Origin of the sequence: Noviherbaspirillum sp., from assembly GCF_036846085.1 — a bacterium.
Classification (GTDB): Bacteria; Pseudomonadota; Gammaproteobacteria; order Burkholderiales; family Burkholderiaceae_D; genus Noviherbaspirillum.
In genome coordinates, this window is sequence record NZ_DAIUCO010000008.1 from 2,545 (window position 1) to 45,019 (window position 42,475).

The 42,475-nt window shown below is 58.3% G+C and carries 32 protein-coding genes and 3 pseudogenes; 17 read left to right on the top strand and 18 right to left on the bottom strand.

Annotated features, from left to right (window positions below):
• Nucleotides 1-522 (top strand): alpha/beta fold hydrolase (locus V7080_RS01830; protein ID WP_334186688.1); only part of this gene is annotated, 522 nt, incomplete at its 5' end.
• A 40-nt stretch (nt 523-562) separates the two neighbouring features.
• On the opposite strand, the gene V7080_RS01835 is transcribed toward V7080_RS01830, so the two are convergent.
• Genes V7080_RS01835 through V7080_RS01850 form a run of 4 tightly spaced genes read right to left on the bottom strand, consistent with a single transcriptional unit; the run spans nt 563 to nt 5,315 of the window.
• Nucleotides 563-1,000, bottom strand: coding sequence for a hypothetical protein (locus V7080_RS01835; protein ID WP_334186689.1), 438 nt, complete (start codon nt 998-1,000; stop codon nt 563-565).
• A gap of 30 nt (nt 1,001-1,030) precedes the next feature.
• Nucleotides 1,031-2,275, bottom strand: coding sequence for an efflux RND transporter periplasmic adaptor subunit (locus V7080_RS01840; protein WP_334186690.1), 1,245 nt, complete (start codon nt 2,273-2,275; stop codon nt 1,031-1,033).
• A 5-nt stretch (nt 2,276-2,280) separates the two neighbouring features.
• Nucleotides 2,281-4,662 carry an ABC transporter permease gene (locus V7080_RS01845; RefSeq protein ID WP_334186691.1) on the bottom strand — a complete coding sequence of 794 codons (2,382 nt, stop codon included), beginning with the start codon at nt 4,660-4,662 and terminating at the stop codon, nt 2,281-2,283.
• Complete coding sequence (locus V7080_RS01850) at nt 4,656-5,315, bottom strand: ABC transporter ATP-binding protein (RefSeq protein WP_334186716.1); 660 nt, start codon at nt 5,313-5,315, stop codon at nt 4,656-4,658. The genes V7080_RS01845 and V7080_RS01850 overlap by 7 nt, the downstream gene beginning before the upstream one ends.
• Nucleotides 5,316-5,684: 369 nt before the next feature.
• Between V7080_RS01850 and V7080_RS01855 the strand changes: the two genes are divergently transcribed.
• Nucleotides 5,685-6,530 carry a universal stress protein gene (locus V7080_RS01855; RefSeq protein WP_334186692.1) on the top strand — a complete coding sequence of 282 codons (846 nt, stop codon included), beginning with the start codon at nt 5,685-5,687 and terminating at the stop codon, nt 6,528-6,530.
• Nucleotides 6,531-6,875: 345 nt separating this feature from the next.
• Here V7080_RS01855 and V7080_RS01860 read toward each other — a convergent pair.
• Nucleotides 6,876-9,335 (bottom strand): annotated as a pseudogene (locus V7080_RS01860) (bifunctional diguanylate cyclase/phosphodiesterase).
• A 241-nt stretch (nt 9,336-9,576) separates the two neighbouring features.
• On the opposite strand from V7080_RS01860, the gene V7080_RS01865 reads away from it, so the two are divergent.
• Entirely contained in the window at nt 9,577-9,912 is a 336-nt protein-coding gene (locus V7080_RS01865) for an ArsR/SmtB family transcription factor (RefSeq protein WP_334186693.1), read from the top strand.
• A 457-nt stretch (nt 9,913-10,369) separates the two neighbouring features.
• On the opposite strand, the gene V7080_RS01870 is transcribed toward V7080_RS01865, so the two are convergent.
• Nucleotides 10,370-10,915 carry a hypothetical protein gene (locus V7080_RS01870; RefSeq protein ID WP_334186694.1) on the bottom strand — a complete coding sequence of 182 codons (546 nt, stop codon included), beginning with the start codon at nt 10,913-10,915 and terminating at the stop codon, nt 10,370-10,372.
• Between the two features lie 556 nt (nt 10,916-11,471).
• Between V7080_RS01870 and V7080_RS01875 the strand changes: the two genes are divergently transcribed.
• Together V7080_RS01875 and V7080_RS01880 are read left to right on the top strand one after the other, a co-directional pair.
• Entirely contained in the window at nt 11,472-11,735 is a 264-nt protein-coding gene (locus V7080_RS01875) for a hypothetical protein (protein ID WP_334186695.1), read from the top strand.
• Between the two features lie 15 nt (nt 11,736-11,750).
• On the top strand, nt 11,751-12,080 hold the full coding sequence (locus V7080_RS01880; protein ID WP_334186696.1) for an HPF/RaiA family ribosome-associated protein: 330 nt from the start codon (nt 11,751-11,753) through the stop codon (nt 12,078-12,080).
• A gap of 78 nt (nt 12,081-12,158) precedes the next feature.
• On the opposite strand, the gene V7080_RS01885 is transcribed toward V7080_RS01880, so the two are convergent.
• On the bottom strand, nt 12,159-13,199 hold the full coding sequence (locus V7080_RS01885) for a DNA-binding protein (RefSeq protein WP_334186697.1): 1,041 nt from the start codon (nt 13,197-13,199) through the stop codon (nt 12,159-12,161).
• Nucleotides 13,200-13,317: 118 nt separating this feature from the next.
• Between V7080_RS01885 and V7080_RS01890 the strand changes: the two genes are divergently transcribed.
• The 10 genes and pseudogenes from V7080_RS01890 (at nt 13,318) to V7080_RS01935 (ending at nt 21,629) form a co-directional block, all read left to right on the top strand.
• The gene (locus tag V7080_RS01890; RefSeq protein ID WP_334186698.1) at nt 13,318-14,331 is read left to right on the top strand and encodes a tyrosine-type recombinase/integrase; all 1,014 of its coding nucleotides are present in this window, start codon (nt 13,318-13,320) and stop codon (nt 14,329-14,331) included.
• A gap of 126 nt (nt 14,332-14,457) precedes the next feature.
• Nucleotides 14,458-14,595, top strand: a pseudogene (locus V7080_RS01895) (IS3 family transposase); the annotation flags it as partial.
• 361 nt (nt 14,596-14,956) lie between these two features.
• Entirely contained in the window at nt 14,957-15,568 is a 612-nt protein-coding gene (locus tag V7080_RS01900) for a c-type cytochrome (RefSeq protein ID WP_334186699.1), read from the top strand.
• A 90-nt stretch (nt 15,569-15,658) separates the two neighbouring features.
• Nucleotides 15,659-16,885 (top strand): c-type cytochrome, encoded by a 1,227-nt coding sequence (locus V7080_RS01905; RefSeq protein WP_442947168.1) that lies wholly within the window; start codon nt 15,659-15,661, stop codon nt 16,883-16,885.
• A gap of 6 nt (nt 16,886-16,891) precedes the next feature.
• The gene (locus tag V7080_RS01910) at nt 16,892-17,068 is read left to right on the top strand and encodes a hypothetical protein (protein WP_334186700.1); all 177 of its coding nucleotides are present in this window, start codon (nt 16,892-16,894) and stop codon (nt 17,066-17,068) included.
• A gap of 9 nt (nt 17,069-17,077) precedes the next feature.
• Nucleotides 17,078-17,647 (top strand): cytochrome C oxidase subunit II, encoded by a 570-nt coding sequence (locus V7080_RS01915; protein ID WP_334186701.1) that lies wholly within the window; start codon nt 17,078-17,080, stop codon nt 17,645-17,647.
• Nucleotides 17,637-19,262, top strand: a complete 1,626-nt coding sequence (locus V7080_RS01920; RefSeq protein WP_334186702.1) for a b(o/a)3-type cytochrome-c oxidase subunit 1 — start codon at nt 17,637-17,639, stop codon at nt 19,260-19,262. The genes V7080_RS01915 and V7080_RS01920 overlap by 11 nt, the downstream gene beginning before the upstream one ends.
• Nucleotides 19,259-20,050, top strand: a complete 792-nt coding sequence (locus V7080_RS01925; protein WP_334186703.1) for a c-type cytochrome — start codon at nt 19,259-19,261, stop codon at nt 20,048-20,050. Before V7080_RS01920 ends, V7080_RS01925 begins: the two co-directional genes overlap by 4 nt.
• Before the next feature lie 314 nt (nt 20,051-20,364).
• Nucleotides 20,365-21,309 carry a DnaJ C-terminal domain-containing protein gene (locus V7080_RS01930; protein ID WP_334186704.1) on the top strand — a complete coding sequence of 315 codons (945 nt, stop codon included), beginning with the start codon at nt 20,365-20,367 and terminating at the stop codon, nt 21,307-21,309.
• 50 nt (nt 21,310-21,359) lie between these two features.
• A complete protein-coding gene (locus V7080_RS01935; RefSeq protein ID WP_334186718.1) occupies nt 21,360-21,629 on the top strand; it encodes a chaperone modulator CbpM in 270 nt (89 codons plus the stop codon).
• Between the two features lie 116 nt (nt 21,630-21,745).
• On the opposite strand, the pseudogene V7080_RS01940 reads toward V7080_RS01935, so the two are convergent.
• From V7080_RS01940 to V7080_RS01970, 7 genes and pseudogenes are all read right to left on the bottom strand, one after another.
• Nucleotides 21,746-22,535: pseudogene (locus tag V7080_RS01940) on the bottom strand (helix-turn-helix domain-containing protein); the annotation flags it as partial.
• A 508-nt stretch (nt 22,536-23,043) separates the two neighbouring features.
• Nucleotides 23,044-23,967, bottom strand: coding sequence for an aspartyl/asparaginyl beta-hydroxylase domain-containing protein (locus V7080_RS01945; protein ID WP_334186705.1), 924 nt, complete (start codon nt 23,965-23,967; stop codon nt 23,044-23,046).
• A gap of 227 nt (nt 23,968-24,194) precedes the next feature.
• A complete protein-coding gene (locus V7080_RS01950; protein WP_334186706.1) occupies nt 24,195-25,373 on the bottom strand; it encodes an alpha-hydroxy acid oxidase in 1,179 nt (392 codons plus the stop codon).
• A 69-nt stretch (nt 25,374-25,442) separates the two neighbouring features.
• On the bottom strand, nt 25,443-25,622 hold the full coding sequence (locus V7080_RS01955; protein ID WP_334186707.1) for a hypothetical protein: 180 nt from the start codon (nt 25,620-25,622) through the stop codon (nt 25,443-25,445).
• A 32-nt stretch (nt 25,623-25,654) separates the two neighbouring features.
• Nucleotides 25,655-26,965, bottom strand: coding sequence for an aminotransferase-like domain-containing protein (locus tag V7080_RS01960; RefSeq protein ID WP_334186708.1), 1,311 nt, complete (start codon nt 26,963-26,965; stop codon nt 25,655-25,657).
• Between the two features lie 27 nt (nt 26,966-26,992).
• Complete coding sequence (locus V7080_RS01965) at nt 26,993-27,520, bottom strand: VOC family protein (protein ID WP_334186709.1); 528 nt, start codon at nt 27,518-27,520, stop codon at nt 26,993-26,995.
• A gap of 90 nt (nt 27,521-27,610) precedes the next feature.
• Nucleotides 27,611-28,297, bottom strand: coding sequence for a 4'-phosphopantetheinyl transferase family protein (locus tag V7080_RS01970; RefSeq protein WP_334186710.1), 687 nt, complete (start codon nt 28,295-28,297; stop codon nt 27,611-27,613).
• Between the two features lie 533 nt (nt 28,298-28,830).
• On the opposite strand from V7080_RS01970, the gene V7080_RS01975 reads away from it, so the two are divergent.
• Both V7080_RS01975 and V7080_RS01980 read left to right on the top strand, forming a co-directional pair.
• Entirely contained in the window at nt 28,831-30,441 is a 1,611-nt protein-coding gene (locus V7080_RS01975; RefSeq protein ID WP_334186711.1) for an MBL fold metallo-hydrolase, read from the top strand.
• 44 nt (nt 30,442-30,485) lie between these two features.
• Complete coding sequence (locus tag V7080_RS01980) at nt 30,486-32,120, top strand: MBL fold metallo-hydrolase (protein WP_334186712.1); 1,635 nt, start codon at nt 30,486-30,488, stop codon at nt 32,118-32,120.
• 20 nt (nt 32,121-32,140) lie between these two features.
• Here the strand turns inward: V7080_RS01980 and V7080_RS01985 are convergent, their stop codons facing one another.
• The 4 genes from V7080_RS01985 to V7080_RS02000 all read right to left on the bottom strand — a co-directional run bounded on the left by V7080_RS01985 (nt 32,141) and on the right by V7080_RS02000 (nt 42,464).
• Nucleotides 32,141-32,503, bottom strand: a complete 363-nt coding sequence (locus V7080_RS01985) for a nuclear transport factor 2 family protein (RefSeq protein WP_334186713.1) — start codon at nt 32,501-32,503, stop codon at nt 32,141-32,143.
• A 105-nt stretch (nt 32,504-32,608) separates the two neighbouring features.
• The gene (locus V7080_RS01990; RefSeq protein WP_334186714.1) at nt 32,609-34,300 is read right to left on the bottom strand and encodes a carbamoyltransferase N-terminal domain-containing protein; all 1,692 of its coding nucleotides are present in this window, start codon (nt 34,298-34,300) and stop codon (nt 32,609-32,611) included.
• A gap of 95 nt (nt 34,301-34,395) precedes the next feature.
• Nucleotides 34,396-36,270: an ATP-binding cassette domain-containing protein gene (locus tag V7080_RS01995; RefSeq protein WP_334186715.1), complete on the bottom strand. Its 1,875-nt coding sequence runs from the start codon at nt 36,268-36,270 to the stop codon at nt 34,396-34,398.
• A 62-nt stretch (nt 36,271-36,332) separates the two neighbouring features.
• Nucleotides 36,333-42,464, bottom strand: a complete 6,132-nt coding sequence (locus tag V7080_RS02000) for an amino acid adenylation domain-containing protein (protein WP_334186719.1) — start codon at nt 42,462-42,464, stop codon at nt 36,333-36,335.
• Nucleotides 42,465-42,475: the final 11 nt, after the last annotated feature.

Sequence of the window (42,475 nt, forward strand, 5' to 3'; positions counted from 1 at the left end):
GCGGTCGACGCGCATTTTGGCTATTACGCGACGCGGGTCATCTTCGACCGGATGACCGACGACATCATCGAGTCGGCACATGCAACGGGTTACAAGGAAATCTGGCTGGTCGGCATTTCTCTCGGGGGATTCGGCGCCGCGGCCTATGCGGCCCGACATGGTTCGCGCCTTACCGGAATCGTCCTGTTCGCTCCCTATCTTGGTGACAAGAGCCTGATCATGGAAATAGCCAATGCCGGCGGCGTGCGGAAATGGGAGCCGGGCCATGTTGCGCAGACTGATGTACAACGGACTTTGTGGGCGTGGTTCAAACAGCATCTCTGCGATACGCCTGACCGCGATCCGCCACTGGCGGTTTATATCGGCTATGGGGAAAGTGATGCGTTTGCCCGGGCCAACGGAATGCTCGCGGACCTCCTGCCGCCCGATCGCGTATTTGCCATTCCCGGGCGACATAACTGGCGCACATGGAAGCGCCTTTGGCGTCTGTTCCTCACGCACTGGCCCGAACGGCACGACTGAAGACTGCGTCAAGCCTACCATTGCGGCGATATGGTCGATCTTACTCACGGGATGAGACTTTTTTGTCTTCCTTTCCTGGAGAAAAATGATAGTAGAGTGAATTCAGATAATGCGTTACGGCTGAAACGTCCTCTTCATTCCAGTTAAGCCCGGCATTGCGTTCCCAGCGGCTTACCTGTTTCGTCAGACTGTCCCAATCGGTTGCAAGCCGCGCGTCGCGCCAGTGCGCCTGTGTGCTGTGGCAGGCGATGCAATGGGTTGAATACAGCAATGCCCCTCGCGACCGATTCAGTTCCGGCGGCGCCTGCGCGCTGCTGTATGCGAAGGGGGCAATGCTTGCCAGGAGCAATGATGCATGAAGGATGGTTTTGGTCATGTGAACCCCGCGAGGTGAAAGAGGCATGCTGCGAAGAGAATGATTGTGACGATAAGAGTTGTGAAGCGGCTCCGCCTCCGGCGACCCGATGCGAACCGGCATCGTGTGGCCGGGTGTTGTTTCCCAGGGCTGTCATGCCGATGATTTCGTCGCCGCGATCCGTGCCCCGTCCCGGATCTGGTTGCTCGGATAGCGCACGACAGCCGTGCCCGGTTCCGCGCCGGACAGAATCTCCACCTCGGTCTGGTTGCGCTGCCCGATCCGGACCTCCCGTTCCCGCGCCCGGCCGTCCTCGACGGTAAAAACGTGCCATGCATCGCCTACCCTGAATAGGCTGCTGCCCGCGACCTTGGTGACCTGGTCCGCCGACCAGACAACGACGCGCGCCTCTACCCGGTAGCCGTCGCCCAGCGGGCCCAGCTCGTCGACCGGGTCGGCGATCACGTTGACGCGCTGTTCCTCGACGCCGAGCGCCGAGATCTTGGTGAACGCGACCGGCTCGACCAGCCTGACCTTCGCGCGCAGGGTTTGTGCGCCACCCCAGCCTTCCAGCAGCATGGTGTCGCCGGGCTTGATTTTTACCGCGTCGGTCGACAGGATGTCGGCGACAATCTCGTACTTCGCGGGGTCGCCGATCGTGACAAGCGGCGTACCCGCGCTGACGGTCCGGCCACTCTTTTCGTTGATCTTTAATACGTAGCCATCGACAGGCGACGTCAGCTGCACCTGGCGTAGCGGGCCTGCGTCCGGCATACCCGCGGCGGACAGCGCCGCCTCCGCCGATTTGATATCGGCAAGCGCGGCCACCTCGCGGGATTTTGCGGCGTCCCATTCGACCCGGCTGGCCTTCTCCAGGGCGATGGCTTTCTCGGCCGCCTGTGGCGAGACGAAGTTGCCTTCCACCAGACGTTCGGTCCGCGCCCGTTCACTGCTGGCGAGCTGCAAGTCGTTGTACGCGCGCTGCACCCGCAACCCCGCTTCACGGGCCAAGGCCCTGGCCGAATCCAGGCGGGCCAGCGCTTCCTGTCTCTGGCGCGGATCGAGCGGCAGCGGATCGAGAACGGCGACCGGATCGTTCCTGCTCACCCGGTCGCCTTCATGCAACTCGATGCGCCTGAGTTCCGCGGCCACTGGTGCCGCGACGATGTATTTGTCATGCACGCGCACCTGTCCCTGGCTGTCGACGGTCACCTGCATCGGGCCACGCGTAACGGCGGTCAGTTCGGTGCTGATCGGGTCCGGCGTGAACAGCGCCCATGCAAGCGCAATGATGGCCAGGATGGCGATTGCCGTGCCGACCCATTTGCCGAGGCGGCGGGAGCGTCGGTGTTTGGCGGCGATTTTTTGCAGGGCGGGATCGGCGGTTCTGATATCCATGCTGACTATTCCCTGGTCTTGAGGACTTCAATCAAATCGAGATGCTGTACCTTTCGCCATACCAGGAACCCGGAAGCCATGGCGGCGGCGAGCAGCACGCCGATCGATATGACAAACGTCCTGGTGCTGACGACAAGCGGGATGCGGAACATTTCCTGGCTGAGAAGCGCCGACAGCAGCGCGGCGAGGCCGTAGCCGAGAGCGCATCCGAGCGGGATTGCGGCAAGGATCAGCAAGGCTTGCTCGCCGAGCAGCATCGCACCCACCTCGCCCTTGCTGAAGCCCAATATGCGCAGGCTGGCCAGCTCGATCGCATGTTCCGACAAGGCGATGCGGGCGGAGTTGTAGACCACGCCGCCGGTGATCGCGCAGGCGAAGGCGATCAGCACCATGGTATTGACCCGCATGTTTTCCGCCACCGTCGCCATGAAGCTCTCCAGGGTGGCTTCACGCAGATTCAGAGTTGCAACCGATGGCACTTCCTTGAGCTGCCGGTAAAGGGCCGACCGGTGCAGCGGGTCGACCGCCAGGAAGGCGCCCGACGCGGTTTGCGGCTCCTGCAATAGCCTGGCCAGCGCGGTGATATCCATATAGGCAAGTATGCCGATCGGTTCGTCCACCAGTTTGGTGACCGGCACCGATAGCGTCGGCCGCTTCCCGTCGAGGAACTCAAGCGTGAGCACATCGCCGGCGCGTGCCCCCATCACTTCGGCCAGTTTGCGGGAAAGCACGACGCCTTCGGCCGGAAGATCGATCTCTTTCTCGTTTTCATCGAGCACCACCCGTAGCTGGCGTTCCCGGACCAGTCCGATGATCGCAGTCTTTTTGCTGCGATGGCCGAACTTCATCTTCACGGGCGAACTCCTGAAGGGTTCCACGCGCAGTACCCCCGGCAGCGCGGCCAGGTTGTATACCACCGAAAAATCGCGCGGCGTATTGAAACTCAAGGTGACATCATCGCGTTGCGCGGTCCGGAACTGGATCCGGATGACTTCCTCCAGCGCGTCGAACGTATATTGACCGGCGATCATCAGCGAGATCGCCAGCGCCAGGCCAAGGATCGACAGCATCGCCTTTGCCGGATTGCGCTCCAGGCTGCGCAGGACCATGCGCAATGACAGCGGAATGAATCGCCGCAAGCCCAGCCGTTCCAGGGGGCCGGGCTTGAAGCGCGCCGGCGCTTCGGGACGCATGGCTTCCGCCGGAACTAGCTTGAGCACGCGCGACACGGCAAGCGCGGCGCCGAGCGTTGCCGCCAAGGCGGCAATGAGCAGGGCTGTCCCGATCACGAATCCCGACAGTGAAAACTGCAGGCTGGGAAAGTGATAGAACCGGGCGTACAACCCGGCCAGCCCACGGCCAAGCAATGTGCCGAGGGCAATCCCCATGACGCCGCCGATCATGACAGTCACCAGCGCGAACTTCATGTAATGCAGGGCAACGGCGAAGTTGCGGTATCCGAAGCTTTTCAGCAGCGCAATCTGGGCCCGCTGCAGCACCGTGATCCTGAGCAGGACGTTATGGATCAGGAAAGCGGCCACGCCGAGAAAAATCGCCGGAATCACCATGCCGCTGACGCGCGATTGCGCCAGTTCATCCGATATGAAGCTGTGCGACAGCTGCTCCGAGCGGCCATAAGCGCCCAGCGGCCCATAAGGTTTCAGCAGGCGGTCGAGTTCCTCGATCACCTGCGACTCGCTGGCGTGGGGGGCGAGCACCACCGATACGTCATTCATCGAATCACGCATGTCGAGCGCCGCCGCCAGCGCATCGCGTGCCATCCAGATAACGCCGAAGCGCCGGTTATCCGGAAAGCTGTTGCCACTCATTTCGTTCAGGTATTCCGGTGAAATTGCAATGCCGGTAATTAGCAGCCGCTCCTTGCGGCCGTTGATGATGGCTCCCAGGGTGTCGCCCGGGTGCAGATTGTTTGCCGCGGTAAAGGCTTCGCTGAGCAGCACTTCCCGTTCATTTCCCGGATGCGGCGCGCGCCCCGAGCGCAGGTGCACCCGGTTCAATCCGCTGTCCAGGTCGGGTTCCAGCGACACCAGGCGGCCGCTCGCCGGCTCGTCCAGGCCCGGGACATCCAGGGTCGCATTGAAGACGACGCGCCCATGGGCTTCGTTGACGCCGGGGATTTCCCGGATACGGTCCAGTACCGTCCGGGGTGCGCGCTTTGCATTGGCAAACACGTCCGCGAACCGATATTGCTCGTAATAGCTCGCCTGCGAAGCGATCATTGCCTCGTAGGAGCCGCGCATGGTCACAAACGTCGCGATGCCGCACATGGCGACCACTGCGATCGCGATCGCCTGTCCGCGCATGCGCCACAGGTCGCGCAGCAGTTTGCGGTTGAGCGATCCGATGACGGCGGGAATCGCTACCACGATATCTCCGCGGGCGTCAGGCGGCTGGCGTTGGTTTCGATGCGTGTTATCTGGCCGCTGCTGATGTACACCACCCGGTGCGCCATTCCTGCGATGGCGGCGTTGTGGGTAATCACGGCAGTGGTGGTGCCCAGTTCCCGGTTGATGCGTTCGAGGACTTCCAGCACCAGCTTGCCGGTTTGGAAGTCGAGTGCGCCGGTCGGTTCATCGCACAGCAGCATGTCGGGCCGCTTCGCAATCGCGCGGGCGATGGCGACCCGCTGCTGTTCTCCGCCGGAGAGTTGCGCCGGGAAATGATCGACCCGGTCGGCGAGTCCCACCAGTGCGAGCGCTTCGGCGGGGTCCATCGGATCGGGGCTGATTTCGGTGACAAGCGCCACGTTTTCCAGCGCGGTCAGGCTTGGAATCAGGTTGTAAAACTGGAACACAAAGCCGACATGGTCACGGCGGAACTGTGTCAGCACCATATCGGAAGCGGACGTCAGGTCGGTGTCAAGATAACGGATGCTGCCGGAGGTCGGCGTGTCGAGCCCGCCCAGAATATTCAGCAATGTCGACTTGCCGCTTCCCGAGGCGCCGAGCAACACGATGAATTCGCCTTCATACAGATCGAGGCTAACGTTCTTCAGTGCATGCACCTGGACCTCGCCCATGGTGTAGACCTTTGATACGTCTGTTAGCTTGAAGACGGCTTGCGCGCTGTTCTCCCGTGGAGGTGCGAAGGCTAGGGTGCGGATATTGTCCGATGGGGCGAACATGATGTGCTTGGAATATTCATGGCGCTTCAAACTACTTACCGTAGTCGCAATGCGCGTGCTTTTTTTGACTCATATCAAAAAATGCAAAACGCGGCACATTGGCTTACGGATTGATCCAGCCCGGAATTTTTTGATTTAAATCAATCAATTTGTTCTTCTGGGCTCCTACCATGCACTCGTTTTCAACATCGTTGATATTTCCGGAGCATCGGTACAGGTGTGCTCACATGTGACATCGGCAGTCTTTATTCAAGGAGAAATGCAATGACCTATAAAACCATCACTGTCCATGTCAACAGTTCGCGCCATGCTCTCGACCGCATCCGCCTTGCCGCTCAACTCGCCAGGGAGAACGATGCCCACCTCGTGGGCGTGGCCGCAACCGGTTTGCCGCGCTCATTCCAGGCGGCCGGGATGACGGGCGAGGGCGGATTGGCTTTAAGCGTTTATCTTGATTTCATGAAAGAGCATGCGGCCACATCGCTGGCTGCTTTCGAGAACACAGTCAACAAAGCCGGCGTGCGAACCTTCGAGAAATCCATGATCGATGAAGAAGCCGGCGATGCGCTGTGCCTGCAGGGCCGGTATAGCGACCTGATTGTCGTCGGCCAGACCGATCCCGACGAGCGCCTTCCTGCAGAACGCACGGACGTTCCGGAATACGTCGTGCTGAATTCCGGACGCCCGGTTCTACTGATTCCTTATGCAGGAAAGTTCGAGGTCGTCGGCCACCGGGTGATTGTTGCGTGGGATGGGAGTGTCGAGGCAGCGCGTGCGGTGACAGCGGCGCTTCCGTTGCTGAGCAAGGCGAAACAGGTCCAGGTGGTTGTCTTCAATCCTTCTGTCGGACCGGACGGACATGGCGAAGTGCCCGGGGCCGATATCGCACTCTATCTTGCACGGCACGGCCTCAACGTCGATGTTTCAAGCCAGAACACCGGCGATAGCATCGACATTGGCAATGCAGTCCTGTCCTACGCATGTGATTTCGGTGCGGACCTTCTGGTGATGGGCGGGTATGGTCATGCGCGTTTACGTGAAGTAGTGCTTGGCGGGGTCACGGATACAATTTTGCATGCAATGACGGTTCCAGTACTAATGTCGCACTGATAACAAATACGACGCTCGCTCGCAAAGTAGCGCGAAGCAGATCCTGAATACTGGCTGCGGTTTCAAATTGTGCCGGGTGGAGATTAGGGTGAATATTGAATCGCCCGCCGGATTTATAAACACTTTCAAGCCTTGCGATTCGGCTAAATGGCGGTGTCGTAAGCGGTACGCAGAAGAATTCAAGATTGAAGCGGTCAGGCAAGTTACTGAATGAGGTCATCCAGTCGCAGAGACGGCACGTCGACCTGGAGTGGCGACCCACAAACAATGTCGCACAACGTTGCGAAGCTGCCGTTCGGCTGAACTGACCGGACCAATGACGCCTAAGACATCATTGGTCGAGTGTTAAGGCAAATGCCTGGACAGCAAGTGCTCCACCTGATCGGCAGGTACAGGGCAGGAATAGAAATATCCCTGTCCATAGTCGCACCCGGCTTGCGTCAGGAAGTCGCACTGCGCCTGCGTCTCGATGCCCTCCGCGATCACCTTGAGGCCGAGCTTATGTGCCATGACGATGATCGTTTCCGCGATTGTGCAGTTGCCTTTATGAGCAGGAATGTCCCTGACAAAGGATTGATCGATTTTCAGATAGTCGATGTCAAATTTCTGCAGGTATGCCATTGATGAGTAGCCTGTTCCGAAGTCATCAATCGCGACCTGGATCCCCGCATCCCGGTATTCCAGAAGCTTGTCGCTCACCTGTGGAGAAGCGTCAAGCAGCAGGCCTTCGGTAATCTCCACAACGAGATTTGATGCCGGAATCCCGAGCGCCTTAAGATACTGCAGCCAATCATGTTCCAAGTGGCGTCGACTAAACTGAGATGGTGACTTGTTCACAGCCACCTTAAGCGTCATGCCAGTTTGCTCCCTCTATCGCTGCATGCAGCTCGCCGCTTCCTGAAACACCCAGTTGCCGATGTCTCCCATTAATCCAGCGTCTTCTGCAATCGGAATAAAAACGGAAGGGGTGACGTTACCCAGCATGGGATGCTGCCAGCGCAGCAGCGCTTCAACCTTAGCAATACTTCCATTGTGCATATCAATCACCGGCTGAAATTCAAGGTACAGCTGGTGTGATGAGATCGCCCGACGCAGCTCCATGGACATGCGCAGGCGAGCGTGCGCGCGGTCATCCATCTCCTGCATAAAATAGCTGAACTGGTTTTTCCCCGTTCCCTTCGCGTGGTACATCGCCTGGTCGGCCTTGCGCAGCAAGTCGTCGATGCAGCCCGCATCCGTTGGGTATAAAGCGATCCCCATGCTGGCAGAAATCTGTGCAACCTCGGCTCCCACGTTAAACGGTTGTGACAGGCAGTAAAGGATTTTCTGGCAAACGCATTCCACGTGACTGGCCTCATGCAAGCCTCTAAGGAGCACGATGAATTCATCGCCGCCGAGCCGGCCGAGCAAGTCCGTTGAACGTGTGCATTGCTTGATGCGTTGCGCAGCTTCCACCAACAGGAGGTCTCCCATTTCATGCCCGTAAATATCATTGACCTGCTTGAACCCATCCAGGTCAATAAAGAGCAACGCCGCCTGGTTCCCGGTACGCTGTGCGGCACGCAGTTCAACTTCGACTTCATTGAGGAAATGCCTGCGGTTGGAAAGGCCGGTCAGCGCATCCAGATTCGCATGCCGCCAAACCAATTCCTCCGACTCCTTTCTGGCCGTGATGTCGGAGACAATCCCGGTCATCGCCAATGCTTTTCCATGCTCATCGCGCGATACGACAACGCCACGCGATACCACCCATTTCCAGCGCTGATCCGCACACCGAATCCGGAACTCGCATTCATAGACGGGCATGGTTCCCTCGAGGGTGGCTTGCAGCGCAGCGTCTCTTCGGGCCCGATCATCGTGGTGGACATGATCGTTGTAATCCACTTCATTCACGATACTGTCATTTCCCCAGTAGCCAAGAATCTTCTTGAGTCCATCCGAAAGCGCGTAGGTGTTATGAACGACATCCCAATCCCAGACTCCTTCGCCTGTGCCTTCCACGGCCAGTTTCAGACGCTCATTCATGAGCCGGAAACGCGCCTCGTCTGCCATTTGCTGAGTTAAGTCGCGCACCAAGACCTGAATGGCCGGCTGGCCATTCCAGGATGCTTTACCGGAAATCCCCTGCAAATAGACCATCGTGCCATCGGCGCGGCGCACGTGCCAGGTATGTGGCGGATTGGTGCCGCCCTGTTGAAGTGCATTGGCAATCCTGCCCTGCATCGTGTCCCACGATGCGGGGTCTAAAAAATCCAGGGGTGAATGACCGATAATTTCGCTTGCATCGGTCGCTCCGAGGAGTCGGACAATCGATTGGTTGGCATAGACAAATTTGTTGCCAACCAGTACCAGGATGCCGTCAGGGCTGACCTCGGTGAGTAACCGAAATCGCTCTTCACTGGCGCGGAGCGCCTCTTCAACACCTTTTTGCTCGCCAATGTCAATGGCAATTCCGGCGCTCTGCACTGGATTTCCCGAAGAATTCCTGTTGATGGTGCCTCGCACCAGAAACCAGGTAATACGGCCGGAGGGAAGCGTTACTCGGTGTTCGACGCTAAATGGCTTGTTTTCCGATGCAGCCGCCTCTATCGACCGTCCCACTCTGGCGATGTCATCCTCGGTAAGGAGACGGTGCCATTCCGCTGCAGTCAAACTGTGGTGCTCGGTTGGCAGTTCGAGCAGCTGCGCAAGGACTGGGCAGATATAGACGCGATTAGTGACTGGGTCGCTTACCCAAGAGCCAATGCCTGCGGCCACTGCGCACAGTTGATGGAAAGCAGTTTGATCCTGAATCGTAAAACTCATTTGATGAGTTTCCTGGGAATTGGGCAACAAAAACGCGGCGGTAGGATTTGGCCGTCCTCCATTTCATCCTTCGCACCTGGTGCAATTGCCATTGAACTTCATATAATATTTATTGTATATATGATGAAACGTCACACCGAAAGTTCAGGTCAATTCCAGCTTGCATACCGACAGCGCGGTGCTGGATATCCATGCCGGTGTCGTCGTCCTTCGTCATCGTGCTAATCGACAAGACAATCAAATGCCTACTGTATTGTCCGAAGCGCCAATCAACGTGGACACGTTGCAGAATGCAGCGGGAAAGGCCTGCGCATTACTGAAGGTACTGGCCAATCCTGACCGCCTTCTGCTGCTGTGCCAAATGAGCCAGGGCGAATATGCCGTTGCCGAGTTGGTAGCACTGACTGGCATACGGCAACCGACACTGTCACAGCAATTGACGGTACTGCGGCAGGAAAAGCTGGTAGCCACCCGCAGAGAAGGCAGGCAGATCTACTATCGTATCGACAGCATGGAGGCGCTGGCGGTAATGAAGACCTTGTATGAGATGTACTGCGACGATAGAGGGGAGCCGTAAGGCGTGACCTGCTACCCGAGATGAGTACGGCAATGATGCAGAGTTTTCCGTTGATCACCACAGCAACGGCCGAGAGCCGTTAATAAAATGCCGCGAAAGTCACTACTTTGAATCTGTTGCTGTTCAGCCGGAAGCGAGCGGCCTCAACTCCAAGCGCAAGGTCGAAAAGCCATGAGGTGGCCGTTCAACGACGCGTTAAGCGGTTTCGGTGAAAGGAAGCCCGAAGCAGCGCTACGGGAAGCCACTGCCTTTGCGTATATGTCCAGCTATAGTCAGTCAGGCGTGCAGCGATGGCGCCGACAGCATGCCACACCGGTACGTCGTCTACAACGATGCATTCATGTGGTTATTGAAGCTTACGCACGGAAGGGATGGGGGGTCAGGCAGATGGAGTATTCCATCTGCCAATCCGGACTACGCATGCAGGGCAACAAGATGTGTTGCTTATTCTGATCGGTCAGGCGAACAAGTCTTGCTGCGAGGGGGCGTTTCGCTCCGTGATATATCCCGCAGCAACATCGCGTGTTCCGGCTTTAGTTTTGTGCTGCGGCGCATAGCCACTGCCGAGCTTGATGACTTCGATGCGCTCCATCAACTGTACGCAATACCATTCGTAGACATCTGTATAGTCGGCAACGAGCTCAGTATGCCGTGCAATCTGCAGCTGGGCTGCGTCCATGTACTTCGTCGCTGCGGTCCTGCCGGTCTTGGCGAACTTGTCGTTGATGAAGTCCTTCGATGTGCCGGCGCCAAACGCCGTATGCATCAGCATCAGCGCCACCTTTTGCGTCGTCACGATACCGAGTTCATCGGCCAGTGCGCGGGTCAGTTCAACCCGCACGTAGCTGCGGTGCAGGCGCAGCCACCCGGCAAACTGGGCGGCAAGGGACGGGCGTTTTTCCCGCGGTGCGCAACGGATGCCGCCCAGGTGCATCCTCACGCTGTTGCTGAACTCGTCGGATGCGAGTCGGCGGCGGTAAGTCAATTTCCAGTCGGTCTTCATTGGTCTGCTCCTTGTTGCTGCGGGATATATCTATGAACGATTTTGCGGCGCGTCTTGCCGTGTCGGGCAAAGACGGGATGCGCCGTTTGCAGTAGCTTGCCCTGTTGTGCGGCGGTTTACAACCCTTGAGGGGGATTTTTGGAGAGTGTTTTGCGCTTGATGTCGCACTCGCTTGTAGTAGAGAAGCGATTTCGTGTGCCCAGACCTGGCAATTGTCCGTTCCAGGGGGGACAGGTTTGGCTGAAGTCGCATCCTCTAGTGTTCTTCGCGCTCCGGCGGGTCTTTGTGCCGTACTGTACAGCGTCATGTGGTGAGCACTGCAGGAGCACCGTGCTTGACCATCGATAGCAGGATCAGCCGGTATGATCGCAATTCTGAGCCGCCGCTGATTGCATCATTGCGGACAAGCCTTATAGGGGTGCAGGCCTTTCATGGGTGCGCGTGTGACCGACCCATCCTTAGATTCAAACCTGGAGAGGTTTGTGAAACATGCGAATACCATTAATGCGCAGCGGCATTACAGGTGTGACGGCATGCATAACCGATCATGTGGAGAATGAATGAAATCTTCTTCCATTTAACGTACCGGATGCATTCCATACAGGTGGTCAAAAATCACGCGAATATTCAAATGGATGTCATTGGATTTTCGCGACGGCACTATGTCGGTCGAACGGTGAATTGCTTGAAGGCCATTTCGTTTAACCGCTTTATGAACGGCATTGCAAAGGTTCATTCCTTGTTTAATGAAGTCAATATCCGATTTTGTGCGGTTATCCGTTACCTTGAGGCGGGCAATAATAAGGCCTTGTCCGGATGATAAAAGGAGGCCGCAATGGAAGTGCGCATGGTTGCCCAAGAGTTTTACCTGAGTCCGTCACTGCGTGATTTTCTTGAACGGTGCCTGCATACGGCTTTTGCGCACGCGCGCGGCCAGGTGGCACGCATCGTCGTGCGCTTGCGTGAGTTAAATGGCCTTGACGGCGGTAAAGACAAGGTGTGCCAGGTCAGTGTGTTGATGCCAGGCAGCCCGGAGGTCGTGATTCGTGAAGTGCAGGAAGATATGTCCCAGGCGATCGACGGCGCCGTCAAGCGGGCCGCCTACCGTGCGATGCGCATGCTGAACCGAAAGCGCTTGCCTCGTGGACGCGGGCCGACTTCATGAAGCGCGAAACGCTTGCGCATTGATCGCGTGCGTCCAGCTTACTGCGCTCACGCAGGGGCGCGGCCGGGCTGGGCGACATCAGCCGGTTGCATCCTTCGTCGCCGGCCGGTCCGGGTTTTGCAGGTAGGCGCGCAATTCGGCAACCAGGCCTTGCTCGGCGTCGGATTTTGTCTGCGACTGTGCAAGCGATAATTCCAGCGTCCGGATCTGGCTTTGCAAGTCCTTGACGGCTGCGCCAGTTGCCGACAGTTGCGCCGCCAGTTGCTGTACCTGGGCATTTCTTTCCGCCAGTTGCGCTTCCAGAACCAGTGCCTGCTGTTCTTTTGCCTGCAGGCTTTCCAGTCCCTGCGCGAGCCGCCGGCCATTCTCCTGTGCATCGTGCAGCATTTGACGGGTGTGCGTCAGTTCGGCAATCAATCGTACGCCTTCCTGGTTGAGCCGCGTCGCTTCCTCCTGCTTGACCATGACCGATTGCTGTGCCTGGCGCAATGCTGCCTGCACCCCCTGCAACTGCAATTCATGGCGGCGCTCATCCCCGTCCCGCTGCACCTTGACGGATTGCCGGTAATGGTCGAGCGCCTCATACGCATGGCGGTGCTTGTCTTCCAGCGATTGCCGATGCGCTTCGTTATCCGCCAGCCGAAGCTGCAACTCACCGGCCTGCTGTTGCGCCGTGTGGCGCGCAATCGTTTCCTGCTGCAGCAGCTGACGCGTGTGGTGGTGCGCTTGCCCTTCCTGCTGCAGCAGCGCTTCCAGGCGCTGCAGCTGCGCCTGCTGCTGGTCCATTTGCGCGCGTGTTGCGGCCAATACGTCCGCATGCTGGCGCTCGCGATCCGCGTGCGCGGCCTGCAATGCCGTGATTTCGGTGCGCGCTTCATCCTGCAGTTGTGCGGCAAGCCGCTCGACCAATTGGTGTAGCGTGTCGCTGACGGAAGCCTTGCGTGAATCGGCTGCACCGTCTTCGTCGTCAAGTTCTTTCAAATACTTGTGAATGGTGGATTTCGAGCCTGTATTGCCAAGCGCGATGCGCACGGCGTCGACCGATGGGTGCCGGTTCTGGGCGAGCAGGGTATCGCGCGCTCTCCTGACCTCTGGTTTGTTCAATCCGCTGCGCGCCATGCCACCTCCGTCAAATAACGTACTGTAATACGTAATACATAATTACATACGATCCTATCGCGATTTCTGTTCGTTCCGCAATCGTCTTTTGATACCGGATAAACAAGGATTATCCGGTATGATCACGGCTTCCCCCCCATTTTTATGGCTCGGGCGCGTACTGTCCCGTTCGCCACCGACAACCCTCGATGCGATGAACATGCGCGACCAGTATTTAGAAGCAGCCACCCGCGACAACACGCGGCAAAGCTACGGGTCGGCAATTCGTCATTTCGAGGTCGAGTGGGGCGGCTTCCTGCCTGCCACCGCCGATAGCATCTCGCATTACCTCGCCCACTACGCTCCGACGCTGTCTGTTCATACGCTGCGCCACCGGCTTGCGGCGCTTGCACGCTGGCACAACGAACAGGGCTTCCCGGATCCGACGAAGGCGCCGATCGTGCGCCAGGTACTGCGCGGCATCGCAGCATTGCACCCGGTGCAGCAAAAGCAAGCCAGACCGTTACAGCTGGATTTGATCGAGCAAGTCGCTCTGTGGCTTGATGGCGCCATTGCCCAGGCCGATCGCACGGGCGATCGCGGGGCCGCATTGCGCCACCGGCGCGACAAGGCTTTGCTGCTGCTTGGCTTCTGGCGCGGGTTTCGCGGCGACGAATTGACCCGGCTGCGCATTGAACACGTGCAGGCGATCGCGGGCGAGGGCATGACTTGTTATCTCACCCACACCAAGGCAGACCGTACGTACCGCGGCTCGACATTCAAGGTGCCGGCATTAGCCAGGCTGTGCCCGGTGGAAGCGTACCTGGACTGGACGGGTGCCGCCCATCTCGATGAAGGGCCGGTATTTCGGGCGATCGACCGCTGGGCACATGTCAGGCAGCACGCATTGCGCACCGACAGCCTGATTCCGATACTGCGGGCGATGCTGGCCAATGCGGGCATTGCTTCGGCCAGGCTCTATAGCGGCCATTCGTTGCGGCGCGGCTTCGCCGCCTGGGCTACCTCGAATGGTTGGGATATGAAAACACTGATGGAGTACGTCGGCTGGAAGAACGTGCAGTCAGCGATGCGCTATGTCGATGCCGCTGAGCCATTCGCAGCCCAACGCCTGCAAGTCGGCGTCAAGAAATGACGAGGATTCCGGTAGCAACGCTTCTGCTCCGCCAGTGTGAATAGACACTGCTGCAATTCGCCGTCATCCGGACGCTTGGCTTCATCGCGGCACAGCGACCGGGAATGCCGATTATCGGGCTTGGGGCAGTCCAACGGCATGGTGGAAAGCTGCATCAATTCGTTCAAGCGGAATTACGTCAGCCAAATGGATCGCAGCACCGATGCTGCGGTATTGGGCCAATTGCCAGACGCCTTTGAACACTTCAATGAAGTCCATTCGCATGTTTAGGCAGGAGCTGCTGGGTCTGGCTCAGGAAACTGCCACTAGTTGGGCACTGACACCTGTCCGGTTATGCAGGGCCAAGGCCAGCGGGAAGGCATGATGATATATACGAGCGCTCTTTAGAAATTTTCCTACATGCTGCAACTGCGATGATAGGAATTTTTTTCGAATCCTCAAGTCTACCGAGTAAGCAAATCAACAACACCAATTCCTGAGTTATACAAACTCGTTGCGACAGCGTTGGAGGGGATGTGTGATCAAACACAGTCGATCATTGTTGCTCACCTGGCTCATAGCAGCTTGTTCCATATGCTTTGCGCAAAGTACGCCTTCTGCGTCCTCTCAAGCCCTTCCGGATACGATGGAAGAACGTGTTCGAGCATGCGTTAACTGTCATGGACAAAACGGGAAGGGCACGAACAACGTCTACTTCCCTCGCCTGGCAGGCAAGCCTGCCGGCTATCTGTATAACCAGCTGCTGGCCTTCCGCGACGGCCGCCGGAAGTATGCGCCGATGAACTATCTGCTCGCCTATCTCCCGGACGACTACCTGAAAAAAATGGCGCAATACTATGCCGATGCCAGGGAGCCGTTCGAAAGCTTCGGACCGCCAACCGCTTCCGAAAAGATTCTGAAACAGGGCCAGAGTCTCGTAGTCAACGGCGCGCCAAACCGGGGCATTCCCGCCTGCACCACCTGCCATGGGCCCGACCTGAGTGGACGCGAACCCGGTATTCCAGGACTGGTCGGTTTGCGGCCGGATTACATCACCGCGCAGATTGGCGCATGGCGCTACGGCACACGAACCTCCGTGGAACCGGACTGCATGCACCTGGTCGCTGCGCGAATGACGGAAGAAGATGTGGCTGCGGCGGCCGCATGGCTGGCCGCCATGCCAATTCCGGCAAATACCACTCCCTTGAAGCAATCATCCGTACGCCTGCCGCTGGAGTGCGGCAGCCAGAAGCCATAGGCGAGTCATACAGTCAGGAGAACGAACGTGACGTTCTTAACCAAGCGAAGCCGGGACCTGCTGCTGGCGGCTTCCCTATCCGCTGTCACGCTGTTCGCCGGTAACGGCAACGCGTATGCCCAGGCCGGCAAAGCCAAAGCCGGCGCGTCGGCAGAGCAGATTCGGCGCGGCGAGTATCTGGCGCAGGCCGGTGACTGCATCGCCTGCCATACGGTGCCGGGCAAAAAAATCTTTTCCGGTAACCGGGCAATGCCCACGCCTTTCGGCACACTCTATGCGCCCAACATCACGCCGGAGCCGAAGACTGGCATCGGAAAATGGACTGCGGAGGAGTTCTACAAAATGATGCATACCGGCCGCTCCCGTGATGGTTCGCTGCTCTATCCCGCGATGCCGTTTGCTTCTTATACCAAAGTCACCCGGCAGGATTCGGATGCAATCTTCGCCTACCTGATGTCGGTGCCCCCGGTCGTCCAGCAAAACCGTCCGCATGAACTGCGGTTTCCTTATAACAATCGGAGCCTGCTGATAGGCTGGCGCACGCTATATTTTCAGGAAGGCGAATACCAGCCCGACAAAACCAAATCGGCTGAATGGAACCGTGGTGCGTACCTTGTGCAGGGACTGGGGCATTGCGCCATGTGTCATACGCCGATTAACGCATTGGGTGGCACTTCCGAAGCCAAAGCCTTCCAGGGCGGGTTGATCCCGATGCAGCACTGGTACGCTCCGTCCCTCACCTCGAACCGGGAGGCAGGTCTCGGTGAATGGGAAATTCAGGACATCATGGATCTGTTGCAGAAAGGCGTGTCAAAGCGCGGCACAGTCTACGGCCCGATGGCGGAAGTCACCTATAACAGCCTTCAGCATCTCACCGATGCGGATGTCAGGGCCATGGCGGTCTACCTGAAAAGTCTCCCGGACAAGGAAACATCGGTACGCGGACCAAGCCAGCTGCCCAACACACCGGAAGCGACCCAATTATTCATCGATGGCCGCCGCGTGTACGAAGACAAATGCGCAACCTGTCATGCCGTCGACGGCACCGGCAAGCCGCCTCATTATCCGCCGCTGGCCAACAACCAATCGATCGAAATGGAATCGGCAGTCAACCCGATCCGCATGGTCCTGAACGGTGGATATCCGCCCGGCACCAAGAAAAACCCGATGCCCTATGGCATGCCGCCGTTCGCGCAGGAACTCTCCGATATGGAAGTCGCCGCAGTCGTCACCTATATACGTACCGCATGGGGCAATCGCGGCGCGCCAGTCACACCCCGAGAAGCCAACGACCTTCGCTCCGCTACCCTGGAATAGCCATCCATGATTTACGAACCGAATGACAGCAGCATTGACAATCCGGAGGCAAATCAGCACGCAGTCGACGAAATCGTCAGCCGTGGTCCCGGCGGGGCGCTCGCCCTGGCAGGCACGGCCGTCATCCTCGTCCTTGCCATCTATTTTGCCTTTTATTTCCTTGTTTTCTTGCCGCGTAACTGACCGTTGCCTATGTCGACACCGTCCAAAGCCAGTCATCACGATAGTAGCCAGGTTGCCGCCAAAGCCGAATGGCGATGGGCAATATTCGTCATTGCCGTTATCGCCTTGCTGCTTGGCGTGATCGCCTATACCAGTCTGCATTGGGTGATGATGCCCTCCAAGGGTGTCGAGACCATCAACCCGTCCACGCTCCACATTTCCGGCGAATTCACCGAGGAGAATCTTGGCTCAGCGGTTGAGCCGGACGGCTCTGTGACGGTTCGTGTCGTCGGCCAGCAATATTCATTCACGCCGCAATGCATCCTGGTTCCGGACAGGACACCGGTCAAGTTCAGGGGGACGAGCGGTGACGTCATCCACGGATTCATCATCGCTGAAACCAATGTGAACGTGATGCTGGAGCCTGGTTATATCTCCACGTTCCACACCACGTTCAAGCGCCCGGCGATGCATGTCATGCCTTGCCATGAATTCTGCGGCGTCGGGCACGCCGGCATGTGGGCAAGGGTCAAGGTGATTGATAAGGACACATTCTTCAAGCAGTCCGAAAATCAGCGGAGGCAAAGCTGTGTTCAATAGCAGAAAACTGGTATTGGCCCATTTCTGGCTGGCCTTCATCGCATTCCTGATTGCGCTGATCCTGGGCGAGTGGCAGATGTATGTGCGTAGCCCCTTGCATCCGGGACTCAGCAATCCGGAACTGTATTACCGGTCGGTAACTGCCCATGGGTCGGCCATGGCCTATGTCTTTCCTACACTGGTCGCCATGGGATTCGGCTACGCGATCGTGGAACTGGCGCTGAAGCGACCATTGGTCGGCCTCAGATGGGCATGGGCCGGCTACATACTGATCGTCGTCGGTACCATAGTCGCGATGGTGCCGGTGGCAATGGGTCTGGCGTCGGTTCTGTACACATTTTATCCACCGATGATCGGCAATGCGTTTTTCTATATTGGCGTGGTACTGGTGGTGGTCGGCTCGTGGATCTGGGTGGCCCTCATGTCCATCAATCTGCGGCTCTGGAAAAAGGACAATCCCGGTACACCCATCCCGTTGCCGATGTTTGCAAATGTCGCTGGCGCCTATCTGTGGGCATGGACTTCGGTTGGTGCATCGCTGGAAATCCTGTTCCAGATTCTGCCGGTCGCACTGGGGTTCAGGAACACCATCGATGCCGGCCTGGCGCGCATCCTGTTTTCCTGGACCTTGCACGCCATTGTTTATTTCTGGCTCTTTCCGGCGTATATCGCTTTCTATACCCTGATTCCGCGTGCGATCGGCGGCAGGCTTTACAGCGACATGATGGGACGCGTGGCATTTGTCCTATTCCTTGTATTCTCGATGCCCATCGGGATTCACCATGTATTCCAGGATCCACAGGTTGGTGAGGGGTTCAAGCTGCTGCACGCGATTTTTACCGGGATGGTATCGGTGCCCACGCTGTTGACGGTTTTCACCATCACCGCATCGGTTGAAATAGCCGGCCGGCTGCGCGGAGGCAAGGGACTGCTGGGATGGGTCAAGGCGCTGCCGTGGAAAAATCCGATGATGCTGGCGATCGCCTTCTCGTTCATCATGCTGGGATTTGGCGGTGCGGGTGGAATCATCAACATGAGTTACAAGATGGATTTTACCGTCCATAACACCCAGTGGATTACCGGGCATTTCCATTTAATCTTTGGCGGTGCCATCGTCATCATGTACTTTGCCATCGCATACGACCTGTGGCCCCATCTCACCGGCAAGGCGCTCGACAGCCTGCGGCTGATGCGCATGCAGCTGTGGTTATGGTTCATCGGCATGATCGTGGTGACCTTCCCGTGGCACTATGCGGGAATACTGAGCATCCCGAGGCGCATGGCGTATTTTGATTACAGCGACCCCGCGATTTCACCGCAGGCGCTGTCGGTGCTCATCACCTTTTTCGGCGGCCTGCTGCTGGTCGCTTCGGCGGTTCTCTTCATCATCGTGCTGGCGCGAGGGCATCTCGGCTCGCAGATCAAGCTGCCGGAATTCCGGTTCAGCATACCGGTGCACCAGCCCAGCCGGGTACCGATCGCATTGAACAGCTTCGCGCTGTGGCTGGCGCTGATGATCGGCCTGACGCTGGTAAATTATGGTTTTCCGATCGCCAAGCTGATGGCTGTCGAAGAAACGTCCGTTCCCGCCATACCCGTGGGAGTAAAGCGATGAGCACCGAGCGCCTTTTTTCGCTGAAAAATCCGTGGTTCACCTGGTCGGTTGGCGGTGTTATCGCGACTGCGCTCATTTCCGTGCTGGTCGGGTTTGTCTGGGTACCCTACAAGCAAAATGACAAAACCATTACCGGATTATGGGATGCCATCTGTCGGGCCGCTGGTGTCGCCAGCGCGACTGAATCGCCCGGCAAATCGGACGGAAAGGTAATTCAATCCAGCGAGGTGATTGTATCGCCTCAGATGCTGGCTTCCGATAATCTGTCCGTTGGGCGCGGCGCAACACTGGCTATGCGGTGCACCATGTGTCATGGCGTTCGCGGAATGAGCGAGGCAAGCACGCCAAACCTGGCGGGTCAGTATGCGGAAGCGATCTACAAGCAATTACGCGACTATAAATCCGGGCATCGGGAAAGCGCCGTAATGGCTCCGCTCGTCCGCGACCTGAGTGACCAGGACATGCGCGACCTGGCGTCTTACTATGCCTACCTGCCAAAACTGACGCAGCACAACACGCTGGGGGACCAGCTCAAAGCCCCCGCCATCGTGCAAGTCGGCTCGCCGATGCGCAATATCGCGCCTTGCGCTTCCTGCCATGGCGGCAGCGATGTCAAGACAGCGAGTCCGTTGCTGGATGGGGAACCAGCGTCCTATATCCGCGACCAGCTGTACGCGTTCGCCAACGGGACACGCCGCAATGATATCCACGGCCAGATGCGAAACATCGCCCGGCAGATGACGCCCGAGGAAATAGAAATCGTGGCCCGGTATTATTCACGACGATAGCGTCCGAATGCCGCCAACCTTCTCCAGTCGTCCCACCTGTCCTTGTGCTTTGAGGCGCGAGAGTAATAACTCAGCCTCGCTGAGGGTGGGCCGAGATGACATTTGCGGTTTCGTCGATACGCAAAAGGATTGCATCAACACTCCACCGTTTATATTTGATATGAGAACAGCGATGTTGACATCGAAACGCGGACTGGTGTCCGGGCCAATGATCAGACCATCATGAGCTGATTGCGCGGAGGGGTGGATCGAGCTGAGCGGCGCGATGGATCAGATGAAAATGGACGGCTAAAGATTTCGGATAGAGGGTTCAAATGAAATTCAAGGATTACTACCAGGCGCTTGGGGTCGAGCGCAACGCCACCCAGGATGAGATTAAAAAAGCCTATCGCAAGCTTGCACATGAGTATCACCCCGATATTTCGAAAGATCCGAAAGGCGAAGAAAAATTCAAGGAAATCGGAGAAGCGTACGCAACCTTGAAAGATCCGGAGAAGCGCCAAGCCTATGATGATCTGGGTAAACATGCGCCCGGTCAGCAATTTACTCCGCCTCCTGAGTGGCAACGGGAATTTCATACGGACGGGTCAGGCTTTGATGACGTTGACCTCGCCGATTTGTTTGCAAGCTTTGGCCGGTCGCGGCGCGCTGGACAGGGCCGTGAAAAGTTTTCTCAACCGGGACAGGACTATGAAATTGCAGCGCCTGTAACGATCGAGCAAATTTTCAACGGCGCAGAGATTGAAGTCCGCACGCAACTGCCAGAGTACGATCAAAACGGCCTCGCCCATCGTGTCACACGTACGTTTCGCATCACCGTTCCCAAAGGTGCAGCCGATGGGCAGCGTCTGCGTCTGGCAGGCAAGGGCGGCCCCGGATTCAACGGCGGCCGGCCGGGCGACTTGTACGTCGCGCTTGCATTGCAGCCGCATCCCTTGTATCGGGTAAGCGGGCGCGATCTCTATATCGACTTGCCGCTGGCGCCATGGGAAGCAGTGCTCGGTGCGGACATCAAAATTCCCACTTTGGCTGGTGCGGTGGAACTCACTGTCAAACCGGGAACGGTAAGCGGCCAAAAATTGCGACTGGCAAAACGTGGGCTGACAGGGGCGGATGGCAATGTGGGTGCGTTGTATGCAATAGTCAGAATCGATGTGCCGAAGACGGTCGGCGGCGATGAACGCACACTATATGAAAAGCTCGCGTCGACGTCTGCATTCAACCCGCGCGAACACTTTGAGAAAGGAGTGGCGCCATGAACATGCAACAGGCAGATTCGATCTGGCTCAACGACACCCAGGTTTGTCACATGGACCATCTAGTGGAAGTTTCAGGATTGTCAGTCGAGGAGATCGAAGATCTGGTCGTGAGCGGCGTGATTGCGCCGGTGGACCAAAGGACGCAACCTCACTATTTTCAACTTCGATACATTGTGACGGTCAACACAGCACGGCGCCTGCGCGACGATTTTCAACTCGACCGACATGGCGTGGCATTGGCGCTAACGTTATTGCGGCGGATAGACGAACTGGAGGCGGAACTGGCGGCGACTCGGGCGAAGCAGGGTAGGCAAATATAGGTGCCTCGGTAATCCCCCCAATTTTGAAGCGGCCTGATACGAGAAACTATGCGGCCAAGGCCGGTCTCTGTTTCGGTGTGATGCCGCCGATGGCCATGTTGGCGCGCTCGTGACGATAAGTCCAGATCCTCGTCTTGACGTACTGACCGGTGCGCATTCCAGTCATTGCGCGGCGGTTTGGCAAAGCGCCGGCTATAGTCGGCAATGAAAGAGGGCGCATGGGCATTCGCCGCCGCCATGGTGGAAATGCCTTCCAGTCGCAATTCCTTGACCAGCCGGTCCTGCAGCGTCAGGTTGGCTCGCGCCACGCGGCCCTTGGCCTGGCTACTGTTGGCACACAGGCTCTCGATATTGAGCTGGTACAGCACCCGCCCGAAGTGCGTTACGCCATGCTCATTGTCGACCTGCTTGCGGTTGACCCGGAAGATCGAGGCCTTGTCACTGTAGAACGCCTGCGGCTGCAGGTAGCGTTTGGTGGCGTCGAAGTAGCTGAATGTCGATTCCGAGTACGTGAAGTGCAAGTGCATCAATTGGCTAGTGGCATCATCGATGGACACCAACAGCGTGCAGCTCGGGCCGCGGCCTTCAAACCAGGCCTGGTCGCTGCCATCGATTTGAACCAGCTCGCAGGCCAAAATCAGCGTAGCGAGCCCGGATCAGGTTCAACGCTATCTTGGTCAGGTCTTGCGGCAGGTGGTTGTTACTCGGACGACCACGACGCCGCGAGACGATGCCAGCAGCACCATTCTCCTTGACTCGATTGACCAGACGCCGAACCTGCCGGTCTGTCAGGCCCAGGCGCTGCGCTGCGCGCGAAGGTTGAAGGTTGCCGTCGACCACGGCCCCAATGACCTTTAATCGATCCAGATCTTGCATTGCCATCGTAATCGTTCCGGTTCTGTCCACGTCCGCCTCCCAGCGTGAAATCGATGCTGTTATAGTGCGGAAAAACGGACATTTGAACTTTGCTCTTACATTCTAGGATCGCATAACTTTTCTTATGTTAAATAAGCTGCGAAAATTCCATTGCGGGCAAGGGAACGAAGGTATTGTTCTGAGGAGTTCAAGCGGGGGGCGGTGCGCCTGGACCACAACCTTGATGAAGTAAGGCAGCCATAGCCAGGGACCTGGGAATTGGTACCAATCTTCTTGGTCGGTGGTGCCGCGATATGGCCAGTGGCGGCCAAACGACTGGAAGCAGTACCGGCAAAGGGACAGGCGAGGACGGCGCAGCATTGAAGTGGTGGATTCAGCAAATGCATGAACGTAAGTCATTAGACTCCTTATCCATTCACACTACAAAGAGTGAAAAAAGATAAAAGCAGGTGTGCCAGTTCGCTTTTTCGAATGTCGCGCTCGCTTTATGTATACAAGTCCAAGGCACTGATCTGGTATAAAAATTTGTATCCGGTCTTCAGGTGACGTCCCAATATTCCTTCATCAACGTGTCGTTGTCGCTCTCGCGGAAGCGTTGAAAGAGAGCAGAACGAAGCGAGCTGTACGGGCAGTCTTCTGGAATGCGGACATTGATGAACCATTCGCGAATTTCGCGCTTCCTGAAGCCTGCAGTGATCGCGTCGATTTCGATCTTCGAGAGGCTTGGGTGCCACAGGTCCACGATGAGGACAACTCGTTGTTCTGATGAGCCATTGTAGGTTTCGTGCCGATACGAATCCGAAAAGAACAGCACTTCGTTTTCTTTCCAAGTCAAGGTCTGCCCCGCCACCCGCAGCCAGCAGCCGGCAGGTACGCGCAGCCCCAAGTGGCAGCGAATCCGGACGCTGTCCACGCTGTAATGCGGCAGTAGATGGGTTTTCGGTTCATGCGACGAGAAAATCATGTCGCTCCACGGATAGACGTGGCTTGAGAGAGACAGCGATTCCACAATCTTCGTCGTCAGTGGAACGTGTTCCGCAGTAGGAAGCCGTTCGCCCATGTGACAGATCGGGAACACATCCCAGCGCCCGCCGTTGAGCCCGCCCTCGGTATAGGCTTGATAGTCGATGCCATCCGCTTCGGCGAGGATGGTCTGGTAGGACGCCTTCAGCGTCTCGGCGACATCCGACAATGCGCTGTACTCCCTGGCTGAGTAAACAGCCCGATAGTCGAGTCCGGGAAAGACCGGCAGAAGACTCGTATCCTGATACGGGGCTTTGGTTTCTTGACTTGTTCCTTCAAGAATGGACAAGTACTGCTTGACGCGATCGAGCTCAGGACCGGCCGACATTACTCGGTCATAGTAGCCGCCTGCTTTCATCACTTCGATGATGTGTGGCCAGATGGCTTCGCGCGTGGCGGGTTCCGAATCCGTTTCCGATAATTTCAATGGGCGATTCATAAAGTCTCCTGCATGATCGATTGTTCCATTTTAGTTTCCGGTCACATGACCAAAGCAGCGTTTCGACCGCGCTTCGCTGCCGGACATAATGTGTCTCGTCCGCTGCCTTCAAGCCAGTGATCCGGTTCTTTTCATCGACAAAAACGGTCGTCGGGCCAAAGTTTCGACATCGGCGTTGCTCGTCGTGATGTTCATGATCATCCATGCGGTCCCGCCTTCTCGATTCATTATGCGGATCGCACATCGTTGTTGGTCGTGGGGCAATAAGAAAGATGAAGTAGATCGCAAGATATCGACTCCATGCTCGCGCAACCGAGCAGGGCAAGACTTGTGTCGATTTCGTGCTTCAAGATATTTAGAACACTCAGTGCTCCATTTTCTCCGCCCACAGCCAAGCCGTAGAGGAGCGGCCGCCCGAGGAAGACGATACTGGCGCCAAGCGCGAGAGCCTTCAAAATGTCGGTACCGCGCCTGAATCCGCCGTCCACCATGACTGGCATTTTCGGTACCGCCTCGATGACAGGCAGGAGTGCGTCCAATGGCGCTATTGCGCCGTCCAGCTGACGTCCGCCATGATTCGACACGATCAGGGAGTCGACTCCAATGCCATGCGCCTTACGCGCGTCCGCGGGATGAAGAACCCCTTTCAATATAAGTTTGCCCGGCCACTGCTCCCGAACCCATTCGATATCGTGCCAGCCGAGTGCTCCGCTTCCCGCACGCGGGGCGGCTTGACGACTCACGATCGGCAAACCACGCTCGGCGCGAAGGTTTTCCAAGCGGGGAACACCTTGCCGCAGCAACGTCTGTGCGAAGGTCTCTATCAGCCAACGTGGCCGCGAGACGCCACCCGCTACCAGGCGGAAACTGGGGCGAAACGGCACCGAAAATCCATTGCGTATTTCCGCTTCTCGCAATGGCACCACGGGCAGGTCGATTGTGAGCACGAGAGTGTGTATTCCGGCGCGTCGGATGCGTGTAAGCATTGCGCTCATCGCTTCTCGTGAGCTCGGCAGATAGGCCTGGAACCAGAGGTGTGGATATTCGGCAACCACCTGCTCCAGCGGCGTGGTGGATGCGGCGCTCAGAATGAACGGCAAACCTGCTTGCCGCGCTGCGCGCGCCATCTTCCGGTCACCGTCGAAACAGCAGAGGCCCATCACGCCCATCGGAGAGATCCCGAATGGTGACGCGTAACGCTGTTCCCAAAAATTGGTCTCCTGCGTCCGTTCAGATGCCACGGAGAGCTGACGTGGAATGAAGGACCATCGATCAAAGACGGCACGGTTCGATCGTACCGACTGTTCGTCGCCGGCCCCGCCGGAGATATAGCCATAGATGCTGGGCGGCAAACGGCGCTTCGCGGCTTCTTCAAAGTCGGAGAGGGTTAGGAAAGGCGATTTCATGGGGCTTCGCCGGTTCGGCGGTACGGGCAAGATCGACCGCCATGAATGCGAACGTTCAGCACAGCTTGCTCACCGTTGCCACGGCTGTGACGCTTCAGCGCCGGCCAGGCAATCGCTCAGGCACCGCCCTTCGGCCGTATAGAACTTGGCTTCCTGTCCTTGTTCAAGCACTGCATGGATTGCAAGCGCATACGTCCTTGCGTTCGATTCGATGTGCGCCTGGTATTCCAGCATTGCCGTTTCATGCATCGTTCTTGGATCCATCGCTCGCATTCGCTGTACTACCTGCTTCGCTGTTGGTGCTGGCGGCCCGAGCGCATCTTCACGAATGCTCCGAAACGCGCAATGCCTTCCCTGATCCGTTCCGGATCCGAATTACTGAATGCAAGCCGTACACGATCGCGGCCGTCGTCGCCCAGCGCGAAGAACGAAAGCGGCATGGTCAGCACCCCATGTTCATTGGCGCAGAACTCAGCCTCGTCGCGCCCGAATTCGAATGGCAGGCGCACTGTCAGAAAAAAGCCACCGTCCGGGCGATTCCACGTCACGTCATCCTCGTACCCGGAAAACGTGTCCTCCAGGCTGTGAAGCATGGCATCACGGTTGGTGCGATAGTGATGGATGACCGGCGTGATCAGCTTACGCAGGCTCCCTGCTTCGGAAAGCAGTATCGCGCCGGCAATCGCCTGGCCAATCTGGCTCGTATTGACCGTCGCAAAGCTCTTTGCCTGTGACAAGGCGTCAAGCATTTCGGCACCCGACTGCCCGCCCGACATTTCGCCTTCGGGCACGACTGCAAAGCCGACGCGAAGGCCCGGGCAGATCGACTTCGAGTACGTCCCAAGGTAGACAACGCAGCCTTTGGTATCCAACGCAAACATGGTCGGCACAACGTCGCCGTCGTACCTGAACATGCCGTAGGGATTGTCCTCAAGAATGACGACGCCGTGGCGGGCACAAACCTCGATTATCTGCTGGCGCTCAAGGTGTGAAAGCACGCTGCCGGTCGGGTTGTCGAAGTCAGGCACGAGATAGACCGCGCGTGGCCGCTTATTCTCGGAGCGCGCATTCCGGATAGCTTCTTCCAGCGCGTCTGCAAGCGGCTTACTATCATCGCTGGCAAATGGCACGATGCCAATGCCGTTCATGTCAGCAATGCCGGTAATGCCGATGTAGGCTGGGCTGCGCGTCAGGATGATGTCGTCAGGATGTCGGCAAAGATGAGTAATGCATAGGCTCATCGCCTCCTGGCAACCTGTGGTCACGACGATCTGCCTGGGGTGGCACGAAACACCCTCGTCGAGCGCGAGCTGTCGCGCTATCAGGTCGCACATGATGCCGTTAGTGCGTCCATACTGGCCGATGAGATTGCGGGCGGTTTCGTTTGGCAGCCCATGCTGCCTCGCAAAGTGTTCGACGAACAACGGAATTCGGCCAATCCACGCCTCGATATCGAAGAACTGTTCCGCCGGGCGCCCCGACGCGAACGAGATCGCTGACGGGTAATTCTGCGCGACCTCGTTGAGAAAATTCATCACGTCGAGCCGTGATGACCCATCGGTGTTACGAGTGTGGACGGATCTGGTATTCATTGTGGTGTGCGCTGGATTGGCCTGTTGTCAGAATGCGCCCTTCTTCTCCAACTGCGAGAAGAGTTCCTGTACGTTTTCCTGAAGAAATCCTTCTTCGCCTGTTCGTTCAATGAATTCGAAGCACATGCCCGAGTTGTGATCCCGGCTCGAGAAAACCTGGCGCAGGCCTGCACCCTTGATGACGTTTGTGTCGAACAGCATGCCTTGCTCCGCGAGATTCTCTGCTGTCATTTCAGCATCGTCGACGGCCAGCGCGATATGCGCAATGCCGGGTCCGAAGTTTTCGATCAGCCGGGACACCTGCGATGCCGGCTCTGTTCCTTGGCAAAGTACAAACTTGATGTCGTTGTGTTCCAGTTCCGCCGAAATCATGCCGGTTTGTTCTCCCTTGATGGTGCGACGCCGGATAAGGCTGAAACCAAGTACGTTGGTAAACAAATGCACAGCCTTCTCAAGATCTATCACGGCAAGCGCAATGTGGTCGATCTTGGCATACTTGCGGGGCTCAATAGTGGCGGCATCGATGGCTGCATTAATGGCGGGTTCGTCTGTCACGTTTTTTCTCACGTCGTCTCCAGTCATTGTGTAGTCCAAAAACAGGCCATCCAGCCTGCGGCCACTTCGTCAAGCATCCAGAGGCCGAGCTTATGATGCAGCGTGGCCGAACGCAATCTGAGCCGGTGGCCCTTCATAAGCCAGTGCCGCCGCATAGTCCGCGGCCTCCATGCCGATCCTGTCGAGCACGGCAAATTTCCAATGTGACTGGCCAACCATCGAGCCTTCGGCACGCAAAACGCTAGCGTGATCCGGGCGAATGTCGACCGAAAAATCCTTCAGCTCGCAAGTAATTCCGAGGCCTTGGGCCTTGACGAACGCTTCCTTGCGAGCCCAGCAGCGAAAGAATCCGTCCGCTTGCTGGTCAGGTGGCAGCGCCTTGATCGCTGCCTGTTCATCGTCACTAAATATGCGTGCCATGCCATGAAGGTCCGGCATATCACGTTCCACAAGCTCGATGTCGATGCCGATGCGCCGCCCACGTGCAAGCGCAATAAGCGCCAAACCGCCCGAATGGGATACGTTGAATCGCCAATTCGAGCCCATCGCGTGGTCCAATTCCGGTTTGCCTCTGTCGGTATAGCGAAACATTACGCGCGACGGGGCAACATCCAAGATCCCGCCAAGCAACTTGCGAAGGACCGCACGGCAGACGACGTAGCGGTTCCGATGCAGCTCGAACCGGAAACTTCCAGCGCGCACGCGCTCCTCCTCCTGGAGAACAGTTGCGAGCCTGGCAACCACGCCGGATTCGAGGTCCAGCGCAAGCTGCCACACCTGAATAATCTCGTCCGCCGATCCGGATCCCATGCGTGTCTGTCCTTTCTGTCTCTTCATTTCGAGCCCCGGGACATGCGGAGATCATGACGGAGCTGCGCCGGATCTCTGGAGCATCTGACACCGACCGCTGTAAAGGCACGACAACTTTATGCAAGACGCGTTCTTCTGCAGATTGTGTGCCACATCGTTATTCGCGTCGTAAGGACATGAAAAATAAGGAGCTTTTGTGTGATGGCGAGGTACGCCGCCTCGTTCGCTGGATGGAATCCCGGACGCGGGCGGCCCTTATTCCGAAAAAGGTAACTTTGCTCGTTGCCACCGCGCAGAGATTGTGCGTCCATGACACACCGCCGACGGGAGCACGGCGCGTAGCACACAACGCACGGAAGGGCGAAATTCCTCCTTCTGCTGAGAGATGACCACACCTGCTGCCCGGCACTGCGCAAGGCACGCTTCGTGCATGAGCTTTGCGATTTTTCCGGCTGGAGACCAAGCCTACCGTCAAGGCCACGGATTACCAAGGAGGACAGATGAAATACCTGAAGAAGAACATTGCATTCGAACCGCTCATTTGCCGTTGGTATGCGTGGCCCTTCCTCGTCTCGCCGGCCACATTTTCGATGGTCGCGAAGAACCGCATGATCCCTCTGCTCGAATCATTTGTTGAAGATCCGGACTTTCACCGCGAATCGGTCAAGGACCCTGCGCTGCTTGGCGGAACCTTCATCGATTTCTCGGGCGACGTCCGTCTTGCCGAACAGCTTCTCGACAAATTACAGGATGACTTGCGTGAGCAGCTCGCCTTTGCCGATGCGATGGTGTTGGCCAACGATTTGCTGATCCGCGACGGCAACGGCGGCACCCTGGAAAATCTGTATGAGCAGATGCCAAAACCGCTTCGCGGCGCGGTGGAGCTCGGCTACGACCTCAACAACCATCCATCGCTGCGCGTATTCGAATCGCTGCTGTACGCCAGTACGCTGTATAAGCCGGCCCTGCAGTCGGTCTTCCTGAGGCAGGTCACCTCGGACGCCCGCCCCTTCGTTCTGACCACTCCGCACATAGACACATCCGGCGGCCTGCTTGTCAACGCACCATTTGCGGACGAAATCTATGACACACTGGCCAAGTCGCGCGAGCAGGGACTCAACGATGATGAGTTCCGCGCGCTCGAGATGGCGCTCGCCGACAGGTCCGAAGGGATCGAGCATCTCGGTGACTATTTCACCGATGAGGCGCCGCCGCGGCGTTATGAACGCCATGACGGCGATGGCATCCGGGTACGCTATTTCGGCCACGCGACGCTTCTGATCGAAGACGGCACAACCACGATCATGAGTGACCCGAGCGTGGGCTATGAGGGAACGGCCGCCATCGACTACTACAGCTTCTCCGATCTTCCCGACCGCATCGACTACGTTGTCATCACCCACAATCACCAGGACCATGTCCTCTTCGAGATCTTGCTGCAACTGCGCCACAAGATTGGCACGATTGTCGTCCCGAAGTGCAATGGCGGTTTCGTGCAGGATCCTTCCTTGAAACTTGTGCTCGAGAAGGCCGGCTTTTCTTCGGTTGTGGAGCTGGACGACTTGGAGGTGCTGCCGATTCCTGGCGGCACGATCACTGGCTTGCCCTTCCTGGGTGAGCACTGCGATCTCCATATCCGAAGCAAGCTCGGATACCAGATCGAGTTGCGTGGGCAGCGGGCGATGTGCCTCGCCGATTCGAACAACCTCGATCCAGTGATGTATGAGCGTCTCGCCAGGCTGCTGCCGAATCCGGATCTCATCTTCATCGGGATGGAATGTACCGGTGGGCCCATGTCGTGGCTGTACGGCGACTTGCTGACACGCCGGCTGCGGCGCGAACACGATCAGTCGCGGCGGCTGAACGGCTCCAATTTCGAAAAAGCGAGCAGGATCGTCGACCAGTTCAAACCGTCCGGCGTATTCGTGTATGCAATGGGTGCGGAGCCATGGTTCACCCATATCACCAGCATTCTCTACAATGACCAGTCCCCGCCGATCGTCGAATCCAACAAGCTGATCGCGTATTGCCGGTCGCGCGACCTGGCATCCGAGCGCCTGTTCGGCAAGCGCGAAATCATTGTAGTTGATCACCGCTTGCAGTTCGCCTGAGCACGGCGCTGGTCGTCCCCCGTTTCCGGAGTTGGAGAGAAAGCATGGAACCCCTATTCAGCCTGAAGAAGAGCGCAGTTGTCGAGCCTCTGGTCAACCGCTGGAGCGCCTACTCGCAATGTATTTCACCGCTGACCGCCAGCCTGTATGCGAATCATTACCAGGTGCCGAATCTGCGTCAGTACCTGCAGTCGCCAGAACTGGCAGTGGAAGCATGCAAGAACCCGAAGTACCGTGCGGGACGCTTCGTCAACATCCCGGTCGTGCGGGCAAAGGAAGTCGAAGCATTTCTCGCCCAATCGGAGAAGGAGTATGCAAACAGCATCCGGATGGCGCAGGAAACGCTCCGGTTCCAGGCACAGTTGACCGCCGCTGCGAGCGCGGGCCTGCCGCTTGCTCCGTTCTATGCCCGGGTGCCGGATGAATTGCGCGGCTATGTGGAACTGGTCTACGACTATTTCACGCGGCCCGGCATGCGCGTCATCGAGCCTCTTCTCTACGAGAGCAAGCACTACAAGCCGCACCTGCAGTCGTTTCGCCTATTCTCTTTGAAGAACGACAGGTCGCGCGAATTCATTTTCAGCACGCCCCGGCTTCCCAATACGGCGGAAATCGACTGGCAAGTGCGCTTCGACGATCCGAAGGTGGATGCGCTGTTCGCCTTGGACACGACGCCTCAGCCCTTGAGCGCAATCCGCGAATTGCTCGACATGCCCGCCTCCTCCGACGCGCTGCTGCGCACCCTGTTTGCGGAAACGCCGATGCCGGAACCGCGCCGGCAGGGCACTGGCCATATCCGCGTGCAGCATTTCGGCCACGCCTGCGTCCTGATCGAATGGAACGGCACCAGTATCCTCATCGATCCCTGCTTCGGTCCGACGCCAACCGAAGAGACGGAAAAGCGCCTGTCGTACAACGATTTGCCAGCCCACATCGACTACGCGCTGATCACCCACAACCATCATGATCACTTCTCGCTGGAAACCCTGCTGCGCATTCGCCACCGGCTGGGCTGCCTGGTGGTGCCGCGCTCGCATGGCCTGCACTATGGTGACATCTCGCTCAAGCTGCTTTCCCGGAAGCTGGGTTTCAGGAACGTCGTCGAGGTCGACACCCTTGATACTTTGCCGTTACCGGACGGACGGATCGTGGCAGTTCCCTTCCTTGGCGAACACTCGGACCTGCCGCACTCGAAAACCGCCTTTGTCATCGAGATTGGCAAGCAGAGAATGATGTTTGCCGCCGACTCCGACTGTCTCGATGCGCGCCAGTACGAACATCTGGCGCGCGTCCTCGGACCGGTACAAACCGTATTCCTGGGCCTAGAATGCGTCGGTGCGCCGATGTCCTGGAGTTGCGGTGCCTTCTTCCCCGTCAAGCCAACCATGCAGCAAGATCAGACACGCCGCCAGCATGGGTCGGACTCGGAGCGTGGAATGCGCATGCTGCGCGCGCTCGGTGCCAAGCGCCTCTATGTCTATGCAATGGGCCTGGAGCCGTGGTACGAATGGCTGCTCGGCCTGGCATATACGGACGACGCGCAGCAGATCAAGGAGATGAAGAAGATCCTGATGGATGCGAAGAATGCGGGCTTGGCAGACGCACGCCTGCTTACCGCGAAGACGACGATCGTGATCGAAGATGTGCAGCAGGAAGAAGCCGAACACGCGGTAAGCTAGCGCTCCCCTGCCCTCATCAATTAGACGGCGGGAACGCTGAAGAACGTCTCACGGCGAATGATCTTTTCGTCCTGAAACAAGTAGACGTCGCAGAAGCCGACATCCAGATCCCTGCCGCCTTTGTCCACACCGTGAAAGGCGCCGGTCACGCAGACCGAAGGCGATTCCGGGTCGCACAACAGCGTGTTGATCGTATGGCGGCCGCTCTTGACTATGCGCGTGCGCTCGTAGAAAACGTGCAACTGGTCCAGGCCCTGTATGGCATCGTAGCCTGGCCGGCGGTACTCGATGCGTGGATGGAAATACGTATCGAGCGCCGACCAGTCGGATGCGTCGATGCTGTTAAACATGCACAGCACGACGTGTTCCAGCTTATCTCTCATATCCATTCCTCCGATATGCTGACAAGGTCGCCCTGGATCGCCGGGCATGCCCGGCAGTCCGGGCTTCATGCATCCGGTCCCGCTAGTCGGGCCGCGGCTTCGTTCTTACGAGGCGTTTCTCTCATAGAGATAACCGTCGCTGTACACATGGTCGACACCACCCCAGCGCATGGCGCTGCCAACGTCCGGGAAGAACCCGGAGCCGTTCAGGTTCGCGCTGGTATTGCAAAGTAGCGGGATTCCGGTGAGCTTGTGGTATTCGCTCAATAGCCGATAGATCGTTTCGTTCTCGCGCGCATTGACGGTCTGCAGGCGGGCGGTGTCGTCCAAATGGCAGATCGCCGGTATCCGGCTGCGCCATTCGGGCAGTACGACATGGTCGAACAGCATGTGCGGATCGTGCGAGCCGGGACTGAAGATGCCGGGCGCATGCTCCTCCATGCAGATCGGCGCAACCGGACGGAAGTCCTCGCGTTTCTTGATCCGATTCAGCAAAACCTTCATGCCGGGGTCCGTTGCCGGCGCGAGGATGCTGCGGTTCCCGAGTGCACGCGGCCCCAGCTCCGCCGCCCCGTTCAGGAAAACAACCGGACATCCTTTCGTTGCCAGCAGTGACGCCAGCTCCGCGACATCGAACGGACGCTTGTTCCAGCCTTGCTCCATTTCACCGGCCCGCACCATGGGGCCGCTGTAGACCGACCATTCAAGCGCCATGCGCCGGTCCATCGTCATCATCTCGGCGCAGGCCGCGCCGAGCGCGCTGCCGCAGTCGTTGGGGAACGGCGGCACGTAGGTGGCGCGAAACATTCCGCTCTGGCGAATCGCGCTATTCCATTTGATGTTCAACGCCGAGCCGCCGGTGAAGCAGAAGTTTTGAGGTGGCAGCCTGTCTTTCCTGATCTTGGTCTGCAAGCTCGACACAAGCAGTTCCTGCAGGTAGGTGTGCAGGCTCAGCAGTACATCCGCATCGGAATAATCGCGGCCGGCGATCTCGCTCTTGATCGCACGCATGAAACGATGCTCGAAGGTGTTGGCGACCTCGAATTCACGCTCGTAGATTACCGGAAGCAGCGCCAGCAGCTCCTTTTGCACATTGCCCAACGCGATATAAGACATCAACTTGCCGGCGATCGAATAACCACCAAAGTAACCTTCATAGTCGCGCTTTTCCTTGTCCTGCGCGAGCTGCGCCTCGGTTCGCTTGTATGGCCCAAAGTAATGGCCCATGATCGAATAGATGGTACCGAGCAGGCAGAACAGCCTTCCCTTGTTCACGATGCGTCTTTCTGCGGGATCGACGTAGTAGAGCCGGGGGTACTGCCCCCCGTCCCAGGCAAGCACGTAGGCGCTCTCCCCGGCTGCCGCGAATGGACTGGTGCAGTAGGCGGACAAGAGGTGGCCGGTGACGTGCATGTAACTGGCGTAGTCGTAACGCCTCCCGCATAGCGGCAGCGCGGACGGAAACACGTTGCGCGCCAGGACGTCGTCCTTGATCGAAACCTCGTTGTACGGCGCGACCTTCAACGAAACATCCTCGCCTTCACTGGACTGCGAGAGCACCGACTCGCCGCGCCAGTAGGAGTCCTTTCCATGCCAGCCGTCCAGGACGAAGCGATCGATATCGGCCGGTTTCAGTCCATGCTGATCGAGGATGTCGACCAGCGTGGAAAGATCTCCGATCTCGCTGTAGCGCTTGTTGTTGTTCAGTTTTTCGACTTCGACGCAAAACAGCAATCTCCCGTCCTTGATCACTGCGACTGATGCGTCGTGTGTAAGCTTGATTCCGCAGATAAGCATGTTGCCCCCGTGTGACTAACTACTTGAAATGTTCCTGCCCGCTCTTGCTGCACCGTGCGATCGACCTTCGGTTTCCGGATCCGTCGCAGGCGGCATTACATATCCATCGTTCCATATCGCTCCTGTGCCAGTCCAATTTCGGGTCCGACCTGGCGGCCCTCCTTCAAACGCACGACACGGTCGGCAACAGAGAAATAACGGTCGTCGTGGGAAATCACCACAATGCATCGTCCCTGCCTTCGTAATTCATCAAGCAGGACTTCATAGAAAAACTTCTTGAATTCCGGATCCTGATCCGCCGCCCACTCGTCGAGGACGAAGATCGGCCGATCTTCCAGATAGGCGCAGATCAGCGACAGACGCTTGCGCTGTCCATTGGAAAGCGCCTTGGTAGTGGAAAACCGGTTGCGCACGATCTGAACCTTGTCCGCGAGGCCAAGCTTGACGAGCCACTCTTTGGCGTGCGCTACATTCTCTTGCTGAATGCCGTTTCCAAGCACGCGGTCGAACAGATAAAAATCAGTGAACACCGAGGTGAACAGGCTAAGATAATGCTCGTTATTGGCGGGATCGACCGGCTCGCCATCGAGCAGGATCCGTCCTTGCGTGGGCGTGTACAAGCCGGTCAGGATTTTCGCCAGCGTGCTCTTGCCGCTTCCGTTGCTGCCGACGATGAATACAAGTTCACCGGGACGGATCTGCAGGTTGATCGGCCCCAGTTCAAACCGGCGCTGGTTGCCGGAACCTGATCTGCGTTCCGCATCGAAAATGTCGGCCGCGCTTCCGGCATTCAGCATGCTGCGCACATCGTTGCCCCACTCGCTCACCGGTTCGTCCGGCTTGTCGCTTTCATCGTCCCCATCCCTGCCTTCCTGACCCTGCTCTGACGGTTCGTTCTCGTCATAGTTCATCCGTACGTCTTGCAGATCCAGGCAGACCCATTGCGCGGGCGCCTGGTGTCCGCCGTCTCGTGGATCTTGCAGCAAGACTTGGATTTCCCGCTCATTGAGCGGAAACCCGAAGTCGGAAAGGCGTTCGCACGCAACCACGCCCTGCCCAAGCTCCGGGATAGTCCCTATCAAGGTTCGCAACGGACCGAGGACATACATGAGTGCCAGAATGGATGCGGTCAGGGTCACCGGCTCCGGCGCGATGATCGAGGAAACGCCGAAGATGAACGAGCCCACGATAATGTAGTACACGATTTCATCGGCGTTGCCGCCGATCGTGTACCAGACTGTCTGGAGAAAATCCAGCCGCGCCAACCGACGCGACGAGTACTCGAACCCGGCACGACGGAACCAGCGCCGCCTGCGTGCATTGAGCTGGAGTTCCTTGATACCGAACAGCAGGCTTAACGAGTGCGAATTGAATACAATCGCCTCGTCGCGCTGCTTGCGTGCGAGGAACATGCCGCGACGCAGGAATACGCGGTATATCAGCCAGCCTAGCGGCGTCATGGTCACGGTGATCAGAAGCAACTCCCATGACAGGTAGGCGAGATAGCCCAGGCCGAAAGCAAGCGTGATCGCTTCCACCAAGATCATCGGCAACAGGAGCAGCGTGCCCATGAGCTGTCCAATGTCTTCATTGACCAGAGTCAGGACATTCGGCACCCCGCGTCGGTCGATTTCCTCCAGCGGCGTTTTTAATACCTTGCGACAGATCGCCGCGCGCAGGCTGATTGCGATCTCGCGTGCCGCGTAAGCCGGGATCAAGCTGGACGCGTTCCGGACCAAGATGCTCACAAAGATAAGTGCCAGAAAAACCAGCATCAGTTTTGGCCGGGCGGCGGCGTCGTGTATCGCCGAATTGATGGTGTCGACGATGGCAATACCGGTAAAACCGCCAATGGCACCGCTGGCGGCAGTACCGATCGTCAACCACGGATGCCGATCCCACATCAACCTCAGGATCAATTTGATATGTCGTAGCGGAAGGTTTGACCTTTGTTTTTCGTCGGGAGTCATGAGCGCCTCCTCTCCATGTAAGTTTTCATATTGGTTTTCGTCAGGCTCTGTCTCGTGCCAGGTCAGGACGGCTTCATTCCCGGATTGCTGACTCCGTCTCGCCACCAGTTGGCGAGAACGTGCACATGCGGCGCCTTGAGTACGGTGAAATGGTTGCCAGGTGCATGCCAACACAACACTTGCGGCGCACAGGCCTTCCACCCTGCGAGCGTTTCAATGCGCTGCTGATGATCGGCTTGTGCATCGAGCGTTGAGTCGGTGGCCAGGGCCAATCTGACGGGCCCCGGATATACCGCCCGCGGACTGTAGGTGGTGCGCAGGGCGGTGCTGAAGGTACGCAATGGTCCTCGCATCGTGTTGGGCGACGAACGCGGTGGCATCAAGCCGACCGCCACCATGCCGGAGTGAAGTGTCGCCAGGCGTTCGCCCTCGGTCTGGCAATCCAGTTTGTCCATATCTATTCCCAGAGATTTACCGACAGCGATTTCCATCACACGCACCAGCTCTTTCAACGCGCCCAGTGCGGTGTACTCGCCGCCGAGGATGCCATTTCCTTCCGGCGCCTCGCTGTCGACGATCGTCAACGAGGCGACCGTCCGGCCACGCGCACGCAGTTGGTGGGCAATTTCAAAAGCGATCCACCCTCCGAATGAATGTCCGATCAGATGTACGAAGCCATCCGGCTTCACTTTATCAATTTCGCGCACATAGGCGGCAGCGGCTGCCTCCACCGTCGAATGCGGGACAAGACTGCCCTCTACGCCGCGCGGCTGCAGTCCGTACAACGGCCAGCGGGCGCCGAGCGCGTTGGCAAGCGCGATGAAGCCGATCACGTTATCGCCCGCGCCGGGGATACAGAAAACAGGCACTTCCCCCGCGGCACCGGTTTGTATCGTCACCTGCGGGCAATACTGGAATTCGGCGATGCCGCGCCCATTGCCTGCGTGACCGGGTGCGCTGCCCGTGGCCGGATTGACTGTCATCCCGGCTGCTTTTCCGATCGCACTTGTGATGGCTTGTCCCAGCTCGCGCACATGCGGTTGATCCATCATAGACTGATGGTTGCCGGGTACAACCTGGATCTCCAGTTGTTTCTGCGGCACTACCTTGGCCCAGCCCATGCTGATGTCTTCCTTAGTCTCCACCCCGGGAACCTGTGGCTGCTCGCTTGCAGTGAACAGGTGTACGCTAACGGGGGCAGGCTGAGCCACATAGCTCTCCGCCGCCGACTCTTGTGCAATCAGGCGAACGATATAGTCGTGCGCTTCCTTGACAAGGATGCCTTCGAACATGTCGTGCAACACGCCGAGTTCCGCGGAACGTTTGAATACTTCCTCGAAACGCATGGAAGACGCCGCCTTCCTGAGCGCCGAAAGCTGTTCGCGTTGCTCATCCGTCAGCGCATCCTTGCGCGCCACGCCTTCGCTCAGGTCGAGCAGGTAGGTCTGCGGGGTCTGTATCTCCAGACGCTTGCCGTTGAACTCCGGTCTGCCGACATCTATCAGTCCGACGAACTCGACAACTTCATCCTGGCCCACCAACTGCGCCATGATCTCATAGGCGAGTAGTCCGCCAAGCGACCACCCGGCGACGCGATACGGCCCGTTCGGCTGCACTGAACGCATTGCGCGAATGTGGCGGGCAGCCATGCCTTCGATTGTATGCAGCTGCTTGTCGCCGAGCGGCACGGCAGCCAGGCCATATACAGGCAAGGTGTCGCTGATGTGCTCGGCAAGCAGGGAAAACCATAGTTCGATGCCGGTGTTTTCGTGAATGAGGAACAAGGGGCGCTCGATCCCTGTTGTCCTTATCGGGATGATTCCCTTTTGCATTTGATGCTCCTCTGATTGCCCCGTGTTGGCTGCAAGCGCTGCAACCGTTGGATGCTTGAACAAGTCGGCGACCGACATCTCCATGCCGTTTCTCCTAAGAATGTTTATGACCTTTAGCGCCAGCAACGAATGCCCGCCGAGAAGGAAGAAGTTGTCGTTTCGATTGATCTGTTCCATTTTTAGAACTTCACAGAAAGCCCCCGCCACGGCACACTCGCGCTCGCCCAATGGCGGCTCATCTCGCGCCACCCCGCTGTGGCCGGCCGCGCCGAATGCACGCAATGCTAGCCGATCGGTCTTTCCATTCTGCGTACGCGGCATAGTTTCCAAAACGCTATATGACGATGGAAGCATGTAGTCGGGAAGGGACTTGGCCGCATGCGTGCGCAATTCGCTTTGCAGCAGGTTGCGCGTTCTTGCGCGCAGCGGGTCGTTTGCGTAGCTTTCGGGCCGGCGCGGCTGCTCGCCTGTAGTTGCAGCCATCGTCCACGCAACCGGAGCGGCGCTGCCGTTCTTCGTCACAAGCGCATGGTAGGCACCGTGCCGGCAGTTGGGGTACCAGCTCAAGGACAGGCTGTAGCCAAGGTCTGCGCACAGGCGCTCCAGTTCTGCAGGCAGGATGCCTTCGTCGTCGTGCCGTTCAAGGCCGGCCTCCAGCGTGGCGAGGGTGACGGTATCTGCGGCTGCATCCTCGCAAGCCCGCGCCAGCGGTCCGGCCAGCGGATGCGGGACTGCGCGCAGGCCGATCACCGGTTCCCGTGAATACCGGATGTGGTTCTCGATATCCGCACGCCGTGGCAGTGTCGACGCACAATCCGTCCACGCCGTCGCAGGCACCTGCGACGACATCGTGCCGCGCAAGGTCAGCACGACGTCGTAGCGGTAGGCCGACATCTCGTTGCGATGGGTGGAAAGCTTCGGGAGGATCTGCACGTCCGATATCTCGGGGAAATGCGTGTTGAGCGTGACAAACCATTCCGGATCGATGACCAGCTCGGTTTCGTTTGCCATGCGCTCGCGTGCGCGCGCGAGCACCCGGGAAGACGCCGTCTCGCCCTCACTCTGATACAAACTCACCGAGAAGTGGAAGCTCTCCAGCAAGGGGAGATGCCGCACGTCGCCGATCACGATGTGGCCGTGGGATTTTATCTGTTTGATTGCCTGGCCAAGCACCTTGAACAGGTAGTCGATGCTTGGAAAGTACTGCACTACGGAATTGAGGATCACGGTGTCGTACTCGCGCTCGGGCAGCGCCATGCGATCCAGTCCAGCCGCGTCGCCGCAAACCAGTTCGACCTTGTCCGACAGGCGCTCATCGGTGTCCACCTGCCGCCGCAGCTTCGCCAGGACAGAAGGCGATACGTCGATGCCGGTGTACCGGCGACAGCGTGGCGCCAGGTTCAGCAGGACCATACCCGTTCCACAGCCTATCTCGAGGACGTCGCACGGTCCAGTGGCGTCGATCCGCTGCAAAATCGCATTCAGCCATTCCTGCATTTCCTCCGCGGGCAGCGCTTGACGCGAATAACTGCTGATCCATCCGCTCAGATCCATCCCATTCGTGTCGACCGAGTCGCGCTGATAGGTCTGGTCCCACACGTCGGCCCATTCATCGACATGGGCCTGTGCCAGGTCGGTCTCATCGATATGGTTTGAGGTGCCAGGAACAACAAAGGCGACCAGGCGCTGATCGCCCTCCTCTTCCTCCAATGCCAGCACGGCCGCCTCGCCGACCGCGGGATGCTGTTGCAGGCAGGCTTCGATTTCACCCAGCTCGATCCGATGGCCGCGTATCTTCACCTGAAAGTCGTTGCGCCCTAAAAACTCGATGCGTCCGTCCGCCAGGTAACGGCCCAGATCGCCCGTCTTGTACATGCGTCGCCCAGGCTTCAGGTCGAAGGGATCGGGCAAAAAGCGTTCAGCCGTCAGTTCCGGCTGATTCAAATAGCCACGTGCCACACCGTCGCCGCCAATATAGATTTCTCCCGGCACGCCGACCGGTACCGGCATACCGGTTTCGTCGAGCAGATAAATTCGCGTGTTTGCGATTGGACGTCCGATCGGCTCATGCACGCTCATCGGAACGCGAGCCGGCATGACCTCCTCGAGCGCCGACCAGATTGTCGTTTCAGTCGGGCCATACAGGTTCCACAATCGGCCGACACGCGCGGCAAGGCGGTCGGAGAGATCGACTGGCAAGGCTTCACCGCCGCAAATGGCCGATAGCGTATTCGTTCCCAACCAATCGGAATCAAGCAGCATGCGCCATGTGGCCGGTGTTGCCTGAGCCAGTGTGACGCCGAAGCGTGACATCATTCCAGCCAGCAGCGCCGGATCCCTTGCATCGGTCTTATCGGCCAACACGATCGCGGCGCCGCAGATCAATGGCAGATACAGCTCAAGGCCGGCGATGTCGAAGGCGACCGTGGTCAGCGCAAGTATCCGGTCCGACGCGCTGACACCGAGGGCGTCACGCATCGCATATAGGAAATTAACGACGCCGCGATGTTCCAACATGACGCCCTTCGGCAAGCCGGTAGATCCGGAGGTATAGATTACGTAGGCCAACGCGGTCGCGTCGGTGCCCGTCGCATTATCGATTTCCGCAGCAACGGAATGCCGCGTGCGCTCCTGCACAGCGAAGGAATCAAGGTCGACACAGATCATTGCCGGCGCGGCATCGGCAAGTGCCTGATGCGTGGCCTCAGGCACCTTACTGTGTGAGACAAGGACAAGCGGTGCACTGTCTGACACCATATAGGCCAGCCGCTCCAGCGGATAATCCGGGTCCAGCGGCACATAGGCCCCGCCGGCTTTCAGGATCGCCAGCAAGGCCACGACCATGTCTACGCCGCGTGTGGTGCATAGCGCGACCCTCGCGTCCCTGCGCACGCCGAGCAGGCGCAGATGGGCGGCCAGTTGTTCCGCGCGCGAATCGAGATCAGCATAGGTAAGGCGCTGCCCGCCTGCAATGAGCGCAACGGCGTCCGGTGTTTGTGCGACTTGCGACTCGAACAAGTGATGGACGCAAAGCCTATCCGGATAGGCGGTTTCGTTGGCGTTCCATTCGACAAGGATCTGTTGTCTTTCCTCCTGCGGCAGGATGTCGATGCCATACACCGGTTCCGTGGATGCCTCCTCCAGCAGGTCGGCCAGGCCGGACAACGTCTGCCGGACGTAGCCGCACACGCGTGCCGGGTCCACCGGTTCCTGTACCTGCGCATTGAGCAGGAATCGGGAGCCCAGGTCGTCGACGTTGAGCGTGACCGGATAGTTGGTCCGGTCTTCGCCGCTGCGCACCTCTATTCCCTGCCAAGCGCTCGCCTCGGCGTCGGCTGCAGCGACCGCGTCGTCGGTACTGTACCGGTAGTTGAGCAGTGCGGTGAACAAGGGTGCAGGTGCCGCAACGCCGCTGCAGCCTTGCGCAAGCGAGAGCGATGCGTGCTCGTGGTGCAGCAGGTCGGTCAAGAGCCGGTGGGTGCTGCGCACGCAATCCTGCGCGTCTTTCCCGGCCAGTCTTATGCGCATCGGCAACGTGTTGATGAACATGCCGAGCACGCGGTCGGCGCCGGCCCCGCCATCCATGCGGCCAAACAGTACAGTGCCAAAAACGATGTCGTCCTGACCGGAAGTGCGTGCCAGAACCTGGCTCCACGCCACGTGGATCAGGCTCGCGACGCTGACACCGTGCGAACGTGCAAGCTTGCGCAGGCGCGTGGAAAGCGCGTCATCCACTTCCAGCCAAGCCTCGGCGATGCTGCTGCCGTCACCGTGGGCGTCGGTCAGGCCGAAGGGCAGCGTGGGCCGGTCGACATCGGCCAGCATGTCGCGGAAGAATTTTTCGTGCTCTTCCCGACTCACGCCGAGACGGGCCTGGGCGACGAAATTCCGGAATGGCAGCGGCGCCTGCAGCCGAGCTTCCTGGCCGGACAGATGCGCCTGCACCTCGTCTTGCACCACTTCCTGGGTCGTGTGATCGATCAGCATGTGATGGGTCAGCAGCAACAGCGTCCAGCGCTCGCTGGTACCCTCGGGCGCTATTGCGACCGTAAGCAAGGGCGCGCGGCGCACATCGATGCGGTAATGGCGCGGATCGTAGCGCTTACGCAATTGCTCGGCAACAGCGCCCTGCCCGGCATCCAGCATCGGTTCTTCGATCTGCAGCGGCGCGTTGCGCCACACCACCTGCACCGGTTCGGCCAGGCCTTCCCAGTGGATCGCGGTACGCAGGATGTCGTGCCGGTCAATCACCGCCTGCAGCGCCTGCAGGAAGCGGTCGAGCCGTTCACGGCTGTCGAAGCTGAACAGGGTCGGCGACAGGTAGACGTCGCCTTCGCTTTCCATCAGGTGATGAAACAGGATGCCTTCCTGCA

Excerpts from the sequence above, each read along its gene's own strand:
- V7080_RS01890 (WP_334186698.1), top strand. The coding sequence starts at position 13,318 with ATGATCACGGCTTCCCCCCCATTTTTATGGCTCGGGCGCGTACTGTCC.
- V7080_RS01835 (WP_334186689.1), bottom strand. The coding sequence starts at position 1,000 with ATGCCGGTTCGCATCGGGTCGCCGGAGGCGGAGCCGCTTCACAACTCT.
- V7080_RS01850 (WP_334186716.1), bottom strand. The coding sequence starts at position 5,315 with ATGGGCGAGGTCCAGGTGCATGCACTGAAGAACGTTAGCCTCGATCTG.
- V7080_RS01915 (WP_334186701.1), top strand. The coding sequence starts at position 17,078 with ATGTCGACACCGTCCAAAGCCAGTCATCACGATAGTAGCCAGGTTGCC.
- V7080_RS01960 (WP_334186708.1), bottom strand. The coding sequence starts at position 26,965 with ATGAATACCAGATCCGTCCACACTCGTAACACCGATGGGTCATCACGG.
- V7080_RS01840 (WP_334186690.1), bottom strand. The coding sequence starts at position 2,275 with ATGGATATCAGAACCGCCGATCCCGCCCTGCAAAAAATCGCCGCCAAA.
- V7080_RS01990 (WP_334186714.1), bottom strand. The coding sequence starts at position 34,300 with ATGCTTATCTGCGGAATCAAGCTTACACACGACGCATCAGTCGCAGTG.
- V7080_RS01980 (WP_334186712.1), top strand. The coding sequence starts at position 30,486 with ATGGAACCCCTATTCAGCCTGAAGAAGAGCGCAGTTGTCGAGCCTCTG.
- V7080_RS01975 (WP_334186711.1), top strand. The coding sequence starts at position 28,831 with ATGAAATACCTGAAGAAGAACATTGCATTCGAACCGCTCATTTGCCGT.
- V7080_RS01875 (WP_334186695.1), top strand. The coding sequence starts at position 11,472 with ATGAATGAAATCTTCTTCCATTTAACGTACCGGATGCATTCCATACAG.
- V7080_RS01950 (WP_334186706.1), bottom strand. The coding sequence starts at position 25,373 with ATGAAATCGCCTTTCCTAACCCTCTCCGACTTTGAAGAAGCCGCGAAG.
- V7080_RS01900 (WP_334186699.1), top strand. The coding sequence starts at position 14,957 with ATGGAAGAACGTGTTCGAGCATGCGTTAACTGTCATGGACAAAACGGG.
- V7080_RS01995 (WP_334186715.1), bottom strand. The coding sequence starts at position 36,270 with ATGACTCCCGACGAAAAACAAAGGTCAAACCTTCCGCTACGACATATC.
- V7080_RS01855 (WP_334186692.1), top strand. The coding sequence starts at position 5,685 with ATGACCTATAAAACCATCACTGTCCATGTCAACAGTTCGCGCCATGCT.
- V7080_RS01955 (WP_334186707.1), bottom strand. The coding sequence starts at position 25,622 with ATGCATGAAACGGCAATGCTGGAATACCAGGCGCACATCGAATCGAAC.
- V7080_RS01985 (WP_334186713.1), bottom strand. The coding sequence starts at position 32,503 with ATGAGAGATAAGCTGGAACACGTCGTGCTGTGCATGTTTAACAGCATC.
- V7080_RS01910 (WP_334186700.1), top strand. The coding sequence starts at position 16,892 with ATGATTTACGAACCGAATGACAGCAGCATTGACAATCCGGAGGCAAAT.
- V7080_RS01925 (WP_334186703.1), top strand. The coding sequence starts at position 19,259 with ATGAGCACCGAGCGCCTTTTTTCGCTGAAAAATCCGTGGTTCACCTGG.
- V7080_RS01935 (WP_334186718.1), top strand. The coding sequence starts at position 21,360 with ATGGACCATCTAGTGGAAGTTTCAGGATTGTCAGTCGAGGAGATCGAA.
- V7080_RS01870 (WP_334186694.1), bottom strand. The coding sequence starts at position 10,915 with ATGAAGACCGACTGGAAATTGACTTACCGCCGCCGACTCGCATCCGAC.
- V7080_RS01945 (WP_334186705.1), bottom strand. The coding sequence starts at position 23,967 with ATGAATCGCCCATTGAAATTATCGGAAACGGATTCGGAACCCGCCACG.
- V7080_RS01865 (WP_334186693.1), top strand. The coding sequence starts at position 9,577 with ATGCCTACTGTATTGTCCGAAGCGCCAATCAACGTGGACACGTTGCAG.
- V7080_RS01880 (WP_334186696.1), top strand. The coding sequence starts at position 11,751 with ATGGAAGTGCGCATGGTTGCCCAAGAGTTTTACCTGAGTCCGTCACTG.
- V7080_RS01930 (WP_334186704.1), top strand. The coding sequence starts at position 20,365 with ATGAAATTCAAGGATTACTACCAGGCGCTTGGGGTCGAGCGCAACGCC.
- V7080_RS01885 (WP_334186697.1), bottom strand. The coding sequence starts at position 13,199 with ATGGCGCGCAGCGGATTGAACAAACCAGAGGTCAGGAGAGCGCGCGAT.